The organism is Brasilonema sp. UFV-L1 (assembly GCF_012912105.1).
Lineage (GTDB): Bacteria > Cyanobacteriota > Cyanobacteriia > Cyanobacteriales > Nostocaceae > Brasilonema.
This window is the reverse complement of sequence record NZ_QMEA01000013.1, coordinates 1-57,671: the sequence shown is the minus strand read 5'-3', so window position 1 is coordinate 57,671 and position 57,671 is coordinate 1. Positions and strand designations below refer to the sequence as shown.

The following is a 57,671-nucleotide window of genomic DNA, read 5'->3' as shown; positions in this document are numbered from 1 at the left end:
GTAAGACAAGGAGACAAAGGGACAAGAAGACAAGGTGAATGCCCCTTGTCTTACCCTATTGCTTATTGCATTGGGGGCTGCTTGCTAGTTTGGCAAGTTATCGCCATGATAAATTGTGGATTTTAACCACAGATAAACCAGATGATGAGATTGATTGTTATTCTTTTAAGTCTGTTACTGGTGTTTGGGTGGAGTGAAGTTGTTATGGCACAAACTCAATCGCCCAATCGGACTCCAGAACAGTTACAGCAAGGTGATGAATTAGCGAATAAGGCAATTAGCGCAATAAATAAAGGTGATTTTGCAACAGCTGAACGGTACTGGACGCAAATTATTGAGCAATTTCCCGATAATCCAGCTGCTTGGAGTAACCGGGGAAATACTAGAGTCAGCCAAAACAAGTTGCAAGAAGCATTGGCAGATTATAACAAGGCAATAGAATTGGCACCAAATGTGACTGATCCTTACTTGAATCGTGGTGCAGCGTTGGAAGGTTTGGGAAAATGGGAAGAGGCGATCGCCGATTACAATCATGTTTTAGAACTTGATCCACTAGATGCAATGGCATACAACAATCGAGGGAATGCCTATGCTGGTTTGAGAAAGTGGAAAGAGGCGATCGCCGACTACAAAAAATCCAATGAAATTGCCCCAAATTTTGCCTTTGCCCGTGCAAACTATGTCCTTGCCCTTTATGAAACTGGTAAAGTAGACGAAGCAATTCGTGGAATGCGGAACATTCTCCGTAAATATCCTAACTTTGCTGATGTACGTGCTGCCATCACCGCCGCCTACTGGGTACAGGGAAAACAAGGTGAAGCGGAAAGTAACTGGGTGTCAGCAGTCGGACTGGATGGACGATACAAAGATATCAACTGGGTGGCAAATATTCGCCGTTGGCCCCCTAGTATGGTAACAGCTTTGAACAGGTTTTTGACACTCAAGTAATAAGTGTGTTTGGCAGAAGGCATTGTTACTAAAAGCACATTAGTTTGAAAAGCCTTCTGTCAAAAAGTTTGCGCTATTTTTACATTTATGCTCTATCAAAGTAAGTGCATAACTTAATTTCATTTAAGGCAATGCGACTTTGCAGTCACCCTCAACCGAGTTCTTGAGTTTGAGAGAGATAAAATGCCTTCCACCTAATTCAATTTGCCCATTTTCACATCCAGCTTTCAGTCTTTCGATGAGATAATTTAAATCAGGCGCTATGACATTTGTGCCATGATCCGGTTCTATCAAGCTAGCTAGGGCTATGCTATCGCCATACTCATTTGCCAGTTTTTGAATTCCCAGAAAATTGAACACTCCTGATTCATACGTTCCGCAAGGTACCGAAGGATTGTTGACTCCAGCGTAGTATTCATTTGGTTTCAACCACTCAAATGCTGGGTATCCGTGAAAATGGACAATTGGCATACCATTTTTAATTAACTCAGGTGTATGCAAAGCGGCAGACAGAGCAATAGCAATCATCACATAGACATCATAAGAAGGTTTGATGTCCACAACTTTAGAATCAATTCCCTGCGGTAATTGCAGATACAACTTTCCTTTTAAACCGATTCTAGTAATATCGCTTTCAAGATTTAAGTTTGTTTTATTTGATCCTGAACGAGAGCTAACAAGCCAGGTATCGGGAATTTGCTTAAACTTATATTCTGCTTCTAAGTAAGTTTTTATATACCATCTTCCTATTGCATTCTGACGGATTTCCTCAAAATTGAATCCTTGAACAGGAGATAAGCTTTCCCACTCATCTTCAGTCACTTCTTGCTTTCCAACGTATTGTGGAGCTTCAGCGTAGGCAACAAAGCCATAAGAGACGCCTGTTCTGCCATCCATCATTATGCTGACAATTTCTCGTTGTGATTTCCTGGGAATAACTTCACTAAGCTTTGAACCCTGAGGAAATAAACCAGTTACTACAAGTTCTTTACCCAAGTTCACTAATTTTTTTGCATAGTCAGATTGACGAGGATCATATTGTCCTAACTCAAATCGGTTCAGTAGTAGTGGAGCTATCGGAACAAAAATTTTTGGAATCAGCGAGTTTAGTACAAAACTATCTAGCTCTTTTCTAGAGAATAAAGAATCGCACAGATTCATGTTTAATACCGATATTTTTTCTCTAGAAACTCCAATAACAATCTCTGAATATGTTCTTGTTAGAGTGTTTAACCCTATTTGTATTTTCTTTTGATAGGGTAATTGAGAGTCTGCAAGTTGATTATCTATTTCCTTAAGAAGAATGACTTGAGTATTGGTAGGGTCTTCAATGCGTTGAGCTGCATGGTCTTCAGCCCAACTGGTCAACATGGCAATTCTTGAAATCGAAATTTTTCGACCTCTTGCAATTAATTGAGAATATATTTGATATATTCTTTCTGCTATAAAAATCCCTAATTTTCTTTTTAATGAAGAAGGTCTTTCAACATCAATGACCGCATTGACTCCAGCGCTGACTATTCTTGTTTTAATAGTTTTTTTCCACTTTATTATGGGAATGTTCACCTCAAAGCGAAAATCGGTTGTAGCACGTTCCCAAGGTTTGACAGTGACCCCATAATCACGCAGTTTACTCTCTAAATCTTCTCTAAATTTAAGAACTTCCTCATTCTTATACCCATCAGGCAATGGTCTAAATGTAACAGTGAGTTGTTGAGCCATCACTCTAGGATCAATGAGCGGTTGCTTCCACTCCAAAGCAGATTGCTCAACAAACCCTCCAATTAAACGACCAATCGTTTGTAAGCTGAGCGCATGTTCCAGTGGAACAGCAGTAGGAGTTGTTGGCATCTTCATATTGTGCAGCAAGCTTAGAAGCTCTTCCTTACGTGCAGTCAGTTCTGCAGAGAGTTCTGGTGTCAGTACCCCTTTTGGAGACCGAATATTTAGTTTGTCATTATTAGCTGATAATTGGACACCCTGTTGAGTAAGACTTGCTAAAAACTCTTGTGTGTTCATAGTTTCAGAATATTTAAATTGTTGTCAAAATCTAGTTTTGTAACTTCTTCAAGTATATCGGCTCTATCAATTCTTTTATGCTAAATAGGTTTTTAAATAACCTCAAAGTCTTATCCAGGCTTTTAACTTTTATTAAATACTTTTTGACTGAAGTTATCATTGGGCAAAACATTCAGGCATAAATACCATAAGGGAATCGATAGGTAAGAATTTAGGACCGGAGCCACGCCTACTCCGGAGTTCCGGTCAGAATCCAGGAGCCAGAAAAGTTTAAGCATCAGGAGTTAACTTTCACTAATGAATCTGTCGATGACACTCATGCGACAGATGAACTCTGATTACTGACTCCAGCTGTGCTGAATTCTTAGTTCAATAGATCTAAAATATCTTTAATCTCTCAAATTTCAAAAACCTCTAATTCGGCATCTTTAGATTCTTCGGCTAAGCGCTGAGCAAGCGACTCAATCGTGGGATAATGCCAAAGCAGAGCAGGAGAAAGTCGAAATCCAAGCATCTTCTCTGCTCTAGTAGCGATAAGCATTCCCTGCGCTGAGTCCAAGCCGAAGCTATCAAAAGGCAGTTGGGTGTCTATGTCATTGGGTTTGACTCCTAGCTGCTCAGAAAACTGAGAAACTAACCAAGATTGAATTGCCTCTGCAGATAATGGCTGGTTGGCAGTTGGTTCGGAAGTAAACTGGTTCATCGGTATACCTCTTATTGAAAGAAAGCTAAACTTATTTCAGGCAATTAAAAGAAAATGAAACAAGATTATTTGAGAGGAGCTGGACAATACTGGCTGTAGTAGGCTGGCATATGCAGTCCATGAACTTTCAAGCTCTGTATCCGGTGTAAAAATGCAGCTCCGGTCATAATGTTATGAGCCACATCTACGACTCTGCGATTGTGCGGCTCAGCCAGGTAAGACCCCTTCACCCAATCATTGAAGCCTCCCATTGCTGGTCCACACCAGATTTGGTAGTCAACTTCCCGGCCTTTTTCTCCAGAGTTAGACCAACGGGATGCTAATCCCAGATACCAACGGAAAATCAATGCCATTTTTTGCTTGGGATTGTTGGCGGCTCTGGTTATTTGTTCGGGGTCGCGTTGAGTAAAGAAAGCTACAGTATCATCCCAAACAACATCCAGACTTCTTCTAAAAATTTGTTTTTCTAACTTCTCTCTTTCCTGGGGGGGAATTGTTTCAATTGAGTCGTAAGTTCTGTACACCTCATACAATTTCTGAGCGCGGACACCGAAGAGTGTGCCTCGTTTGAGCACTTGTAGTTTGACACCCATTTCAAACATATCTGCTGCCGGTGCCATCATCACGTCGGGCATCTGGGCTTGAGCTAATAATTGCTTGGTATGTTCAGAAGCTGCTGCTTCAATGCAGGACTGGTTAACCGACCCAGTGACAACATAGGCAGCACCCATGATAAAAGCAGCTAAGGCAGACTGGGGCGTTCCAATTCCTCCGGCAGCTCCTACTCTGACAGGTCTGGCGTAACCATACTTTTCCTGAATTTCATCTCTGAGGCTAAGTATGGAAGGAAACAGACAGACCAAAGGTCGATTATCTGTGTGTCCTCCAGAATCTGCCTCGACGGTGATATCATCAGCCATAGGAACTTGTTCTGCCAGGGCTGCCTGTAACTCTGTAAGCCGTCCCTGATTAACCAATTCTTTGAGGATTTTGGTTGCAGCGGGCTGGAGAAATTGGGTTGCAACTTCTCGTCGAGAAACTTTGGCAATGACTTTGTGCTTAATCTCAATTTGATTGGCAGAATTAAGACTGAGTCCCGCCGCCCGGTAATAGACGATGTTGGGGGTTAAATCCAGGAATGCAGAAGCTTCTACAGTTCTAACACCATATTTGAGATACAGATCAACTGCACCGCGTTCTAAGGCTTGTTCATTCGGACTGTGGATCAAATTAAAAGCATAAGGTCCCTGAGGTAGCGCTCGTTGAATGCGCTGAATAGCGGCTTCGATCCGAGCAGGTCTCAGTCCACCAGCACCAAATGAACTCAAAATTCCCTCTCTTCCCAGAGCAATCACTAATTCCTCAGAGGAAATGCCCCCAGCCATCGCCCCTGTGGCATAGGCATATTTCACCCGGTGAAACGCCCGGAACTCTGGGTCGCCTAACTGTTGAGGAGGTAGTGGTGGCAGGGCGATCAGGGGTTCTACTTGTCCGGTTTTGGCATCATTCGCACGATAGAAATCAGCTTCGTTAGTAAACCCAATTTTTCCGTCAACCCTAACAACATAACAAGGTTTCTCTAAATCCAGCAGTTTTGCCTTGATGTCCGCATGGTCAAAAGATACAAAATCTAAGGGGTTTTTTTCTACAAGATTATGACCAGTTAGGTTTTCTGAAAACCTCATATCATTTTTATGAGTTGATACAAATAAGCTTGTCACCTTTTTCGCCTCATTACGGAAAATAAAGTTAAGTTTAGGACTTAAGCACGCTCTCAAATTGACAATCATGTGTACAAAGAGATTTTGTCGTTTCAGCGTATTGGCGATTACCCTCAAGTAGATAGCGAGCGATCGCTAGTAGTGAAAAAATCAAACTTTAATGTCTGAAAAGCTCAAAACCATACTTGATTATTTATGTCAATGCTTAAGTCCTGAAGTTCACTTTGTCACGACTTGGGGATCAGCTCTACCCGTCGGGTGTTTATGCTAGGACTCTACGCTTAGGAAGGCTTTTCTACCAACCGAAGACCAACATTTTTAATCATCGCAATTGTTCTGCCCTCAAAAATCACAGATGCATCTGCTCTGACCAAAGGTTGTGGTTCAAGACCAATTTCAGTGACTTCCAGTTGAAAAGTCAGTGTGGCAGAAGTCGGCTGAATCTGCCCACGATAGCGTCCTATTTGGGGAATATGAGGAATTGGCTGAGCCCAAGCGTTGTTGGTACGGGTCTGCAACCCAAGATACAACATATAAACTCCCAGAAGTTGAGTACACGCATCACTAAGTAAAGTACCGGGCAGACAGAAGTCATCTTTAAAATGACAGTGGAAATACCAGTGCTCTGGGTCTATGGTTTTTTCCGCTACAAGTAAACCTAACCCCCAAGCCCCTCCTTTTGGATCAAAGGACGTGACTCTATCGATCATGCACATGGGTAGTGGAGGTAAACGAAATGTTAAGTTTTTACCATTTTGTTCATAATGTTCTCCAAAACATGCAGCGATATTTCCTGCCCTTATGTGCGACAAATCCTCCTCGTTAAAAGACGACTTTTGGCAGACTAGCAATGGTTCAAAATGTTGCTTTTGAATTTTTAGTCTCTCTTGCTTCTCTCGCTCACTAAGAATAATTCCTTGTCCTTTCTTGAGAACTTCGTCGGAGAAAAATCCCCCACCGCTTTCCATTCTCATAATGATTCTCTCGCCCACGAAGCACTCGTAAGTAAAGAAAAACAGTAAGGTATCGCCGCTTCTAGAAAAAGAATTGATATTGACTTTGCAACGGAGGGTTTCTCCTACTACGGGCATATCACCTAGAAATGTCGTGGTACCACCGATATTTCGATAAATCCGTTGACCTTTAGTTTCAAAATCAACACCTAGATAACTGACCAAGAATATATTGGCGTGGGAAGCTTCCAGAGGTATTGCAGCGGGGACTTGTTGGCCATCAATGGCGTACCATGCATCTAGAGGAATATCGTATTCTGTTTCGATTGAGCAAGGTTCAAAGCAGCCGCGTTTGGCATCTAATTTAGTGACTCGGCTAATAAAAAGATAAGGAGGCATTGGCACCCGCGTACACCTCGGATAAGAATCGATGATTTCATACTCTTTACCGAAGACTCGTGAAAGTTTCCCACAAGCAGATTCAAGTACCGCAGCTTCATCAAACACAACGTTGGCAGGTGGCTGAGGGTTCCCAAAAAAGTTAGACAAGCTTAACTCATACGAGGTTGCATTCTGCTGTGGCATTTGATGCGAGGGTGGGGAATACTCCTGAGGCGGGGATATCTCTACAGAACTCTCCGCGTTACCACCTCTACCCTGAACCGCGTCGAGTACAGTGTTTGACTCCAAATTGGTATCAGGTGGCTTTTGGGATGTAGAAATTTGACTTGTAGAAGTCTGTTGTGTTTGATGCATCAATATCTGAGCCACTGGTGGAAAGCCTTGGCTTTCTTGAGGATTTTCCTGGGTAGGCTGGTCGTCTTGCAGGCGTTGTGAAACAGCGATTTGCTGTTGAATCATCTGGCTCATTTGCTGTAACGACTGTAGTCTTGCTTGCAAGAACGCAGCATGAGCCGAAAGGGGGGTGTTTTTGCTCAACTTTTGGTAATTAAGGCTGTATGCATTAGAAGAAATTTCTGCTGGCACATGTTCAGTCGTTTCCTGATGAGAGGAGTGCGTAAGTTGGGAGTTTTTTTGTTTCATCGGCTGAAGATTATGTGTAACAGGCGCTTGAGGTTGGTGCTTATGATGACTACCGTTAGTTTTCTCTTGCCCTGATTTCCCCGGCTGCTTGCTTTGAGAGATTCTTGTCATTTCTTGAACGGTGTTTTTTAATGCTATGGAGACCGCTCTTTCGACTGGGGGCTTCTGATGGGGTAAGGGCTGATGCTGCTGCCAAGTGTGTTGAGTCAGGACAGGTAAAGCTAGATTCGCAAAACGTTTTTGGTTTTCCTCGGTCAAAATCGCTGCACTGATCCGGGGACCTCCCAAGGTGATGGTTTTCACGAGAGATTTTTTTGGAGTAAGACTTTCTTTAACTTCACCGTACAGTGAAGATAGATTCACAGGGACTTGATGACTGAGTAGCTGCGCCAAAACTCTAACAATTCCTGTATGATCATCCACGCCTCGGCGATTGATGGACATTGCAACATGCTCTTTTTGCTTGAGGCTTTCCCGAATCCAGCGAGAACAGCTACCTCCGGGACCTAGCTCAATAAAAATGCGCACACCATCTTCATAGACTCGGTTAATTAATCCAGGAAAATCCACAGGCTGACAGATTGCTTTAGCAATGGTGTGAGCGATAGACTGACTATCGAGTGTGATGGATTTGTCATCCGCGGCCCAATAAAAATTGAGCGGCGGCTGGTTTTGAACCGGAAAGTTAAGCCATTTTACCAGCTCATCGTATTCGGAGTGCATGACCTCACAGTGAATAACATCACTGACAGGTGCAGGGAAATAATCACATTGCAAATGTTCAATCAGCCTTAGACAACCTTGCTTGTTACCAGCAATAACCACCTCTTTGGGAGTGTTAATGTGAGTTAGGTAAACATGGTTTTCATGCTTCAAGATTTCTCTAACCTCAGATGCAGAAGTCATGAGCACATAACTACTCCAAAAATCTTCGCTTGCAGGTTCTTGACTTTGAGGCAATCCCCAAGCTTCGCGAACTGCATTTTTGGGACCTGATAACCGGGTTTTGAATAAAGAAGATAATTCAAAGTTATCGGCTGAGCCTTCCATCCTACCCCAGACATCCAGCGCAAAAATCATGCTGACTTCACCAAGGCAGTACCCTAGGGCAGACTGGGGATGTACCTGGAAATAATCTCTCATAACTGTGGTATGCCAATGTGCGGACAGCACTCCAGCCAGAAGCATAATCATCGAATTATCCGCCAGTTGCATATCCAAAGCTTCCAGTTGCCGCTTTGATAATCGCTTTAAGCTTCTTGGATAGAAAAGTTTATTCGATAAATGCAGAAGCTTGTTTAGCGGTTTAGCAGAATCATACTGAGCAAGGTCATTATAGACTTTGGAATACATTTTGGGAAACAGATGGCTCAAATCTTTGCACATACCTAGGTAGGCGTTGAACGTACCAGGGTAGACAAAGGCGACGTTACCGTTTTTACCCAAGGGTCTTGCTGTAAAATAGCTGCCTAGCGGGGTCTTCCAGTCTCCGTCTTCCTCAAAGGCTTTCGTAACACCCTTGAGGGCGCGTTGGATTTCCTGACTCAGTTCGTGTTTATTGTGTCCGACGATCGCCAGCTTATATGTTGGTTGAGGATGCTTTTGAAATGCTTCAAAGGCTTGAGATGCTGCTATGGTTAGTTCAGAACACTGAGCGATCGCAAGCTCTTGCTTTCTCAACTGCTCCAATAGCTCTGATTGATTAGCTGCAGCCAGGGGAAACAGATAAAATGGAACTTGTTCTAAATACCGATTGCTGCGATTTTGCTGAGTTGGGTCTTCTGACAAAATCAAATGGGCGTAGCTGCGATCTATCCCGAGTCCATTAATCGCCGCAACTCTCTTGACGATTGTTTCTTCTAAAGACCATAGTCTGGATTCACAAGCGACATAAAACGGGCTACCCTGCCAAGCCTCTGGTTTCTTGGGACCAGACCATTGAGGTGTTGCAGGAATATATCGGTTGTATAAGCAGAGCGCAGTTTTGATTAAACTTGCCATGCCTGAAGCAGCATAAGTATGACCAATATTGGCCTTGACACTGCCGATAGCACAGCTTAATTCAGACCCAGAGGTTTGATAAGCTCGTAGTAACCCACCAATCTCTGCTTCGTCTTCCTGAGCTATGCCAGAGCCAAAGACTTCGAGATAACCGATGTCTGTAGGCTTGATGCCTGCTTGCTGGAAAGCATGCAAGCAGGCAAGGCTTACGGGTTCTGCTACTGGCGACTGTGGGAGAGTATCTGTAGTTTCTAAAGGGGAATTTTCTTGAAGTATACTAATTGCATCAATCACCGCATAAATGCAGTCTTGATTTTGTTTGGCTGTATCCAGGCGCTTTAAGACGACAGCTCCCGCACCTTCACCAACCAGCCAACCATTGGCGTCGCGGTCGTAACTCAGCGTTGGTTTGCCCGTATTGATTTGGGCTATTTGGTTGCGAAATAGAACATTTTCAATGCCACCTGTCAAATCGACAGCTCCCACAACGACTGCATCCACCTTGTTTTCGGTAAGCAGCATTTGGGCAATGTCTAGCGCCTTAAAAGTTGAATTTTCTTCCGCTGATACTGTAAATGAAGGACCAGAAAAATTCCACAAGGCGGAAATCCGACTGGCCATAATATTGCCAATGAAGCTTATGCACTGGTTGACCTTGATATGCACATTTTTGTTGAGGCTGTTATGAGCAGCAATGGTTTCCAGTTCAGAGTTGGTGAGGCTATTATTAGCAATGGTTTCCAGTTCCTTTATTTTCTCAGGAGGCAGGGGGATATTAGCTTGAGCAACGCTTTTTTCGGTTTGCCAAGATATATCACATCGAGCTCGCACTTTGTGGGCAGTCAGTTCGGTTCCCATGGCGACGATCACAGCCACGTTTGCCCCTTCTTCAAGTCCGGCATTTTTGATGGCTCCCTCAGCAACCTGCATAATTAAGAGTTGTTGGGGAATCGGTCGCTCAGCTTCATCAGGAGGAATTCTGGAACGCAGATAGTCCATTTTAAAATTTTTGATATAGGCTCCTAATGGAGCCTCAGCGCTGGTCAATTTATAGTCTTTGAGCAATTGCTGTTGCTCTTCAATGCCCTGCCAGCGAGTATCAGGAAGAGGAATGAACTGTTGGGAACCGTCATAAATGCAGCGCTCGAATGCGTTCAAGTTCTCACAGGGACCAAAAAAGGCCTCCATGCCCACAATCGCCATTTTTTCAGGTTGTGCTGATGTACCTTCTTCTGTTCTCGGCGATGGAATTGAAGTACTCTGATTTCCTCGCTCAAGAATGAGGTGCGAGTTGGTTCCGCCAAAACCAAACGCACTGACGGCTGCGCGTTTAAGCGTAGGTTGCCCAGGCCAAGGTGTGGCACATTTTACCACGTTTTCAGCGGCGATGATATTATTGTCAGAGGATAAGGATTCACGCACATGAATGGTTGGGGGAATCAGACCCTCATTCATACTCAGGATAACTTTGATCAGGCTGGGCATCCCAGCAGCAGTCAGGAGGTGACCCAGGTTAGATTTGACAGAACCGATCAGTGGTGAAGCTCCATACTGACCGAAGAACGTCTCCATTGAATTGAGTTCAGTGCGATCGCCTAAAGGGGTTCCAGTTGCATGGCATTCTACATAATCGATGCTTTGGGGATTAATCCCTGCCTCGGCATAAGCGCGTTCAAAAGCAAGAATCTGACCTTTTGGATTCGGGCTAAGAAAATGTTTTCCTCTGCCGTCGTTGGATAAGCCAGCACTCAGGATTGTGGCGTAAATCTGATCGCCATCTCTCTTGGCATCACTGTATCGTTTGAGAACCAGCATGCCCGCTCCTTCTCCAGTCATCAGTCCACCAGAAGAGTTATCCAAGGGACGACCTATACCATCATCTGGGTACGCCTGGAAGAGGGAAAATACCGAATGGGTCATAAACGGGTCGGTACAGCTGATGGCTCCCGCTAACATCAAGTCAGCTTTCCGGAATCTCAGGTACTCACACGCCAGCCTGATAGCGTACAACGATGAAGCGCAAGCAGCATCCAGGGAAAAATTGATGCCCGATAAAGATAGCGCTTGGGCAACAATGGCTGACGGATAGCCAGCCGTCAAGATATTGAGCGGGGATATGTTATCCGGTAAAAGCAATTTTTCCAACTGGAAATCTTGATGATGCAAAAGCGCCTGAATCGCTGAATCAACAACTCTTTGATAAATGGGAGCAATCAGACGATATGAATATCTTGTAGGAGAAGAGAGGTTTCCTAAAATGACCCCGCATTTTGAAAGAGCCGAAGGATTTCCTAAATAACCGCTATCCTGTAAAGCTTGTTTCGAGACATAGAGAGACCATTGATAGATAGGATCTAAACTTTTCAATAACTCTGGAGAAATTCTATAGCCAGTTGGATCGAACTTAAAATTTCTGATATATCCGCCTCGCTTGCAATAATATTTCCCCGTTTCTGTCGTTCTTCCTTTTATGGGATCATAAAGCAGGTCAGGCTCGACTCCCATTTGTTCTTCAGTTGCTAAGGCTACTGAATCTTTCCCTGTGACAAGATTATGCCAAAACTGCTTGGGGGTTTGAGCATCAGGAAAGAGGCAGGATAATCCGATAATTGCAATTTTTTCCATGATTTAGTTTGTTGGTAAAAATAGGTTTGCATACTCTTAATGACACGAGATTGCTTTAACCTACGTTTTGATGATTTTTCTTGAAAAAAGCTGAATATAACCTATTTTTTGGGATATCAATGATTATTTCTTCTCTAAAAATTTCAAACTTTTACTAATAGTAAACTTAACACCTGATAGATGCATATAGATTTCCCCTAGACTATCGTAGGTTGTGATATCACAAATAATTTGCGTTTCTGTCTTGATTTTTATCTCCAAAGTAGCCCAAAAATGTTGGTCAAATGGAATACTTTTAAACTGTGTAATTTGCTGAATTTCTGAAGGTAAACAGCCGACTTGATGTAAATGTTGACTCCAAATCAAGGCGCTTTGAACTAAAACGTCAGCTGTGTAGGGATTAAAGGGGTGCGACCGAAACTGACCTTGTTGTTTATTTTCGATTTTTGGCAAAATACACTGCATCGTTAGTGATTTTTCATTGATATCCAAAACTCGTTCTATTCCCTGAAAAGTTAATCCATGAAAAAGGGTTTTACTTTGATAAAGAGACAATCCTGTAATTGTCTTGCTTGAAGTATTATCGACTGGATTATAGACAGGTGAAGCAGAGCTTTGTTGGCGAAGTTCTACCAAACCAGTGTAATGAAAGCGAATTTTACCTTTTTCTTTTTCGCTCCATATTCTAACCTCAAACGTGACTTCATTTGCATCAGTTTTGGTTACTTCTCGCACATCTAAAATGAACTCATTTGCCTGGGTACCGTCAAAAACTATGCCCTTTAAAACTTGGAAATTTTCTAAACGGAAAAATTTATAACCGGGATAGAGCTGTTCGCAGCTATTGATAATCCAGGATACAGCACATGTGGCAGGCAAAACTGGATTGCCACCAATGACGTGATCTTGCAAAAATGGATTAGCTTCTAGGGTTAAGCGGCGACGGATGCGGTAGCTACGTAACTCGGGGTCTAATGCCTCAGCAGGTGGAGTTAGCGGGCTACCGATGATCACTTGCGCTGTTTCATGATGGGCAGCACTCAGTTCTTCAACCAGCATTTGGGCTCCAACTTCAATGGGAATCACTTCAATATTGCGCTGGGCGAATGCCTTCTTTAATTCCGGAGTAACCATACCACTGTCCCAAGGACCCCAGTTAATTGCCACTACATGGCAGTTGGGATGGTACTGCTTAACGAGATGAGCAGATTTGTTGAGGATTTCGTTGGCGATCGCGTAGTCAGTCTGACCAGCATTGCCATAAAAGCCAGCAACAGAAGAAAACAGCACTAAATAATCGAGTTGACTCAAACTCACGCTACTCAACAAATTTTCTAAACCCTTGACTTTGGCAGCAAAAACGGTTTCAAAATCCTGTTCTGTTTTCTTTTCAATCAACTTATCCGCGAGATTTCCGGCTCCGTGAATGATGCCGGTAATCGGTCCTAGGCGCTCAACAGCAACAGCAAGCTTCTCCCGTAGGGTCACAGGATTGGTCACATCTACGCTTAGATATTCTGCCTGACTGCCTACTTGTTCAAGCGTAGAGAGCGTTTTTTGGATTTCTCGTCGGGATGAAATCGTGTTAAACACTTTTTGTACTTTCATCGGTGTAGGTTTCTCTCCTTGAGCAAGGAGGTCTTCCATAATCCGTTTTTTTAATTCGGATTCACTTAGTGAATCCCTGACCCAAGCTGGCTCAATTGGGGCGTTCTCTGAACGTCCCAGCAAGATCCATTTGCATCGATAACGCTGGGCTAATCTGATCACACACTGAGCGGTAATCCCTTTGGCACCGCCGCTGACAAGAAAAACAGATGATGGGTTAGAAATTGTCACTTGATATCTGGATATATCTGTACATATGTGGTCATTTTGTCCAGATTCATGCATAGTCGTAACCATCCTTACGATGAACAGGCGTTAAGTAGTCCAATTTGATTGACCTCCGTTTTTTATTGATCACAAACTCTCCGTAACCATGCGACATTGGGCAAACTCGGGCGGTAAAAGTTCCTGTATATTTACCTTTGGGAACATCAGCCCGAACAATGTCACCAGTTGAAAAACCAAGTATTGGACGCAATGGGCGGTGTTTTTGTGGGTAGCCAAATTTGTTTGTCTGACATCGCTGTCTACCACCAAAACCAGTTGCTTTTACCTTTAGAATTTTGGCGGTGACCAGTTTTATGGTTCCGACCACACCAACACAAGCTGCATCAATCCAATGAGCTTTGGGTAATTCAAAACGAATCCGGTTGAACTTGGTTTGCCCTCCCGTCCCAGTGCTGACAGGTAAGTCGAAAGATTTCAAAGCACTGAAGAGTGCCCATCTGGTAGCATTTACAGATGCTGCATCTTTCAATGGTGCTTTGGCTTGTCTCAATACTCGGTTCAACACGTCTGACTTACCTTTTAAGAAATCCTTAATATCCTTGTTTCCTTTGCGTTGATTGCACTTGTGGCAAGCTAAGCAAAGGTTAGATATTCTGTCAGACCCACCTTTTGATTTTGGTTGGATATGCTCAATCTCAAGAGAAACGTCTTTAACACCACAATAGGCACACTGCCGATTCCATTTCTCTAACAAATACTCACGACACTCATAACCGTGCAACGTTCCTTGCTGGTACTCAGTTCCAGATATTTCAGGATTTTGAATAGCTTGAGTATCGAACTTCACTAATTCCTGAGCAAAAGAACCAATAGGAGCAAACTTTTGCAAACGTTTGACCCAAGTCTCAACTGTTAAAACACGATGCCGCAATGATGGAGCTAACCAACTATTTGGACGTTTGCGATTGAGAAATCTTGCTTGTCTATAACGTGTATTGCGGTTCCGGCGTCCTCTACGCATTGCTAGGCGATGTTCTAGGGCATCTTTGATTTGTTGACCTCGATGCTGTAGCTCCATTGCCCAAACAACATCACCTTGATTAGTCACCAGAGCAATACCAGTAAACTTAGAACCAGGGTCGATTTTGAGCGTAAGCGAATACACATTGGGATTTTCAATAGGTCGCTTCAAAATCAGTACAAACGGATAACGCCTAAAGACGGCTGCTTTTCCAGAGTCTAGTAGTTTCCTTGCGTGTGCTGGATGTACTGGATTGAGTGGAACTTTGTTTTGGTCAATGAGAAAAACGTAATTTGACATATTCTGTCAGCCTTATTACTAAGTAATGTTTGCCTCGTCAAAGTTGAAAGAGCTTGTTAGGACTGCCACACGCGAATCTGTATGTAATTAATTCGTGCCTTAATGACAATCGACAGAGCAACAAACTGGCGTTCATTTATTAGTGTCATGACTCAATCAACGTAGGTCTTAGACCTTAGACTGCACGCTCGTAGCATCTCCCCAAATTGGGTATGTTTGGGGAGATGTGGGGATACATCTACGAGCGGTTAATTTGAGCTTTCGATATCATGAACCCAATTTTGAATTTTAAAGTTTGAGTTTTGAATTGATTACTAAAGAAGTTTTGGTTTCTTTAAAAGAGGCAAGCTTAACTATTAATTCCTGAATTCAGACTGTAGCTGCCTGCGCCCACCATAAAACCGCCGTCCACTACTAGAGTGTGTCCGGTCACAAACGAAGCGGCATCCGAGGAAAGCCAGACTACTGCTTGGGCAACCTCTTCCGGAGTTCCAAAACGTCCGGCAGGTACTACGCTCTTGACCCAAGCTTCAAGCTGATCGTCGATGGCGAGCATTGGCGTTAGGATCCAACCTGGACAAACCGCGTTGACGCGGATACCTACTCTTGCGTATTCCACAGCAGCAGCTTTAGTTAACCCAACTACACCATGCTTACTTGTTGTGTAGGCAGGAAAACGTTGTAATCCGCTTCTTAAACCAGCTACCGACGCCATGTTGATTATGGAGCCACCACCTTGCTGTCGCATTTCGGGAATCTCGTATTTCATACACAACCACACACCTTTTAAGTTGATGTTGATCACTCGATCCCAGTTTTCTTCAGTGCAGGCAGCCGTTGCAGCGGTGTTTCCGTCGATTCCAGCATTGTTAATGGCGCAATCGAGCGAGCCATAGAGCGCGACCACTTTCTTGATCAAAGTTCTAACCTCAGTTGCCTTAGAGACATCAGTTGGAACGAAGATTGCCTCACCGTTGGCTTCTTGGATGAGGTGTACTGTTTCTTCACCTCCCTTAATACCCACATCGGCAATGACAACTTTCGCTCCTTCTCTGGCCATTGCTAGTGCCGTAGCTCTACCAATTCCTGAGCCGCCACCAGTCACCAAAGCAACTTTTCCGTCTAGCTGTGCTGTCAATTGAATCACTCCCTAAGTGTGCTAAGTTTTTTGCTCAAACTTCTATGATTAAGGCGCAAGCCTTGCTTATGGGCTACTTTACTTGCCTTGAAGCTAACGGTAACGTTTATGAAAGTTGGATGAAAATCTCAAACTTACTTAAAAAGAGAGGGGCTTCGCCCTAAAAACTGGGCTACGCCCACTGCCCTAAAAATCTGGTAACCTTTTACCCATTTTCAGATCAGCTAAAGCTCACTGATAAGGGTTGTTCTTCCCTGAGAACTATACCCAACTTCGGTGTGATTGCGATTCGGGTCATGCAGTTCGGCAATGATGGCCTGAACTGACTGCTCAGCATTGAGATTGGGACTCAAATCGAGCGCTCGGCAAAACACAGATTTCCATTCAAAGTTTAGGGATTTAGTCAATCCAAACAAACCAGCGCTGATCGCGCTAAATTTTACGTTTTGTTGCAAACCGAATGCTCCATCGAGACGAGTAGCGGTGAGAAAACAACTGTTTCCTTGGCAGGATGCTTGGTTGAGCGATTGTTTGAGATGTTTAGCCATGAGAAAGATCTGCTTGACGATCGCCTTATCCGCTTCTAGATAACAGACTTCACCGTTCTCGCTGACCGGGAATAAAGGATGTAGATGGATAAAAGCGCCAATGGAACCGTAGGTTGCCGTTATTCCAGCTAAGTGTTGTTTAAGACAATCCTCGCTCAGATTTTCAAGTACCACTCGACTGATGCCTTCAGGTAAAGGAGATTGTTCAGCAATCAAGAATTGGGGAAAACTCAAAACTACAATCTTCCATCCTTGTGCAGTCAGGGACTGTGCTAATTTCGTGGTAGTCACAGAGCCGTCATCAGTGAGCAAGCAAATGTGATGTTCTGGTAAGGAAAAATCTAGATAGTCAGGTTCAGGTAAGACCATTAGCCTGACTAGGCTGCGTTGAATATTGTGATTTAAATTGTGATTTAAGCTCGGCTGCTGACTGGCTGCCTCATCTCCAAACTTTTTTTTTCAGCCGCCTTTGCCTGCTGTTGCATATAGCTAATAATTTGGCCGAGGGTGCGCAGTTCTGTGAGTTCTTCGGTACTGGTTTTGGGCGCATCAGGGAATTGATCCTGGAGTGCGCCGAAGATTTCCACTCGTTTAATCGAATCAATCCCCAAATCGGCTTCCATATCCATGTCTAGCTCCAGCATTTCCGCAGGATAACCCGTCTTCTGACTGACTACCGCTAGTAGGATTTTGGTCAAAGGATTAGATTCAAGGGAGTCTGATGGTGTGGGGACGAATGTTGCTGTTGCAACAGTCTGTGCTATTATCTCCACACTTTCCTGCACGAGTTGAGTTCCATTTGCATTACTGGTGGATACTCGCTCCGAGCTAGTTTCAATCCGAGTAGTCAGTTGAGTTTCCTGCTCCAACTTCCGCACTTCAGGTGTAGGGCTGATTGGTGTAGGCGGGGCTGAAGGAGTCTGTGGTGCAAGTGACCACATATAGCTAATGATTTGGCCGAGGGTGCGCAGTTCTGTGAGTTCTTCGGTATTAGCTTTAGGCGCATCGGGGAATTGATCCTGAAGTGCGCCGAAGATTTCCACTCGTTTAATTGAATCAATCCCCAGATCCGCTTCCATATCCATGTCTAGCTCCAGCATTTCCGCAGGATAACCCGTCTTCTGACTGACTACCGCTAGTAGCATTTGGGTCAAAGGATTAGACTCAAGGGAGTCGGGTGGTGTAACGGTTACGGCTACTGTTTCCGTGTGCTTTGCAACTGTCACCGAAGTTGCAGGGAGTGGTTTGTTGCCATTGCCATTGCTAGCAACAGGCTGCGGACTGGGAGCGACGGGTGCGGAGATTGCCGGTGCTGCCAAAGTTTCCAAATGCGATTTGCTGCGATTGCCATTGCTAACAACAGGCTGCGGACTGGGGGCGACAGGTGCGGTGAATGCCAGTGCTGCCGGAATTTCCAAATGCGATTTGCTGCCATTGCCATTGCTAGCAACAGGCTGTGGATCGGGGGCGACAGGTGGTGTAGACGTTACTGTTGCTGCTGAATCGCTATGATCTTCTTGAGCTACTGAGTTGTCTTGGGCTAGTTTATAACCATTCGTGGCGACGGGTTCAGGGTGAATGACAGGCTCAGAGATCAGTACAGGTTTTTCAATTGGTAGAGCGACAGAATGATCCTGCGTGTTAGCAACGTTTACTGCTGCCTGAGTTTGCTCCAAACCGTTGTGAGTGGAATTGCCCGTGATCAGCAGGTTGTACTGTTGCTGTATCAGTTGGAAAAAGTTTTTGGCATACTCAGCCTGATGGTTTATGGATTGCTCATGGGCGTGCAGGGTTCCAGCTTGATGATCGTGAAACCGCATTAAGTTACGCTCTAGGCTTTCCAATGCACTTGACCGAGTTTGCGCCGATTGATGAGTATTGTTGCTGTTGAAAAACAACTCATTCTGCTCGTGCATTAGATGAAAGAAGAGTTTGGCATATTCCATCTGATGGTTCAGATACTGTCCATGAATATGCAAAGTTTCGCTTTGATGTTGATTAAACTGCGCAAGGCAATATTCCAAGCTGTCTAGAACGCGTTGGTAGCTCATAGGGGTTTCTGGGATTGGTTGAGTCGGAATGGGTTCAGAAGTAACGGTTACTGAGCGAGCCACGGCTACGGATGACGTAGAGTGAGTGATGAGATCACCCTCAGGTTGAGTTGCGGTTGATTTTTCCGAGGCAATGGGTTCAGGGGAAACTGGCACAGTACTGGTGGTAGCAATGAGCGATACAGAGGAAGTCACGGAGATTTCTTTGGGTTGTTGAGCGGCACTCAACTTAACTTGATGTCCATCCTGCAAGGCTTCCTCGAAAGCCATTCTCGTTTTTTCTGACACATAGTTAGCTCCGTTTAAACGGAACGTTAACCCTTTGGCTTTCTGAACTGAGGGAATTTTTTGCGACTGTTGATAGGGGTCAAGGTTTTTCAACGCTAAACCTGCGACGCGCAACTGTACAACTGCTTCCCGCAATTGGCGATCGCTATCCTTTTGACGACTACCATTTAACGCTACTGTTAAATGTGGGCGATCGCCAAGGCTATCTTTCACTAGGTTGCTCAGAATGCTCCTCGGTCCAAATTCTACAAAGCACGAACCTCCAGCATTATAGATATTTTCAATCTCCTGCTTAAACAAGACTGAGCTGCTTAAATGTTCTTTGAGATTGTTTTGAATCGCTTGGGGTTCACTAGGATAAGACTTGCCAGTCACATTAGTGTAGACTGGAATTTTAGCCCTGTTGAACGCCACGGACTCAACCGCTTGAGCAAAGGGTTTCTGGGCATGGGCAACTAGTGGTGTATGAAAGGCTGCCGAAACAGGTAACCAAACTGTAGAGTACCCTAGATCAGTCAATGTCTGCTGAACTTTGGCAAGTTCCGACTTAAACCCTGCCAACACAACCTGTCTATTAGAGTTGAAATTCGCAATTGTGACTTTGGGAAAATTCTTGATTATGGCTTCAACATGAGTGACATCTCCTGTCACTGCAAGCATGGTTCCCGCATCAATATTGGGATTATCTGGGGTAGCCATAGCTTGACCACGGGCTTTTACCAAGAAGAAGTAATCCTCATCACTGAAAACGCCTGCTGCCCAGAGGGCTGTCAGTTCTCCAAAGCTGTGTCCTGCAACAACATCGGGCTTGAACCCAGCTTGTTGCAGTATCTTGTAAAGACCAACACTAAACACCCCAATCGCTGGTTGAGCATATTCTGTACGCTGCAATGCCTTGACTTGAGCATCTTTTTGTGCATCATCGAATACAGGGGCAGGGAAAACGATTTCTGAGAGTGGCTTCAAATCGTCTTTGGTCAACAGACTATCCATGTGAGTATAAGCCTGGTGGAGACTGGGGAAATTAATCGCTAATTCCCGACCCATTTCTAGATACTGAGACCCTTGCCCAGAAAACAGAGCAACGACTTTTCCCTCAAGCGCCATGCCAGATTGTCGATAGTAAATCCCTTGAGGATGCTCCCACGATGAACTTTGCTGATTGTTCAGCATGCTGATCGTGGCTTGCAACAAGTTGCAGGCTTCTTTTAGAGAATCGGCGACAAATCCAACTCTGGCCGACGTGACAGGAATTTCTAATGATTTAGACTGATCAATCAGTTGCGCAAAGTGCCGTTCTCCAGCGTCCGATTGGAGTTGATGGAGTACATCTTGACACTGAACTAATAATTGTATGGGTGTTGGCGCATGTAAAAGCACCGGTGAAGGGGTGTTATGTAAACGATAAGCTTGATTGTGTTTCCCTTGATATTCTTCTAAAACAACGTGATAATTCGTGCCACCAAATCCAAAAGAACTAACTCCTGCCCGCCTTGGTGTTTCTCCATCTGCATGAAGCCAGGGTCGAGTTTCTGTATTTAAATAAAATGGCGAGGTTTCAATGTTTAATTTAGGGTTTGGTTTAGTGATGTTAATGGTAGGTGGTAATATCTTGTGGTGTAGAGCCAGAGCCGTTTTGATTAAGCTTGCTGCACCAGCTGCTGCTTTGGTGTGTCCAATCTGGGATTTTATACTACCAAGGGCGATGTGTTGTGTTTTTGAAGTATTTTCGCCAAAAAATTGCTTCAAAGCTGTAAACTCAGCTGGGTCTCCAGCCATCGTACCTGTTCCGTGGGCTTCAACCAGACCGACACTTGCTGGTGAAACGCCTGCATCTTCATAAGCACGTTGTAGCGCTTTGACTTGACCTTCGGCACGAGGAGCATAGATACTCTTGTACCTGCCATCACTGGATGTACCAAGTCCTTTGATGACGGCGTAGATTTTGTCGTTGTCTCGCTCAGCATCTTCGAGACGCTTGAGCACCACCATGCCAATCCCCTCACCCACTATCATTCCATCTGCATCAATGTCAAACGGTCTGCTTTGCTGTTTTCTGGAGAGAGCAGGCGTTTTGCTAAAGCACAGATAAGTCATGATGCTGTTGTCGGTATCAACACCTCCAGTAATCATCATGTCGCACCGATGCTCGACCAACTCACTGATTGCCATCTTTAAAGCAGCTAAAGAACTGGCACAGGCGGCATCAACCGTGCAGTTAGTTCCTCCTAAATCTAGGCGATTAGCAATTCGTCCGGTAATTACGTTGGAGAGCAAGCCTGGGAATGAGTTCTCTTCCCATTCCACATAGGCGGATTTTATTTTCTCAATAATCTTTTGCGTATCTTCTTCGGACAGTCCACTACTTTTAAGAACTTTTTCCCAAATAGGATACTGTATCCTCGCACTCAAGGGCATGCTCAGCGGCTTTCCAGCAGCTGCTCCCAAAATGATTCCAACCCGCTCTCGATTCAACTGCCGCTCTTGTCCGTAACCCGCATCTTCTATTGCTTGTTTAGCAACTACTAGCGATAGCAGTTGTGAGGTATCAGTTGCTTCGAGGAGATTAGGGGGAAGCCCAAATTCCATCGGGTTAAATTCAATTTCTGGGATGAATCCGCCCTTTTTACAATAGGTCTTGTCACGGGCTTTGGGGTCTGGATCGTAGTAAGCCTCTACGTCCCAGTAGGATGATGGTACATCAGTAATACAATCAACTTTGTTAACAATTTTTTCCCAGTATTCCTGTACATTCCTAGATTGCGGAAATATAGAAGCCATACCGACAATGGCTACAGGAATTCGTCGCAGCTGCGTATTAATGTTGCTGTTTTCTAGCGATTTATTATACATTACTTCCCGTGTTGGAATGGTTACAAACGCTCGGAATTCGGAAGTTGGTGAAATATACACCGATGCGTAGGGGGAAATAGGGAACACACATGACGTCAAAGTCTTAACATTTCTAACGCTTTTTATGGAACCGAGCAAGGGAGGGTTACATAAAAAGCAGTGGAATTTTTGATCCAGTGCGCCGCGCTCACGCAACGCGAACGACGTGCCTCAAAATTATCTATGCCTTGCAACAATACCTAGACTGCTATACAAAACTTGACCAAACTTTTTTAAAGCTAGCCATTCAACTAAAGTTTCCTTTAGAGGGTCTGCTTCTTGCTTCTACGCCAGTCGCCTCAACGGGGGGAACCCCCGCACGGCGCTGGCTCACCAAGGGAGTCGGCTCCTTCTTGTCCACAAGCGTAAATTCGGGTGTAGCCCACCCTAATCGAGAGTGAATTTTATTTGAAGCTTTTAGCCATTTGTCACCCGTTATTTTCAGCTAATTTAACAAAAGTGGATTCCCATTTGACCTTTTTACAGGCTAGCTAGTTTTGACTCGACTGTGGTTTACAAACCAGATAGTTTTTAGCCGCCTTTTTCGGCATTCTTTTCATAATACCACCAAGGATAGTTAACTTTACTAGTTAACTATGATTATCTTTAGTGAAGGAATTCACTACTAAGTCCAACTCTTCAGCTTCGCCAGTCACTCACGGCAAGAACCTTGCCGGAGTATGCTGACTCACCAAATAACTGCTCTAATACAACTAAATATTGAGTCTAAGAGGAGGATGTTTTATCAACTTTTCACTGCATTGTAACAGTCAGTTTGCGTGCGCCACACGGTGCAACTCAAACCATTCAAGATTTGGTTTTCGCTTTCCTTGGTACCCAAGAAAGATTTTACCCACACAAGCTTTTCCTGTTTGGAACCCCTTATCTTTAGTTGTTTTCAAGGTGCGATACCTTTCGGTTTTGGGTTTTTAAAGTGGTTAAATACCCTAGCCACTCAAATTAGGTTGAATACTCTAGCCACTCAAATTAATATGCCACAATCATACATATTTTGAAATACCTCAACCAGGACTTTACATAATTTTTATATTGATGCAAGGAGAGAAAAAAGATTTGTCAAAGAATATTAAGAGCAAGCTGATAAGCGGTTAGACATTTAACTTACAATGACAGTGTTTTCCTTATTTTGAATCTTGCTATTCCATTAACTTTTCTTGAAAGGTTGAGTTCTTTTTCGATTCTTGTTTGTTTTTTAAGGTATATTCTGCTTAGTTCTCAGCGTTTTTTTTTGTTCTAATATCCTCCTGACTTGCTTGCCTATTAACTTAATTCCAGTTTGTTGTGCTGTGTATGTTGCTAATTGCTCAAGAGTCCATCTTCGGAATTCATATCCAAATCCTGATGGTTTCTTTGCAACCACTTCTAACAGACGCTCCAGAACTGCCTCACTTTACGGTGATTTTCTTGCTCTGGCTTATCTTTTAAACTTTCTAGATTTTTAGATGCAGTCTTTATTGAATTTCTATCTTACACAAATTCAAGGTCAATAAACTTACTAAATCAAGTTTTCAAAACAAAAAAATCGGGGGAGCATCCCAGTTTTTATTTAGTGAGTAAAGATTAATCAAATAAGATAGGCACATTTTTTTGTAAATACGTCATATGGCAGAAAAAGTAGGCACATTTTTTTTGTAAATACGTCATATGGCAGAAAAACTCCATTCGTGATCAGTTAACACAACATCGCTTTTCTCTGTGAGGACTTTTGCTCAAAAGTGGTGATATGAGTTCAAAATCATGTGCTGTAAATATTACAAAGGATTTTCCGGTAAACCAAAGTATTGAAGAATCAATTTATCAAGCAGGCGAGTGGGGAGAATTTTGGAGAGCCAAATATTGATTTGGGCATCCAATCCTACTACATAACGAGATTTTGGTTTTTTAGCACTCAGCGCCTGGACAACTGCTTTGGCAACGACTTCCGCAGAACTACCATTTTTCCTTAACTTACTTACTGCGTGAATGGTAGCAGATAAGGCTGATGAGTATAAGTTGTGCGCCTGAGGCGGCAATTTACTCCAAATATCTTCGCTTAAGGCTATGGACTTATCCCAAATGGGCGTTGTGATAATGCCTGGTTGAATCATACATACCTCAATACTCCAAGGTCGCAACTCCATACGAAGCGCGTCTGTAAGTGCTTCCAATGCAAATTTCGAGGCGCAATAAGGACCGCGTAAAGGTGTAGAAATCTTGCCCAAGTCGGAACCAATGTTGATAACACGACCTTGAGCGTTTCTTAAAAGTGGTAAAAATGCCTGCGTGACGGCTATCTGTCCGATGACGTTCACTTCAAGTTGTTTTCTAAGATCAGCCACAGGAAGAAATTCGAGTGGACCTGCGACGGTTATACCAGCATTGTTGACTAAACCAACAAGACCAACAGTGTTCAAAGCTGCACTCACAGTGCTTGCAGCTGCAATAATCGATGCTTCATCTGTGACATCTAACAAAAGCGGTGTCAATCTTGCTGAGGTTTTGCGTCTTAACTGCTCACCATCAGTATTCTTGCGTATACCAGCAAATACCTGATATCCGAGTTTATCTAAGCAAATAGCACTGGCTTCACCGATTCCACTTGATGCGCCAGTGATGACCACTGCTCCGAGAGTTTGCTTGCCTGATATCTTGCGTCCATCCGTAGAAATCACGATTAAGCAAAAAGCTCCGAATAAATTTACACTTTAATTATAGGCATCTTTTGGAATTTCAAGCACTTTTTGCTTCATGCTGAGTGCTTAAATATATTTAAAGCAAAGAAAAAGGCAGGTTGAAAACCTGCCTCAATGCTGAACCAAGAAACCTAAAATTCTTTACACCAGAACCTTCGCTAAAATCGGTTCTACACGAGTGGCAATTTCTGGGACGTATACCTGCGAAACGTAGTCGGCAATCATCCTATCTGTGTTGAACAGTGGTGCATTCGTCTTAATTGATGCCTTCATCATTTGCACCCAGCGGTGAGGAGTGCCGTTTGCATCTTGGTCGTAGTACAAGGGCACTATTTGCTCTTCCAAAAGCTTATATAGTGACTCCGCATCTATACTATCTTGTAAATCTTGATCGCTGGTGTGAGCATCTTCACCAATTGCCCACCCATTTATCCCTTGACCATTTGCATCTGCTTTGTATCCTTCACACCACCAGCCATCCAGGACGCTACAATTAATTCCACCGTTAAAGCAGACTTTTTGCCCACTTGTACCAGATGCTTCTAAGGGGCGACGGGGGTTGTTCAACCAAACATCAACACCTTGGACGAGTTTTTGACCAACGTAGATGTCGTAGTCTTCGATAAAGGCAACTCGATGCTGAATTGCTGAATGCTGACACCATTCCATCAAGCGTTGAATAATTCGTTTGCCTTCTTCATCCGCTGGGTGAGCTTTACCTGCGAAGATAATTTGTACGGGACGTTCTGCATTACCAAATATTCTAATTGCCCGTTCGGCGTCACGCAAAAGCAGATGACCACGCTTATATGGGCTAAAGCGTCTGGCAAATCCGATAGTCAGCACTTTGGGATCAAGCAGTGTTTCTGCCGCCTGAATTTTCTGGTATTCTTCACCGCGTTGTTCCCGTGCTTTTTTCACTTTATACCGAGTATAGGCAATGAGTCTTTCTTTTAAGACGAGGTGTCGCCACCAGAGTTCCTCATCCGGAATATTATCTACTTTCTCCCACGTCTTCGGGTCAATGACGCGAGTTTTCCAATCATCGCCTAGATATTGGGCGTACAATTCTGCCATTAAGGGAGCAGTCCAAGTAGGTGCATGGACACCATTGGTAATGTAACCGATGGGGACTTTATCTTCAGAACGTTGTGGATACAAAATTGTCCACATTTTACGAGAAACATGACCGTGCAATTCACTCACACCATTAGCAGCACGACACATCCGCAGTGCCAAAACTGTCATACCAAAAGGTTCCCAAGGATCGCCCAGTCGGCGTGCGCCTAATGCTAAGAATTGCTCGCGGGATAGGCGTAGCTTTGTCCAGTAATGAGCAAAGAACGAGTCTATCAAGTCAGGCGAGAAGACATCGTGACCTGCGGGAACCGGTGTATGAGTGGTGAACACACAACGATTTCGCACATCGGCTTCAATGTCGTAGAAGGATTTGCCTGTGCGCTCAATTTCTTGTCGTGCAACTTCTAGAGTGGAGAATGCAGCATGACCTTCGTTGAGGTGATGGACAGAAGGCTGAATCCCCAAGGCTGTTAGGGCTTTCACACCACCAATTCCCAAGACGACTTCTTGGGCAATGCGAGTTTCTTGGTTACCACCGTAAAGGTGTCCAGTTAGCCAGCGGTCAATGGGATCATTATCGTGGCGATCGCTATCCAATAAATAAAGACTCACTCGTCCCACTTGGACTCGCCAAATTTGCACTCTCACTAGTCGTTGGCGAACTTGTATCTCTATCGTGACTGGTTCCCCTTGCTGATTTCTCATTAACTCTAGAGGCATTTGGGAAAAGGGGTTGTCAACGTAGTAATCTTCTTGCCAACCGCCACGATTTAACCTTTGCCGAAAGTAACCTTGGCGATACAACAAGCCCACACCAACCATTGGGACTCCCAAATCTGATGCTGACTTCAAGTGGTCACCTGCAAGAATCCCTAAACCACCAGAGTAGACAGCCAGAGATTCATGTATGCCAAACTCAGCACAAAAGTAAGCAATAGGGTGTTCTTGAGTAATTTGTGGTGCAACTCGACTCACCCAAGTGTCTTTTGTGCTCATGTATTCGTCAAACTCACGCACGAGTGACCCTATTTGCTTGAGATAAAACGGGTCTTCAGCAAGCTGTGTGAGACGTTCGTATGTCGCTGACTGTAACATTTCCACTGGATTATGCCCGCAGCGTTCCCATGCTTGGGGGTCGATGGTTTGGAACAACGCTACGCGATCGCTCGTCCAACTCCACCAATAGTTGTAAGCCAAAGATGCCAAGCGCTTGAGTGGAAAAGGTAATTTCTCACCCAATGCTTGCACTGCGGTATTTGCACTGCTGATATTCATAAAATTCTAGGCTCTGTGTTTGTTTTTTTCTTTTGCCCTCAAAACCTGCTTCTGCGTCATTGCTCCTTTTTGGTTCTTGCGCTTTTTTCTGTCTGGGAATCATCCTCTTAAGGGTGGTGCAGTTTTGAGACGGTCTTTATTTTTCCAGACTTATTCCAAATCATCCTTCTTTTTTGCTGATTTTGACAACTTTCTCTGCATCAAATTAATTGACGTTCTTTTAATTTAGTTTTTATCTTGTAATATTTTCTTAATAATTTATCCAAAAAAGACACCTATGCTGAAGAGCGAATCTGTTCGCAGCGAATGCGAGTGCGTACCTGGAGGGCATATAGACCAATACGGTTCAGTTAAGAATTTTTAGTGAAATTTGATGATGTGTAGAGACGTTGCATCCGAGCGTTCGTACATTGCCAGGATGACAATGTGACAATGGTTTTGGTCTTATCTGAACCGTATTGGCATATAGACAAAGTGAAACGTAACGAGCAACAGCCAAGCAGTTCTAGAGCACGGGGAGAGAAAAAAGGTTTAACAGCAACCTTATTGCAGTAAAAAAGACGCACGGATATTGTGTATCGGCTGCCTTGAAGCTACTGCACAAGTGTTAGCAAAGCATATTGAATCACAAGAAGAAATTTTTACCATTATTCAAGAAATTCGAGCCGAGACAATTAGTTAATTCTGGTTTGTTGAAGAAGTTTTTAGTTATCTTGCTCTAAATTCTGTATCTTCCGCAGGATGCCAGCAGTATCTTTTTAGGGTATGCGCGTCTTCGGTAGGGCGATAGCTAGCCCCTTAGGGGGCGCTGCGCAAACGCTTGCGCTCCTTTGCAGATCGCTGCAATCAGGGGCATTTTTACATTATAAAAAGAATATGAGGATACGTAAAAAACGCAACGCCCTGCGCCAATCTCTTGCTGTCTTTCGATACAGTGGACGAGCTATTAGCTTAGTATGGACGACTAGCCGCCCCCTGACTATTATCTTTGCGAGTTTAACTTTGGTGGCTGGTCTTTTACCAGCAGCTATAGCCTATATAGGTAAGTTAATTGTTGATGCTGTTATTATTGCTTCTCAAAGCGATGCATATAATAATATTTTTGTCAACAACTATCGTCCCTTGATGTATGTGGGATTAGAGGCGATCGCCGTAGCTTTACTAACGCTGAGTCAGCGAGGACTTACAGTTTGCCAATCATTGCTACGGATGCAACTTGGTCAACGAGTTAACATTCTCATCCTAGAAAAAGCGCTGACACTCGACCTCACACAGTTTGAGGACTCAGAGTTTTATGACAAATTGACTAATGCACGGCGAGAAGCATCAATTCGTCCCTTGTCTTTAGTCAACCGCACCTTTGGCTTAGTACAAAACGCCTTATCACTTGTGACTTATGGTGTTTTGCTGGTAAAGTTTTCATTTTGGGCGGTGGTGGTACTTATTTTAGCAGCGATGCCTGCATTCTTTGCCGAAACGAAATTTGCAGGAGAAGCTTTTCGCCTATTTAGTTGGCGTGCGCCGGAAACGCGCCAACAGCATTACCTAGAAACGCTGCTTGCGAGAGAAGACTTTGCTAAGGAAGTGAAACTCTACCAACTAGGGGATATGTTGCTGCAACGTTACCACAGTTTATTCAATAGACTTTATGACGAAGACCGCAACTTGACACTACGGCGAGGACGGTGGGGTTATCTGCTGAATTTGTTGAGTACTGTAGCTTTTTACATGGCTTATGCCTGGATTGTGGTGGAGACAGTGGCGCGGAGAATTTCCTTGGGAGATATGACTATGTATCTGACTGTATTTCGCCAAGGACAATTAACATTTTCCAATGCCTTAACTTCCATCGGGGGGATGTATGAGGATAACTTGTATCTTTCTAATCTTTATGAGTTTCTAGAAGAGGAAGTTCCAAAACCGCAGGGTAAAGCGACCAAAGGTTTGAAACCCAAAGATGGAGTCCGCTTTGAAAATGTATCATTTACTTATCCAGGAAATTTGCAACCAGCGTTGAAAAATATTTCACTTCACCTGCAACCTGGAGAGAAATTAGCGATTGTTGGTGAAAATGGTTCTGGCAAGACGACATTAATTAAGCTACTAACTCGACTTTACACCCCAGACTCTGGACGCATATTACTTGATGGTTTGGACTTGCAAGAATGGGATGTGAATGTGCTGCGACGGCGCATCGGGGTTATTTTTCAGAACTTTGTCCGCTACCAATTCACCGTTGGTGAGAATATTGGTGTCGGGGATGTGGACTATATTGAAGATAAAATCCGATGGAAAACTGCGGCTGAAAAAGGCATGGCGCTGCCTTTTATAGAACATTTGCCTGATAACTTTCAGACTCAGCTTGGGAAATGGTTCAGGAGTGGACAAGAACTCTCTGGAGGTCAGTGGCAGAAAATTGCTCTTGCGCGGGCTTTTATGCGAACGAATGCAGATATTTTGGTTTTGGATGAACCAACATCGGCAATGGATCCGCAAGCAGAATTTGATATTTTCAATCACTTTCGCGCTTTGACCAAAAATCAGATGGTATTTTTAATATCTCACCGCTTCTCTACGGTGCGGATGGCTGACAAAATTGTTGTTATTGAAGCTGGGGAAGTTGTGGAACAAGGAACTCATGAGGAGTTGTTACAAGCAGGAAGACGTTATGCAACACTGTTTTCGTTGCAAGCTGCAGGATATCAGTAGAGGAAATTGGGGACTAATGGGACAATAGCTAAATGACTAATAACTCATGAGTATTGACTTATGAAATTCATATTTGATCCACCAATTCCTGTAAAAGTCCAAAAGATGAAGGAACGGGTGCGGTGGGGACATCCGAGTCTCATCCAGCGTGGAATTGACCAAACCAGTATGGTTATAGATGATGGTAACTCGGATAATTCAGAATTCTCTTTTCTAGTCATAGGTGATACTGGCACCACAGAACATCACGGACATCATCCCCAACGGCAAATTACTGAATTGATGCTTGCTCACCGCGAAGAATGTCGTTTTATTCTTCATACAGGTGATGTCATTTATGTGGTGGGGTCTCATGAGTATTACCCAACCAACTTTATTGAACCTTACCGCGAGTTTCTTGTTGGTGGGGAAAACCCTAAATGTATTTCTTATGATCGTATGGTTTTTGACCTGCCAATTCTGCCAGTCATGGGTAATCATGATTACTATGACGTACCGTTGATATATCGTTTGCTTTCCGGAAGCACACGACCACTGCGTCGCCTACTCCGCTACAGAGACGTGGAGATAGGCTGGCATGGATCTTATAAAGGTGACGCTTATGCAAGAGCGTTTCTTGATTATCTTCAAGCAGTGACTTCTGGTGAACAGTTGGAACATCACTTAGACAATCATTACACTGCTAAGACTGACACAGGACGCTGTTTGCGTTATCAACCCGGATGTTTCACCCGCTTACCCAACCGCTACTATACATTTCGTTACGGTGGGATTGACTTTTTTGCCCTCGACTCTAATACTTTTAATGAACCATTACCACTCCCAGCGACAAAAGAGGGAGAAGCCGAACGTCGCAAATTGATTCATCGTCGGCATGAGATAGAGCAAGAGGAAATGCAAATTCTAGAAGCTTGCGACAAACTCAATGCGGAGATACCTGTACAAGCTGAACAACTTGATGCCCTCAAAGCCAAGTTATACCAAATTGATGAGATAAAAATTGATATTGAAAAACAACTTGAATCTCATAAAGTGTCAGCCGTAGACTTTGAACAACTAAACTGGCTCAAGCAAAGACTTATTGAATCTTGGAATACTGAGCAAGTACGCGGACGTATCATTTATTTTCATCATCCTCCTTACGTTACAGAGGCAACGAAGTGGTATCAAGCACAAACGTTAGCAGTTCGCCGTTATCTGCGCTGGGTCTTTGATGAAGTTGCATACACGCTTGGTTCTTTAAGTCAAGGTCGTCCAATAGTTGATTTGATTTTAAATGGTCATGCACACTGTTTGGAGCACCTTCGCACTGTGGATACTGGACACGCTGACTCTTTTATCAACTGCATTATCTCTGGTGGTAGTGGTCATTATCCCCGGCGTCAGCGAAATGAGGGTTCAGAATTGATGGAGACTTTTGAGGAACTTCCAGGAAGTCCTATCCGTAAAGTTGCGGATTCTTTACTTTTTATTGGTCGTCATGGATACGATGTTCAAATGCGGCTACCCTACTCTTGTGTACGTATTGATGTGCGGGATGGTCGCCCACCCAAGTTTATAGTCAGACCCTTTGTGACCGAACGCTTTCGGGGAGAGTGGTGCAATGTGTACTTAGAACCATTTGTGATTTGAACAAGAAAGAACTCAGGAGTCAGAAGTCAGAATATTCTGACAAATGATTCTTATAGTTCCTAGCCCCTGGCTACAAAGCAGGAACCGGGAATACTATTAGATGGTTTTTGTCAAGTTTATAACTACAATGAGTAATTCTTCTGAACAGACTGCTGCAAAACTAAAAGATGCTTGTTCTGGCTTATTTATGCCAAGTGAGTCAGATTACCCTTTTGAGCCTTTCGTATGGTCGTGTACCTCTGAACTCACTCCTGAGAAAATCTTAGAGTTAACAGGTCATCCACAAAACGCGCCAATACAAACGGTTGATATGGATCATCTGTTTGGCAAGCTTGCACAAGAGCAAGAATGGCATGATGACCAACAAAAAGAAAACGTAAGCAAGTATCGTCATCTTGTAGAAGTGCTTCAAAGCAACCTCAGTGACATCCGAGTTTATCGTATTGGCAAAAGAAGTATTGATGTTTACGTGGTTGGTAAAACTGAGTCAGGCGATTTAGCAGGATTAACAACTAAAGTGGTGGAAACCTAAACAGGACTTACGCAAATTTATGAAAAAACGAACCGCGTTAGCGTTTGCGCAGCGCCCCTCTTAGGGGCTAGCGTGTCCGTTAGCGCAGCGTGCCCGCAGGGCATAGGACATAGGACGCAAAGGACACGGAGCGCGCAGCGTGCCCGCAGGGCATAGGAATAAGAGTTTTAGAGAGTTCTTGCATAAGTCCTACTAAACTCTAATCATTATTTAGCGTCTCTAATCACTATTTAGACACGCTAAATAAATTTGATGCAATCATCAAATTTATTGGTTATCGACTCTCGCTTCAATCACAGATTGAATAGAAGAAGAAACATTGGATAAAAGATCATAACCCGTCGCGCTTTCAATTGAATCAACACTCACTCTATATGACCGCCAGTCATCGTATCTAATGCCTTGCTCGTTGGGCATATTGACTGCAATCACACGTGTGGAAGTCGTGACACTACTTGCGTTTCCGGGGCTATCGAGAACTACAATCACTTTCCAGGTTCGGTCTGGGACTGTTACCCGTCCACTCGCAATACTGCTAGCTCCACCATTGGAACCAGTACCACCTGAACCATAACTACCAGAAATAATATATAGCTCTTTTCCCTGATTGACTAAATCTCTGCTGTAATCTTCCAAGTCTGCCCAAGGTCCCTGATTATTATCTGGAGCCTGGGGAATCATATTCGTCATTAAAAATGTTGCAGAGTTGTTAGTGACTGTATCAGTTCGGTCTGCTGAAGGCGTCATGTGCCCTCGGTCAAATCCACTACCTGTGTAATCAGAGGATGTGACTTGATAGCATCCAGAAGGTAAGGAAGTATCTGCACGGAAATCATCTTGTCTTGGAGCACTACCAAGCCAGGAGCTATTGAGTTGCTAACTTACCCAGTTTGGAATACCTCTACTACAGTGGTGTGATGTTGCGTATTGGGTTTTCGTCAATAAATAGTTACTCAAACTGGAAGTACCAGCGCTACTAGGATTGCCCATTCTTAGATGCACACTGGAAGTTTGACTGGAAGTCTGAGCAGGTGCAAATGCAGATGCAAAACAAATCAGAAAAGCTAAATACTTCGCTTTTTTCATGAGTGTTAGATCTATCCGCAAATTAATGGAATTCTCATACAGAATATGTCCTCAAGGTTAATTTCTGGATAAGCCTATAGAACTCAGTGATTACCCATGAGCGAATACTTCCTGTTAACAGTAATTAGACGTGATTAATTAACAACAATTCATGGTTTTTGCTTACGGTCATAACGGCATCTTGTGACAAGCAAAAAGCGGTTATGCCTTTATACAGCAAGCATTACGACGTTTTGGTAATGCTCTGATAATCTGTTAACGAAATGTTAATGTTTTGATAAGGTTATCGCTTTTACACAGCAAGCATTTACGATGCGATTAGCTAAGATTTTTTTGATGAGAGACAAGATAATTTTGTTGCTTTATGCTACGTGTGTTAGATTTTTTACTACTAAAACAGTAAATCTAATGTCTCGCCAGGGCAGTTGTCTTTATGGTAAATAGATGTATATTGCCCATATCACCCAATTGCAAAACGAGCGTCGTTATGACGCTCGCTCTTTGTGGAGTATATCTCCGTGCTTTATTTATAGAGATTAGTTATAAGTTGCTTGTCTAATAATGACTACCATGCTGTGCTCATCGATTTCGGAAAACTGAAGGCAATGTTGAGAAAATAATAGTTAAACAAGTCGAGTAAAAAAAGCTATGTCCATGTTACAACAGATAATTGCTTGTCCTGTTTGTCGCAAAGCAAAAGCCGAAATCCCGCTGCAGTGTGATGGGTGCGTTAACTACTTCAAAAACGAGTTAGCAAAAATGCCTTCGCCTTTGATGGATTTGACTCCCTGGGCTGTACTTGGAACGGTTGAAGAAAACAAGGATAATGCAAAGCCTCTACGCACAGAGTTATTCCGATTTCCTATTATCCCTTTTTTATACGAACGCATCTTACCTCCAATTTGGGCACTTGGATTGCGTAACTTAGGGGGTATTGATACTGAATTTCAGCTAGTTACAGATTTCTTTGGTCAAAATTTGGCGATTGTGGCAGATATCAGTTGCGGTACAGGCATTATGGCACGACGCTTGGCGCTATCTGGGAGGTATAAGCATATCATTGCCTTGGATTATTCAGAGTCAATGCTGGCACAGTTGCAGCAAAAAATGAAACTAGAGGGTATATCACCGTCCCAGATAACTATTATCCGTGCTGATGTGGAAGCGTTACCTTTGGCATCAAATTCTATTGACGCGATATATGCTGGTGCTGCAATGCACTGCTGGAAGAATGCTGTTGAAGGAATTCGCAACATTTACCGAGTCTTGCTTCCTGGTGGTAAGCTATTTGCAACTACTTTTCTTAAACCATTTCCCAGCATTGTGTTTCGGTTTTTCTCACTCCAAGAACTTCAAGATATTATGCTCACAGCAGGTTTCAAGAAAGACAATGTACAGCTTCAATCTCGTGGTTTGTATGCAACCATCTGGTGCATCAAGTAGAAGTCAGGACTTACACGCGATCGCGTAACACCGTCAGCCTAAAGAAATCTACTACTTTTCACCCCAGGGATGAGGACGACAAATTTTTCAATCATGCTCTCAAGCGTCCTGACTTTTGAAGAAAAAGCCATCCATATCAAGAAGTCGCCCCGTATTTATATCGCTAAAAACTGGCAGTATGTGATAAATTTCAAAGTTTTTTTCTTTCATAAAGGCAATAGATTCATTATATAATCTTTGGTTTTTATACAAAGCCTTCAATGATAGTTCCATTTGAACGCCCACAACTTTTTTAAGAGATTCATGAGCTCCTTCTAGAATTTGTTCTTCAAAGCCTTGACAGTCTAACTTTAAAAAAACTTTGGAATTATCTAACTTATTTTCTTCCCAAAAGCTATCTAATGTCTTTAATGGAATCTGGATTTTTTCTTTAATCTCAAAAGCAGGTGCTACACTCCTAGCATATTCGGTAGGCTCCAATATAGAGCTTAAATCAGAAAAATTAGTTAAGTTTATTTGAGTGGTTCCATTTTCAGAGCCTAAAGCAAAATTAAAACCTGACCACTTTGAGTCTTTAGCTCTAGCTTTTTGAAGAGAGCTAAAAACTTCTGGTATTGGTTCTATAGATAAAATACGTCCATCAAAACCTTCTGTTCTAATCTCCGTAGCATATTGACCCAGATTAGCTCCAACATCTATCACTGTATCTACATTATGGTTCTTTAATAATTTGATTAAGAAATTATATTTCCGAGGAGGAAATCTTACGACATCAAATCCCGTCTTGTGAATGAAAGGGCGAAGATTATTAATAGAAAATTCGCGCAATTTATTAACAAAAAAGTTCATATTCTTCAAACAAGAAAGTTTTTTAAAATAGAACAGTAGCAGGCGTTGCTTTTGCTAAAAGTGTTCGTCAGACGTTCGCATAAATATTACAACGAAAAAAGCGCATAAACAACAGTGCATCTGTTTGAGTTTTTTGACACCCTCCACCCGCTACTCAAACATTCAAAATTCAATCCGGGACTGCGTCCCGCTGCGCTAACAAAATTCAAAATTTTCATCCTCCCCAGCTCCCCGAAAGGGCTGACTCGTCTGATGTGGTTTACTTGCCAATACAAAACTTACTAAAAATTCTGTCTAAAACAGACTCTGTAACTTCTTCCCCTGTGATTTCACTTAAAGCATGAATTGCACTTCGTAGGTCAATTGTCCAGAAATCAAGAGGTAATTGTTGAGCAATTGTTAAACACACTTGTTCTAGTGATGTTTTCGCTTTTACCAGTGCGGCTGCTTGTCTTTGGTTAATTGCTAAATCCAAGTCTGCAGCTTGCACTTTGTCTAATTTCACTTTTTCTAAAATCGCAGTTTCTAGAGCATCAATACCTTGATTTTGAGCAGCGACTGTTTTGACAACATGTTTGATATTTGTTGGATACTGCACTTCTTGTTTTGATGCTAAGTCCATTTTATTGAGCACCAAAATTAACGGACGATGTTGCACCTGAGAGTAAATTTCTTGGTCTAGTGCTGTCCAACCTGCTGCTGCGTCAATGGTCAAAAGCACTAAGTCTGCTGCACTGGCTGCACGGCGGGAACGCTCAACCCCTATCTTTTCTACTTGGTCTTGTGTTTGGCGAATTCCTGCTGTGTCTAGTACCTGCACGGGAATTCCACCAACAACGAGCTGCGATTCCACAACATCGCGGGTTGTCCCAGGTAAGTCGGTGACGATCGCTCTGTCACTTCTGCTCCAAGCGTTTAATAAACTTGATTTTCCGACGTTGGGACGTCCGACAATTGCCACTTTCAAACCTGTGCGCAGGAGTTCCCCTTGATCAGCTGTTGCGAGAATGTGGGAAATTTCTGCTGAAATTCTCTCAATTTCTGATATGATGTGTTTATCATCCAGCGGAGCTAAGTCTTCCTCAAAATCTATCCTGGCTTCAATTTCTGCTAAAACATCTAAGGCGATCGCCCGTAGCTGACGAATAGGAGCAGCTAATTTCCCTTGTAAACCAGCGAGTGCGGCTTGTGCAGCTTGAGGCGATCGCGCTCCAACTAAATCAGCAATACTTTCTGCTTGAGTCAAGTCTAGTCGTCCATTCAAAAACGCCCGCAGGGTAAATTCTCCAGGTTGTGCTAACCTTGCGCCATGTTCCAGACACAGTTGTAACACCTGCTGCACCACCACAATTCCACCGTGACAGTGAAATTCTACTACGTCTTCACGGGTGTAAGAACGAGGTGCTTTCATAATCAGCAAAAGTGCTTCATCTACGAGTTGCTGGGTTTGGGGATGGCGGATGTAACCGTAAAGAATGTGGTGAGTTTCCCAGACTTGATGTCCTGGTGCATAGAAAAGAATTTGGGCGATGTGCATTGCTTGTGAACCAGAGACGCGCACAATTCCAACACTACCTTGTTGAGGAACAACAGCAGTGGCGATCGCGGCGATGGTTCCAGTGGTAGCAAAAATTTCTGACATCTGCGCCCTTTTAAGAAAGATATATTTGAATCCCTTCTCGATTGTAGAGACTGCTGCGTATGATTCGTCTAGAGCAGAATTTTAGAAATGTTGCATACAAGGTTACAGAAGGCAGTCACAAGGTTAAGATTTACTAAAGTAACACAAGTCTTTTTACTTGACAGTAGGAACTCCTGTCAGTCAACACCCCTGCCTGAAGGTGAGGGGCTTCTAGCCTCAAACTTTTAGGATTAGTTGACCAGACTAAGTACCTTGTGTACTACGTTAACGGCAAGTGTTTAAGTTCCTACCTTGGAATACGTTAGCGCAGCGTGCCGTTAGGCATAGCTAGTTCCAAGCTCTAGAAATCAAGGATTAAACAGATTTAGAGGGTTAAGTCAGTGTCTTTGATATAGTACCGACCGTTAACTTTGTCGTTCGCGCAGCGTGTCCCCTTGGGACTCAGCTAACATTACTCCCGCAAAGGAAGGCTCTACAGAGCAAAACCGTTATGCGTACAGGGGAGCCAGTACTGCAGGAGGGTTTCCCGACAGAGGTATCTGGCGTTGAACAATTTGAAATGGTAACTGTCCCATTGAAAGTACATTACAAAAGTACACCAAATCCAGTAACCCCAAGGCGGTAATGGTTCAAAAATATAAAGCCGTCCTAGAAGGACGGGGTTTGGGACCCATAATTTTCGATGATTGCTGTTCTCAAAATGACCAATGAGGAGGTTTGCGTGGAAGAGGATAAGGTAAATAATCCAGAAAGCAAAACCAACGACAGTGCTTCCGATGAAAAATCGCACGTAGATGCTGCATCAAAGTTTATTCAAGAGACTTCTTTGGAAAAAATGCATGAAATAGCTGAAGCAGCACGACTGAAAAAACTTATGGAACCTCCAAAGTGGGTCTATCCTAGCGAATGATAAACTTTTTTCACTAAGTTTCACATGATGTTAGTGGCACGACATACCGTCGTGCCACACACTAGGTGAGTGTTAAGAGCGAAGTGGCTTTACACGAAAGTGTTTTGTGTTTCTGTCATCAAAGCATTAGGATTAACCTCTTTGAGCTGCGCTAACCAAGTTCCCGTATTGCTGTCCCCTATCATGGTGTAGTTGTCTGTTTGCTGTGCTACTAATGTCCCAAGAATTATGCTGCAATCAATAACAGCTTTGTCTTCGCTAAATTGAAGGTTGTTATTAAGCCAGGCAAAGCTTTCATCTTGACTAACTAGGAAAGTATCATCATTTGGAGTGCTTGAGAGCGTATCGTTCCCCATACCACCATTGAGTAGCCAGTCATCACCAGTTTCTTTACCAATGTCGTCAGAAATCGATTGAGATGTGGGTTCAGAAACAGAGTCTGAAGAATAAACACTGTTGAGTGTGATTGTCCCTGTGGGGGTAGATTGCGGGGCAGAGGTTGAGTTGGATGCAGTCCCTGAGTTAGATGTAGAGTTTGGTATGTTGGTCATGGAATTTGTATCACCACTACCAAAGTTCTGAACCCAATAGTTGTTATGAAAACCAACGCCTAGCTCAGTATATCCGGAGTTGAGGATATTAGCTCGGTGTCCAGAACTATTCATCCAATCTTGAACAACCTGTTGAGGCGTTGTTTGACCTAGAGCTATATTCTCTCCCATCATTCTAGCTTCGTAGCCTACTGTCTTGGCTCGATCCCAGGCTTGAGAGCCATCGGCTCCTGTGTGACTTAAGACACCACGTTGTGACATGTCTTCAGCATATTTGTCAGCAGTATAGTTCAGTTCATCATTGGCTTTTAGAGGTGAAAGACCATTCTTAGCTCGTTCTTGGTTAGTTAGTTCTAAGACTTGCTGCTCGAATGTTGTGTTGTTTGATAGCATCAATCTATCCTCGTAAAGATTTGTTTACATGAACTTAGGAGGAGCAGTAATTCTACTGTCACTTTTGGTAGAAGCAAACCTGACGAGGGTTAAGTCAACAATGAAAATCTCTGACGAGACAAAGTACACATCACACAATAGTTCCAAGTCGCATAGACAGATGTCATTCAGCGACTAATCTACTCAATGTGATTGGGATTTGGTAAACTACAACACCTTTGATCTCGTAGTAAACCGCATTTACTTTCAAAAGCGTACATCAGCTTGAGTAAATTTTGTACACAAAAAATCTAAAAACGAGGAGGTTTGCGTAGAAGAGGATAAGGTAAATCATCCGCAAACCAAAGCGACGACAGCACTCTAGAGGAAAATCTCATTTGTTGTTTTAGCCGAACTTTAGAACTGCTATATTACTGTACGCTCGTTTTTAAGCTCCAGGGGATGAGTTAAATTGGCTTATGACTTAAAATCAAGGAGTTATTAGGGTAGATAAGTATTTTGATAGATATCAGGTGAGATAATTCCTGATGTATATGTAAATTAAAAAACTGTAGAAATGCGATAAAATAAGCCCCACTGAAACTAATGAAGTGGGAACTAACTCGCAAGTAGCCTCCAAAGGCGGTATCAGTGCAATACAACTCGGGTGAGCGCATTTTTAACTCAAAATTTGGCTTGGGGTAAAGGATAAGGGTTAAAGATTTTTCTTTCCCTTTTCTCCTACCTCTAATCCCCTTAACCGAGAAGTATTGGGTATCAGTGTGCATCGAAGCTTCCCCTGCAGTGCGCTGTAGACGTGTCTTTCTGTCAAAAATCCTAGCTATTTATGTCTAATACTACCTGGACTCGTCACCACATTCTTTCCCTCGCTGACTTCACAACCGCTGAGTATGATACCGTTTTGCAAACAGCTGCTAGTTTTCAAGAAGTGCTATCACGGCGGACGAAGAAAGTCCCAACCTTGCAGGGACAAGTTGTGGCGAATTTATTTTTTGAACCATCGACTCGCACTCGCAGCAGTTTTGAACTAGCTGCTAAGCGACTTTCGGCGGATACACTCAACTTTGCCTCAGCAACCTCGTCAATCACAAAAGGAGAGACGATTCTCGACACGGCAAAAACTTACTTGGCAATGGGAACTGATATTATGGTGATTCGCCATCGGGAGGCTGGAGTTCCTGTGGCGATCGCCCAAGAAATGGATCGCCTCGGTGTAAAAGTCAGTGTTCTCAATGCTGGTGATGGTCAACACGAGCATCCTTCCCAAGCTCTGTTGGACTTATTTACGATTTGTACACTGCTTGACCCCGATCTTCCCCGAGTCGAGCTTTTAAAAGAAAAAAAGATAGCTATTGTTGGGGATATTCTCCATTCGCGGGTAGCACGCTCAAATATTTGGAGTTTAACAGCAAGTGGTGCTCATGTACATCTAGCTGCACCACCCACCCTCTTACCTAAATTATTTCTAGATTACGCCAACGACAAACCAGGAAAACTGTTTCTCCACTGGGAATTAGAACCAGCTTTGCAAGATGCAGATTTTGTGATGACTTTACGCTTGCAAAAAGAACGAATGAGTGCTCATTTATTGCCTTCTTTGCGAGAATATCACCAGATGTTTGGGATGACACACTCAAGGCTACAACTGTGCCAGCCAGGTGTCAAAGTTTTGCACCCTGGTCCAGTTAACCGTGGTGTCGAAATTAGCTCAGAAGTCATGGATGACCCTGAATTTAGCCTCATTCAATCTCAAGTCACCAGTGGTGTTGCTGTTCGTATGGCGCTACTGTATTTGCTAGGGAGTGGTAAGGCATAAGCAATTCAAAATTCGCAATCCGGAGAAATTCAAAAGGCATAGGAGGAGACGACGATATCAGCAATTCATTCGTTCAAAAGGAAGAAATTTAGTTCTAGCAAGCATTCTGCTTGTGAACTGTATACAGTTCTTTTGATGTGACAACTTCATTCATCACTCATGACTAAATATTAGTGTTGACATTTTCTATATTTCGATTATTCTAGAAATATGCCTAATGAAGAAACGGCTCGGTATGCAGATATGTTTGCTGCACTCGGGGCGGAGTCACGGCTTGAAATTATGCGGCTGCTGTTTGCGGCTTATCCAGAAGGGATGACAGTGGGTGAGATTCAGGAAAAGCTCAAAATCCCGAACTCAACCCTGTCGCACCATTTGGAGAAGTTGCGGAACGAGGGTTTAGTGAACAGCCGCAAAGATAAGCAATTTCTGTGGTACTCAGCGAATGCCCAGACGATGGAGGATTTGCTGGCTTTTTTGACGACAGGCAGAAGTAGACGCGAAGGGGATAATCGCGTCTCCAACGAACACACCCTTGAACACGCTAACAATACTCCTACACAGGAGGGGTTTATGTTTGAGAAATTTTTTGAGTCTATTTTTCAGAAACTATTTGGATCTTTTTCTGACAGATTCCATCTGAGAGGTTTTGAAAGATTCACCCAAAAAGCAGTTAACGCGATTAATTTAGCTCAGGGTGAATCGCGCCGTTTGGGGCATAATTTTGTTGGGACAGAACAAATCTTACTAGGACTTCTTGGTGAAGGAAGTGGGATAGGATGGCAGTTTCTTAATTCTGTAGGAGTGAACTTAGAAAATGCACAGATTGAAGTCGAAAAAATTATTGGTAGAGGAAAAGGTAATACAGCTATAGATATTCCCTTCACTCCCAGAGCCAAACGGGTGTTAGAACTAGCAGTAGAGGATGCTCGATATCTAAATGTAAACTACGTTAGTACCGAGCATTTACTATTAGGCATTCTCCATGAAGGAGGGGGAGTCGCAATTCGGGTTCTGAAAAACCTTGGAGTAGATTTAGCTTCTTTAGAACAGCGATTGCGAAGAGCTTTGACTTAGCTTTAACTTAATGAATCCTGAGTTTTGAGTGGTAAAAAATCATTCAAAACTCAGAACTTAATTTCATTCTCCAGTAATTGACAATTCATCAACCCAGATTCTAGGACATACACCTCCAGGAGTTAACTCTGGTTCTTTTTCCACAAAAAGAATTGATTTGAGAAGTTGAAGAAAATCTCCTGCAACAGTTGCTGATTCAATACTTGTCTTAACACCTTTATTGACAAGCCAGCCATCAAATGGTAATGAAAAGGAACCTTGTAAAGGTTGCACGCCTGCATGGAGAGCTTGTAAATCATCAATCAAAATGACATTTTCTGCAGTTTCCAAACTCAATTCCTGTTGGGCTGGTGCGGCTGTAAAAACGTGATAAAAATTAGGGCTGACAGTCACTTTTGCACCAATATTGGCGTTACCTGTCGGCTGAGCATTCATTCTTTTCGCAGTTCCTGCACTGTGGAGAAAGCCTGTTAAAACGCCATTTTCAATTAAGGAAACTTTACGGGTGGGAGTTCCTTCACCATCAAAAGTTTCTGCGCCAATGTTTGCTGGATGTAGTGCATCGTCACACACTGAAAGAAGACCAGAAGCAATTTGCTTGCCTATATCATCAGGGGTGGATAAACTTTGCTTGTCTAAAATACTTTGAGCATTAAACAAGTTGGAAAAAGCACCCAATAAACTCAAGAAAGCATCTGGTGAAAAAACAACTCGATATTTCCCAGACTTGATTTTTTCATAATTCAAGTGGCTGATAGTTTTCTCTACCGTTTCTTTTATACAACCATTGATGTCTAAATTATCTACACTTTGGCTAATTCTAAAAGCACCAGCACTGCGGGGTTTTTTCCCGTCTTCCTCTGTTTTGCTATAAAGATAAATCGATGATGCTGAGCCAGATTCAGTTCTCATCGCGCCATTGCTGTTGAGATAAAATCTGTCAAAATCTCTTTGTGCCAAACTGTTATAAGGAACTCCTTTGATAGCAGAATGAGCTGCAAGGACTTCTTTTTCAGCAGCTAATAGACTTTCTATCAATTGAGAAACAGGTACCTGGGGTGCTTTGTCGTGTGATGAATTGTTCAGGGGAACAGTAGACTCTGGACTAAAATCAGGAACATTTTCTTTGACACCAAAGAAACTTGCTTCGTAAGCTGTTTTTAAAGCTAATTCCAGTCCTTTTGGATCTACATCTGTTGTGCTGGTGACACCCATTGTATTGTCTTCATTCCAAACACGAACAGTGACACCAGAAAGATTAGATGCTTTGACTTGTTTCGGCTCACCTTGATCAACTTGTACACTTGTTGCATCTGCTGATGAGCCATAGATATCAAATTTTTTGATGCCAAGTTTTCCAGCACTTTCTTTGGCGTAATTTGCAATTTCGTTGATATTCGGCATATTTTATCAATTTTAGATTTCTATTTTCTCGCTTTCTCGCTCCCAGGTTCTACCTGGGAGTGTATTGCAGGAGGCTCTGCCTCCTAGTAAAATGTGGCAGAGCCACATACAAGGGCATTCCCAGGTAGAACCTGGGAACGAGTTAAGAGGCTGGGAACGAGTTAGCGTCCACCTACAGTAATTGAATCAACTTTGATGTGTGGTTGTCCTACTGTTGTGTAAATACTTCCACTGACAGAACCACAGAAACCAGGTGCAAGGGACAAATCTTGAGAACACATGGAAATTTTGTTCATAATTTCCTTCGCTTCACCAATGAGAATTGCTCCTTTAAGCGGCTTGGTGATTTTGCCATTCTCAATCAAATAAGCTTCATCTACACCAAAGTTAAATTGACCTGTAGCACCAACGCTACCACCACCCATCTTCTTACAGTAAATTCCTTTATCTATAGAGGCAAATAAATCATCTGTGCTGTGTTCGCCAGTTGCAATGTAGGTATTACGCATCCGGCTAGCAGCAGCAAAGGCAAAATTCTGCCGGCGTCCACTACCTGTTCTAGGATGTCCAGTACGTACTGAACCTGTTCTATCTGCCAAGAAGTTTTTTAAAACCCCTTTTTCAATTAATAGCGTTCTTTGAGCTGGCATACCTTCGTCGTCCATATCAATTGTACCGAAGGCATTTTCGGTTCGTCCTTCATCCCAAGCTGTTAAGGCTTCGTGAGCAATTTTTTCACCTTTTTTGTCAGCAAAGGGAGTGGTGTTGCGTTCAATTTGAGTGGTTTCCAACAGATGTCCGCAGGCTTCATGGAAGATAACCCCACCGAAGTGATTTGCCATGATGATGGGATAAGTTCCTGACTCGACATAATCAGCGTAAAGCATTTTACCTGCTGATTGTGCAATGTGCTCTGCTGCTTCTTTGTAATCCCAAGCTTTGAGAAAATTGGGATCACTGGTGTTACCCGCACGTTCAGCAAGAGAAGCGCGATGAGCACCATCAGCACATAACAGGATAAGTCCTACCGACTGAGTGAGGCGAATATCGCGAGCAAAGGTACCATCACTAGCGGCGACTAGAACTTCTTGCCAATCACGGAAATAGGTAGCGCGGCGCGATTGTACGTGAGTTGCTTTTTGCTGCAGTTGGGCTGTACCATCAAGGAGAAGTTCTCCCATGTCTCGTATTGAGCTACACAAAGGTAGCCAGCCATCTTTCCCTCTTTTGCTGGCGTAATCTCGTAGCAGTTCCAGGTTAATCTCTGGGATGAAAGCGTTAGGAGCAGGAAGTTGCAATCCCAGGATAGAAAGACCTTTTTCTAAAGCTGCTTTCAAACCAGAAAAGGAAAGGTCATTCGTGCTAACGTAGCAGTCAGCTTTGCCACGAAATACTCTAACTCCTGCACCTGTAGAAAGACGCGGTGTGATGCTAGTGATCGCGTCTTCCTCTGCTAAGCAGCTAATATAATTGACACGCTCTAAGAAGAATTCAACAAAATCAGCACCAGCAGCACGTCCTAGTCCTAAAAGGGTAGACAGTGGTGCTTCCCAGGATTCATCAAATCGCTCTGGTGTGAACGAATATTGTAAGGTAGGGAGTTCTTTGGACAGAAGTAGAGTACTTGTAAGCATCAGTAGCCTCAAAATGCTGGCGTTACCAGAGAATTAACTGAACAGTGCGCGTGTGTTCAGTCTAACAAATCAGTGGAAGCCGCAGACGGAATTCAGGTGGTAGAGGTTTCCCCACCTTGGAAACGAACAATCAGAAAATCACTCAGCGTCGATATTCGTCACCGCAGTCACCAATCAACTGATACAAATCCCTAACTCGTCTAGATACGACATCTATTTGATTGAAATCCTCAGCATCCAGTGTGAAGTTAAAAACTCTGGCATTGTCTTCTATGTGTTCAGATACGCCAAGCCTTGCACCGACAATGACACCTGCAACAGTTGGTTTCTCCAAAATATAACGTACTGCCACATTAGAAATGCTGACGCTGTATTTATCCGCTATTGCTTTGACGGTAGAAAGTAATTCTTGAAAAAGTTTCCAACCACCCCAACCATCTATCATATTTTTATATTTTCTCAAGCTGGCAGTGGTTAAGTCAAATCCTCGCGGCTCCGGTTTCCCCAAGTACTTTTCTGATAACAAACCACCGCAAACTGTGCCATATGTGAAAAGTTTTATGTCGTGCTGTTGACAAAACTCAATCATATTCACTTCCGGACGACGGTCAACAAGAGAAAATTGCACTTGGTTAGAAACTATTTTGATGCCTGCATCTGTGATAATTTGCAAATGTTCTGTATCAAAATTAGTCAAAGCTAAATGCTTAATTTTTCCCTCAGCTTGCAGTTCTGCCATATACTTGAGGGCATCTAGATAATTTTTATCTCGATATTCCCACCAATGAAATTGCATCAAATCTAAAGATTCTACGCCCATCCTTCTCAAAGAGATGTTAATGTTTTCTTCAACAAATTCTCTTGTCATTTTGCTAGGACGAGGTACCCATTTTGTAAAGGCTTGAATGTTAGATAAAGCTTCCTTTCCACGAGTTGCAATTAACTGACGGCGAAACTCACCAATAAAATCTTCTGCAGGTCCATAATGGTCTGCTAAATCCCATGTGGTAAAGCCCGCATCCACATATTGGAACATAGTTTCAAGAGCGGCTTTTGAGTTAATTTTTCCGTGTGCGCCACAGACTTGCCACATTCCATTTAAAACCCGGCAAATATTTAAATCAGGCGTGAATTGTAGACGGCTTGAGGTGGGTAGGTTCATCACTAATTACGGCAGAATTCCTTTCATACGTTAAGCATGACAGGGAAGGGTGTCGTCCTCCAACTATTGAACGACAAATGAACGACAATTGAACAACAAAAATTTTAAGTTTTGCTTGAGAGTATAATTGATAGCCGAGTGCCCTGACTGTTTCATGCTGGCAACTGGACCATCTCGCGTATATTTCCCCGGACACCGCCCACTCCCTGAGTAAACTGGCGGTCTTGCTTGTGGAGTATCATCGGCATTCCGTGCTTGGGAGTTATGACAATAAAACCACTGCGTTCAACAGATTGCTGGGAAAGGTATTGCAGGCGGTATTTTTGTAGGAGCATTGCCACTACAATCTTAATGGTCAACATCGCAAAGCCAGCTCCGATACAGATGCGTGACCCAGCACTAAAAGGGTTGTATTCAAACATCGTAGGTTCAAATCCCTCCCAGCGCTGGGGGTGAAATCTCTCTGGCTCTGGGTAAACTTCGGGCATATGATGAGTTTGATAAATGTTGACGAAAACCTCGGTTCCAGCTGGCAAGGTGTAACCTCCAAGTTCAGTTGGTTGGGAGGTAACGCGCCCATTCCAGGGTATGGGGGACAACACCCGCATACTCTCTTTAATGACTCTCTCCAACAACGGTAACTGCTGCAACTGTTCGACGGTTGGTGCTTCCCCATGTAAGACGCTTTGGAGATCATCAAGCAAGTCGGCAGCTACTTCTGGATGTTGTGAAAGCAGAAATAATGTCCACGTAAGGGCATTGGCACTGGTTTCATGCCCTGCTGCAAAGATTGCACCCACGTGTCCCAGCAGTTCGTCTTCAGTCAGCGATACACCACTCTCGGCATCCCGTGCTTGGATTAACATTGAGAGTACGTCCCCATCATCAGTGCCACTTGCTCGTTTACGCTGAATGAGAACCCGCATTTGGTCATCCACTTGCGCCATTAAATTGAGTAACTGATGGTAGGGTAGCCCTGGTAAGTCAAAAGGCAATAGGAAGACTCCAACACTACCTTCTAAAGCGAAAGCTTCCAGTAAAATCCTCCCGATTCTACCCCCCTCCTCACCAAGATCACAGCCAAACAGAGTCTTGGTGGCTACGCGCAGGGTGAGGAGTCGCATCACTTCAGCGATGTTGGTTGGCTGGTTAATCGGCAATTGCTTGAGTACCGATTGGGTTATAGCAACAATATCGTCGCGGTAGGCATCGATTCGCTGTTTATGAAAGGCAGGCATCAAAAGCTGGCGGTGCTGACGGTGAGTGAGACTGTTGACACCAAATAGCCCTGCAGCAAAGTGCTTTAACGGTTCTGTGCGCGTTGAATCATTCCGCTTGCTGTACAACCTCCCGGACAAAGGATACTTGTAGTAAATTTCGTGCTGGCTGGTCACCTGAAAAACATATTCCGGACCGTATGTCAAGACTGTGCCTGGACAATTGGGGAGGGGCGAGTAGACATTAGTCCCCCCGCCTGCTGTCAGGGAAACCACCGGACCATAGGTTTGAAACAGAGAACGCGAGACTCCTATCGAGTCTGTGGCAAAGCGCAAAACCATAGCAGGGCGTCCGATAATTGGGAAAGGGCGAGGTCCAGGTACGGTCCATCTTGGTTGAGCAGTGATTGTTGTCATTGTTCGTAGAAGTGTTCCTAGTTTTATGGACAAATATTTTATTGACTAACGCCAGCCTTTTTGGGCTTGTTCTAAAACATAAGCGGCAACATCTTGTATTTCTTCTATGGTCAAACGGTCTTTGTATGCTGACATATTATTTTTACCGTTAGCCACAATCGAGGAAATTGCTTCAATCGAATCCATATGATATTTTTTAAGTGCTTTTAGTTTTAAATTCTTGCCTCGCCTAACAATGTTGCTACCGTTAATATGACAACCAGCACATTGAACACTAAATATTTTTTCGCCGTTAGCTGTATCTGTAGCTAATGCTGTAGGAATGAAGCTCAGATTTAAGACAATGAATGTCGGTAAGAGAATTGTGATTAGCTTTTTCAGTTTGAAACTCATTTCAACATCACAGAAAATTGTATTCTTGGGTTAACAAATTCTATTTTCAAAGCAATTCTAGACATCGCCAAATAATTGATTTCTACAAGCTACATAGCTAAATCTCCTTGGCTGGGTAGAATTTTGATGCTCTATCTGTTGATTATCATCCTATACAGTGTACAAATTAGATGAATCACAAGCGTTTATTTTTGGCAGTAACAGCACTGTTGCTGATTACTGTTTCTTGGTGGGGTGTAATTACAGCGCGAACTGGGTTAGTGGTGCGTAGCCTTGAACCTGAAGGAGTGCCTATGCTATACGTTGCACCACGCAACGCCGAGAAGATACCAGGTGTCCTTGTAGCGCATGGTTATGCAGGTTCCAAGCAGTTGATGTTGGGTTACGCCTACGTTTTAGCACACGCAGGTTACGCCGTGATGCTATGGGATTTTAGCAGTCATGGAGCTAATGCTACACCACTAGAACGTGGTTCACTCCAGCAAAATTTAGATGTTGCTTATGCAGCAATCTTGGAACAGCCAGAGGTTGATTCATCGCGCTTAGCTTTGCTAGGTCATTCTATGGGGAGTGGTGCAGTCATGTCAGCGGGTATTGAAAATGTGAGCCAGCGCGGTCTTGGGGGTTTCCCCCATGTTAGCGGAGCGAGCCGTAGGCTGCGACTGGCGAACCCCGAAGGGGTAAACCGTTTTGCAGCTACTGTTGCCGTTTCGCCCACGGGTGCGGCGGTAACGCCCAAAACCCCGCGTAATCTCCAATTGCAAGCAGGTTCTTGGGAAGGTCGCTTTGTTACCAATGCACAGCGGTTATTGAAGGCGGCGGGAGGAGAAAATGAAAATTTGGCTGCTGGGAGAGGACGCGAACTTGTCGTCATTCCCAACGCTGAACACATCACAATTTTGTTTCGCAATGCTAGCCACCAAGCTGCCAAAAACTGGCTTGATGAAACTTTTGGAGTGCAACGTACTAGCTACTACGTTGATCGTCGGATGATTTGGTATTTCTTGCACTTGTTAGCTTGGCTGGCTTTACTTGGCGCAGTTGCTTCTATGAAGGAGGACACGGGGAAATTCTCCGCATCTTCTAAAACGTCACTACGTCTTTTCTTTGGTTTGAGAAGCTGGGGAAGTTTACTGGTTGCACCGTTTGTGGCGAGTGGTGTACTCGTGTTGTTGAGTCGTAGTGGTGATATTAACAGTTTGGGTGGCTTGCTGGTAGGCGGTGCAGTAAGTATTTGGTTTGGCGTAGCCGGTTTGGTTTGGCTGGCTGTCATGTTTCGCTTACCACGTCCTACACTACGAACTGTTGGTTTAGGCATAGCACTATTTGTAGTATTGTGGATTGCCTTTGGTGCAATGGCACAGGTGGTGTGGCTACAGTGGTGGCTGATTCCGGCGCGTTTCAAGTTATTTCCCCTGATGTCACTCGCTTGTCTTCCTTGGTTTTTAGCATCTGGAATCGCACAACAAGACGTTGGAGTTGGAAAACGAATTTTGTGGTGGCTAGGACAAAGTGTGATTTTGATAGGGGGCTTTGTTTTGGTGCTTTACTTATTGCCTGAACTTAGTTTTATTTATCTTTTGCTACCACTGTTTCCATTAGTTATAGGCATTTTCTCTTATACTGCCAGCTTGTTTAAAGAACCTTGGAGTTATGGTGTTGGTTGCACGTTATTGTTTGGGTGGATGCTAGCTGCTGCTTTTCCTTTAGCTAACTAATTATTTTCTACCTAACGGATGTACCATCGGAGAAAATATTGCGTCACGATAAAGAAGAGACATAATGTCGATAAATTTCTATAAGTTAAATCTCAACCTACATTGAAGATGGCTAATAATATCAAAGAGCAAATTACAAACGACCTGCAACAAGCAAAACAAACCGGACAACTTAGAACCGAACGTATTCGAGAAATTGTCAAAGCTGCACTTTCTCAAGTCGTTTCTGAGTTCAAAGAAGGTTCTACTGAACTTCGTCTTCTTGTTAAAGATGCTGTTAGTACAGTAGTTGAAAACTTGAAAGAAAAAGGTGGCGAAGTCAAAGAAGAAGTGACCGCATCTATTGAAGGAGCGCTAGAAGCAGTTCATAGTAAAAGACACGAAAGTATTGCCAAGACTCAGGCGGAAGTTAAGCAGCTACAAGCTAAACTCGATGAGGAAGAAGATAAAATTCAGCAAGAAGTTGAAGGGATTTTAACAGAAATTAAAGACACGAGCAAAGAGAAATCTGCTAGTGCAAAAACTGCGATTGAATCTGCCGTCGATACTATTAAAGATAGTGAGGAAGTTTCATTGCTGAAGAAACGGTATGCTCAACTGAGAGCACAGTTGGCTATAGTTCAAGCTAACTTAGCTGCTCGTTATGGTGGACGTTCTGAGGAAGTGAAGGGATATTTGGACGACGCAAAAAACTGGTTTAATCAAGCCCGTCCGCAAGCAGAGGCGATGGTTACACAGGTACAAGAAAAAAGTTCACAGCTAGACGAGAAAATTGGTGAAGCAGGTACGGCGATCGCCAGAAAAGAACGTCAAATCCGACAAATATTAAGAGAGTTGCTTATAACAGCAGCTGACAAGATTAAAGAAAAGGAACCTGCTAAGAAGTAGAGCTTTGTTATCACAATAAAAAAAGTCCGCATACATATATATGCGGACTTTTTTTGTTTTTGAAAACCCAATATCGTTCAGTGAGAGCTAAAATCGTTACTAAGACTGTGTAGAGACGTAGCATGCTACGTCTCTACTATTTCTGGTCGCTGGGATAATTGACTGGACTTTAATATACTTCCTCTCCACCCAGCTTATCTTCATACTTGGCAATAACCCAAACTGCATGAATGCTACCAGGAAGCCAACCAAGAAGAGTTAGCAAAACATTAATCAATAAAGTAGGACCAACTCCAGCTGTTAGGAAAACGCCTAAAGGAGGGATAACCAAACCAAGAATCAAACGGAGTAGTTTCATAGTACTTCTGTTACTTTTTTAAACGCTGTTTTCTTTTTTATTTTCCTGAATTCACCGCAAGAAAAACTCCTCCACAGGAATTATCTTGATTCGTTATAAATTGGAGACAGGAATAGTCTTGTCTCTAAAAGTCACTGCTGACATCTAGCTTGAAGGCAATTGTGCTTTGTCTTGTGTATCTTCAGCACCAGTTAAAAGATTTCTTTCTGCAAAGTATTTATTGATGAAAGTGCTAGCAAAAGAAAGGACAACTGGACCAAGAAGAAAACCAAGTAATCCGTGAACTTGGAACCCTGGAACTAAAAATGCTGCTAAGGAGAAACAAATACCGTTAACAACTAGTGAAAATGCTCCCAAAGTTAGAAAGTTAAGTGGTAAAGAAAGAGTGGATAAAACTGGCTTAAATGAACCATTGATAAAGCCAATAACCACAGCAGCAATTAAAGCAACTGGAAAATTAGCAATGTTAACACCAGGAACAACTAAATCAACAATTAGTAAGCTCAAAGCTGTTGCTAAAGCAGTTAAAAATATTGCCATGATTGTCTTTTCCTAAGAACTTAAGTGTTTTTAACGTCTTTCCCCTATCTTCATATGATGTGATACGCGTTAACCTCTCTAGTAAGACAGATATTTTGTTACGCCATTTGGCTAGTTTTTTAAAACAGTTAAGACTGAAGTATTATGAATAAAGTAAGGAATTTCTTGTTAGCTAATTATAAAGAAAAGATTAAACTATTAAGGTGCGCTACTATGTGTTTACGCACCGTACAGTCATTTTATACTTAGTCTCAGAAACGCCCTTTATAACTCTTGTGATGGCGCTGCATTTGACTTAAAGTAAAGCGATGATTTATACAAGACTTGTTCTTGATGAGTTTCTAAAGTGCAATCCGACAAAGGATAAGCGACACAGGTAATAGTGTAGCCAGCTTCCACTTCATGTGAACGTAGAAACTTTTGCTCACTTTGATCAACTTCCCCACTGATTATTTTGGCAACACAAGCGGAACATTCGCCTTGTTTACATCCAGATGGTAGACGGATACCAGCTTCTTGGGCGATATCTAAAATATATTGGTCATCTGGAACTTCAATGGTGCGATTTAATCCGATTTCGGAATTGATGAGTTGAACGTGATAAACTGCCATCTGCTGTTTTTATGCGCGATTTACTTTTTTACTCGTTCCGTAACGAGAAATTAAAATTTCGATTAAATCTCTACTGCTTGAGTGACTTCATCGATAAACTAATCCGCTTCAATTTCTCATTGACTTCCAGCACTCGCACTTTCACAACTTGTCCTACCTTCACAATTTTCTTTGGATCATCTACGAATCTATCAGCCAGTTGGGAAATATGCACCAAACCGTCTTGATGGACGCCGATATCGACGAACGCGCCGAAGTTAGCAACATTGGTGACGATACCTTCTAATTCCATTCCCTGTTTAAGATCAGAGATTTCCTTAATTCCTTCTTTGAAGGTGGCGTACTTAAACTCAGCGCGTGGATCTCTTCCTGGCTTTTCTAATTCGCTGAGGATGTCGCGCAGTGTTGGTTCACCTACGGTGTCGGTGACGTATTTCTTGAGATTGGCTTTTTTGAGTTTTTCGGCTATTTGGGTAATTTGGGTTAATGGTAGACTCAGATCTGAGGCGATCGCCTCCACGACTGAGTAACTTTCTGGATGGACAGCAGTGTTATCCAATGGGTTCTCACTTCCACGAATGCGCAAAAAACCCGCCGCTTGTTCAAAAGCTTTTGGTCCCAGTTTAGCGACTTTCAGCAACTGTCGGCGGTTTTTAAAAACGCCATGTTGGTTACGATAAGCGACAATGTTATTAGCAACGCTTGAGGTGATGCCAGAAACAAAAGTCAGAAGTTCTTTGGAAGCAGTATTCAAGTCCACACCAACGTAGTTGACGCAGCTTTCTACAGTTTCATCCAACTTCTTTTTCAACAACTTCTGATCGACGTCATGCTGGTATTGTCCCACGCCAATGGACTTAGGATCAATTTTCACTAGTTCCGCAAGTGGATCTTGTAAACGGCGACCAATACTAATAGCACCGCGAACGGTAACATCTAAATCGGGAAACTCTTCCAAAGCAACTTTACTGGCAGAATATATAGAAGCACCCGACTCATTCACCATCACTTTAGTTGGTTTGCGTTCCATCGTTTGCAACACTTCCAAAACAAATTCATCTGTCTCGCGCGAAGCTGTACCGTTACCAATGGCAATTAACTCAATTTTGTACTTTTCTATCAAACCTTTAAGAATTTTTGCTGCTTTTTGGCGTTGTTCGGCTGCTTGATGGGGAAATATCGCCTGATATTCCAAAAATTTTCCTGTTTGGTCGAGTATAGCAACTTTGCATCCAGTGCGAAAACCAGGATCAATCGCCAGCGTCGGTTTCATCCCTGCTGGCGCAGACAGCAGCAACTCCCGCAAATTCGCTTCAAAAGTTTTGATCGACTCAATATCAGCGTAGGTTTTCTTCTGCGCAATGACTTCACTCATCAAGGAAACTTTCATCAAGCGGTTAAATGCATCTTTGAGCATCGCCTGATAATAATCACGAATGGCGCGGACTTTCGTCTGAATTTCCTTTGACTCCAAATAGGAAAGCACGACATCTTCATCAAAAGAAATTTCAAAGGACAACACTCCCTCTACTTCACCGCGACACAACGCCAGCATATTGTGGGGTGCAATGTTTTTCACCTTCATTTGATAATGACGGTACATCTCAAACTTAGTTGTCCCTTCTGGATGATCATTTTTGATTTGAGAGACAAAAACTCCTTCCTCCAGTAGATAATCGCGCAGATATGCTCGCAGTTCTGCTTTTTCCGCGACTTCTTCCGCCAGGATGTCAGAAGCACCTTTAAGCGCTTCTTCTGCTGTCTTGACTTGCTTTTCCTCAGAGATATATTTCGCTGCTTCTGTATCTAGCGACGCCGAAGCAGCATTTTTAACGTTCAGCGACTTGATAAACTCCGCAAGCGCTTCGAGTCCTTTTTCTCTGGCGATAGTAGCGCGGGTGCGGCGTTTTGGACGGTAAGGAAGATATAAATCCTCAAGTTCAGTTTTTTGTAAACACGATTCAATTTTTTGTTTAAGTTCATCGGTGAGTTTGCCTTGTTCAGCTACGCTATTCAAAATCACCAATTTCCTTTCTTCCAATTCCTTTAAGTAATTATACTTATCATCCAACTCGCGCAACTGGACTTCATTCATCTCGCCTGTACGCTCTTTACGATATCGTGCAATAAAGGGAATTGTTCCACCCTCCGCCAAAAGTTCTAGCGCGTTTTGCACCTGTAATGGTTTAAGTTCAAGTTCTGTAGCTAGTAATTGAGGAATGTTCAGCATTGGTGTCTCAGTTGAAAACGCTACTTTTTAAAGTAATACGTTAGATAGATTAAATAGTACACTCAGAAAGTGTTAAGCTAGTTTAATAGTGACTCCGGAATCTTGTTTTCATACGCTGTTGTTAGAGGTAGCGTGCTATGGCTAAAACAACATAGATAGTCAAATTTATTACACTTGTTGCCAACAGCAGCTCTCATACGCACATATAGACGCTTCTGCTTTCTGTTCAGAGGTCAGGAACAATGGCTTTGTTTTTTTTAATCCCACTTTTTACTGGTTTAGTTGGTGGCTATATCTTCAAGAAATGTACTGATGAAATCGGGCATTTTATAGGGATATTTGCACTTGTCTGCATAGTCCTAAGTTTAGTCTTAGCACCTTGGCAGATACTGCTTTTGCTACTCATTTGTACTCTGATGACCACGAAAAAACTTTTACAGCAAAACGAGTATAAAATGAATCAAATTTCTGAGGAGCAAGAAGAACTGAATTCCGGTGAAAACCGGGAACAAATTCTTTCTCAGCCTCAAGATGCTGAGGTGGAAATTATACGTAAGTATCAGCATATTATCTACTAAACTCTAAAATTTGATCACTGAAATTTTGGAGTCAGTAGATAAAACTTCAGGGAATTATCACAATATCCCTGTGATAATTCACACACAAGTACTTTGTCCCTGTGATCATTCACAAATACATATGTACTTTTCGTTTCTCTTTTCTATAAAATTTTCTTATTTGTTATATAATTTTTCTCAATTAGATGCAAGCTTGTGAGTTCAATAGAGTTATTATTCTGCAACTTTGATTTCATACTTGTTCCACAACGCTCCTTCTTGAGAACCGAGAGCAGAGAATTTGACATTTTGTAGGCGATCGCGCACTGCTGCTAAAGATAAAGGATTGACTAAGTAAATCAAAGGTAAGTATTCTTGTGAGATACGTTGCGTTTCGGCATAAATCTCTTTGCGCTTTGCTTCGTCAAACTCCTGTGCTGCTTTTATATAAAGACGACCAATTTCCGCTTCCCAGTCTGAAACTTCTCTTCCAATGAGCGGTTCTTGTCCTGATTGTGGTTTTTGGTTGAAAGTGTGCAATCCACCATCTGGTAACCAAACATTTGCCCCATCATGTGGCTCTGGTCCTCCTTTAAAGCCTAACAGATAACATTCCGAATCCAAGGTATTAGAAAGCTTGTCTGTGAGAGTATTAAAAGTAATCGGGTTAAAATCTACTTGAATGCCAATTTTACTTAAATCTTGCTTGATTTGTGCCCCGATTGTAACACGGGTTTTATTTTCAACATTAGTTATCAGAGTGAAGCGTACGAGATTACCATCAGCATCTAACAATTGGTTTCTAGTATTATATTTAAAACCTGCATTTAATAGTAATTCTTTCGCTTTCTCTGGATTATAATCATAAATTTTGACATCTTTACTTGGACGAGTATAAAAGGGGCTTTGATAATAAATTGACGAATCATGTAGTATACCAATTCCCCGAAATATATTGGTCAGTATTGCTTTTCGGTTAATAGCATGAGCAACTGCTTGTCGAAATGCCAACGTATTAAACCAACGAGATTTAATCGGGTCAATAACAGGCTGACCATTTTGCCGCCGACCTTTGTTTAAATTGAAGGAAATAAAATATGTTTGAAATTCAGGACCACCATTATAGATGGTAAATTTTCCCCGTTCTTCTTCTCGCTTCAATAAAGAAAAGTTTCCAGGAGACACAGTAACTGTATCTAATCCACCAGAGCGAAATTGTAGAATCATCGTATCAGTAGATTCAATAATTTGCCAAACAATTCGCTCAGTATAAGGCAATTGATTCCCTTGGCTATCTTTACGCCAGTAATAAGGATTACGCCGAAACACCACACGCTGACTAGGAAGATAACTTTCTATTTTATAAGGACCATTAACAATAATTTTTGCCGGGTCAGTACCCGTTCCCCAAGTCGAGAGAAATTGAGGATTACCATTTGCATCCTGAGATTTGAGAGACGCTTCTAAAGCGTGTTTAGGCAAGATACCAACTGTACTTGTAGAACCTCCACTAGTTGTGTAGAGAAAAGGTGAAAAAGGCTCAGGAAAAGTAAATTCAACTCGACGATTATCTATTTTTCTTATTTTAGGAAATGCTCCACTAGAACCTACTTTCAGCCCATCTTTCCAATCAGTAGGAATCTTTGGATTAAAAATGATATCTTGATAAGTGAAGATCACATCATCAGCAGTCAGCGGTTCGCCATCTGACCATTTCAAACCTTCGCGTAGCGTAAAAGTAATCAGCTTTTTATCATTAGAAATTTCCCATGATTCAGCTAAGGCTGGCTCAATTTTACCCGTCATACCATCAAGAGTTGTCAGTCCTTCAGCGGTAAACAGAAAGACGTGAGGATACTCTTGATTAAAAGCGTAGTTAAACGTTTTTGGATCGCTCAAAGTCGTGGTAACCCATTGCGATACTTGCGCCGCCTGAGTTTTAAAGTTTGCGGGGTTGCAGCTGGTGAAAATAAATAGACAATTTAGCCATAAAGCGAAGATTACGACAATTGAAAGCCAGCGGCGACGAAATGGGAAGTGGATGAACATTATGGGATAGATACTATAATCTTTTCGCAATCATACACTTTAGCAGATTGACAAGGTTTATTTCTTTGCAAAAGGCAGAAAAGAAAATGTTAAAATTTTTAGAGGAACTGAGGTATGGATCATGATTGACCATGACCGCTTGTTCAAAGAACTCCTGTCCACTTTTTTCGTAGAGTTTATCGAGCTATTTCTGCCGGATATCTTGACTTATCTGGAACCAGATTCGGTGACATTTTTGGACAAGGAAGTGTTTACAGATGTCACCGCAGGAGAACGTTATGAAGCTGATTTACTTGTACAGGCGCAGTTTCTCGGTGAGGCGTCTTGTTTCCTTATCCATGTGGAGAATCAAGCAAAAGCGCAAGCGAATTTTGGTAAGCGAATGTTCCGCTATTTTGCTCGGTTATTTGAGAAGTACGATTTGCCGATTTATCCGGTTGTGCTGTTTTCTTATGACCAACCAAAACAAATCGCTGCGAGTGAATTTAGCCTTGAGTTTCCCGATTTTCGGGTGCTGAAATTCAACTACCGCGTCATTCAGCTAAATCGTCTAAATTGGCGCGACTACTTGGATCAGGCGAATCCGGTGGCGAGTGCGCTTATGGCAAAGATGCAGATTGCACCACAAGATCGTCCCAAAGTGAAAGCAGAATGTCTACGCTTATAAAGGGTAGGTTGAAAACCCTTCGGCTTTAGCCAAGGGATGAAAACCACGA

General features: G+C 43.0%; 36 protein-coding genes and 4 pseudogenes. 15 read left to right on the top strand and 25 right to left on the bottom strand.

The features are described from left to right. Positions 1 to 38 precede the first annotated feature (38 nt). Together DP117_RS06540 and DP117_RS06535 are read left to right on the top strand one after the other, a co-directional pair. Positions 39 to 197 (top strand): hypothetical protein, encoded by a 159-nt coding sequence (locus DP117_RS06540; RefSeq protein ID WP_169217485.1) that lies wholly within the window; start codon positions 39 to 41, stop codon positions 195 to 197. After that, entirely contained in the window at positions 142 to 948 is an 807-nt protein-coding gene (locus DP117_RS06535; RefSeq protein ID WP_169217519.1) for a tetratricopeptide repeat protein, read from the top strand. Before DP117_RS06540 ends, DP117_RS06535 begins: the two co-directional genes overlap by 56 nt. A gap of 123 nt (positions 949 to 1,071) precedes the next feature. Here DP117_RS06535 and DP117_RS06530 read toward each other — a convergent pair whose 3' ends face one another. The 11 genes from DP117_RS06530 to glgP all read right to left on the bottom strand — a co-directional run bounded on the left by DP117_RS06530 (position 1,072) and on the right by glgP (position 27,136). Then, positions 1,072 to 2,967: a hypothetical protein gene (locus tag DP117_RS06530; protein WP_169217518.1), complete on the bottom strand. Its 1,896-nt coding sequence runs from the start codon at positions 2,965 to 2,967 to the stop codon at positions 1,072 to 1,074. Between the two features lie 397 nt (positions 2,968 to 3,364). Beyond that, positions 3,365 to 3,670 (bottom strand): acyl carrier protein, encoded by a 306-nt coding sequence (locus tag DP117_RS06525; protein WP_169217517.1) that lies wholly within the window; start codon positions 3,668 to 3,670, stop codon positions 3,365 to 3,367. Positions 3,671 to 3,735: 65 nt separating this feature from the next. Then, positions 3,736 to 5,355: a PfaD family polyunsaturated fatty acid/polyketide biosynthesis protein gene (locus DP117_RS06520; RefSeq protein ID WP_169217516.1), complete on the bottom strand. Its 1,620-nt coding sequence runs from the start codon at positions 5,353 to 5,355 to the stop codon at positions 3,736 to 3,738. Positions 5,356 to 5,672: 317 nt separating this feature from the next. Continuing rightward, positions 5,673 to 12,014: a PfaB family protein gene (locus DP117_RS06515; RefSeq protein WP_169217515.1), complete on the bottom strand. Its 6,342-nt coding sequence runs from the start codon at positions 12,012 to 12,014 to the stop codon at positions 5,673 to 5,675. 123 nt (positions 12,015 to 12,137) lie between these two features. Further along, a complete protein-coding gene (locus DP117_RS06510; protein WP_248277553.1) occupies positions 12,138 to 13,907 on the bottom strand; it encodes an SDR family NAD(P)-dependent oxidoreductase in 1,770 nt (589 codons plus the stop codon). Further along, positions 13,900 to 15,171, bottom strand: a complete 1,272-nt coding sequence (iscB, locus tag DP117_RS06505) for an RNA-guided endonuclease IscB (protein WP_169217513.1) — start codon at positions 15,169 to 15,171, stop codon at positions 13,900 to 13,902. Before iscB ends, DP117_RS06510 begins: the two co-directional genes overlap by 8 nt. 349 nt (positions 15,172 to 15,520) lie before the next feature. Next, positions 15,521 to 16,309, bottom strand: a complete 789-nt coding sequence (locus DP117_RS06500) for an SDR family oxidoreductase (RefSeq protein WP_169217512.1) — start codon at positions 16,307 to 16,309, stop codon at positions 15,521 to 15,523. Between the two features lie 224 nt (positions 16,310 to 16,533). After that, positions 16,534 to 17,226 (bottom strand): hypothetical protein, encoded by a 693-nt coding sequence (locus tag DP117_RS06495; protein WP_169217511.1) that lies wholly within the window; start codon positions 17,224 to 17,226, stop codon positions 16,534 to 16,536. Between the two features lie 44 nt (positions 17,227 to 17,270). Further along, entirely contained in the window at positions 17,271 to 22,049 is a 4,779-nt protein-coding gene (locus DP117_RS06490; protein WP_169217510.1) for a type I polyketide synthase, read from the bottom strand. A gap of 1,811 nt (positions 22,050 to 23,860) precedes the next feature. Further along, on the bottom strand, positions 23,861 to 24,760 hold the full coding sequence (locus DP117_RS06480) for an SDR family oxidoreductase (protein WP_339381024.1): 900 nt from the start codon (positions 24,758 to 24,760) through the stop codon (positions 23,861 to 23,863). 162 nt (positions 24,761 to 24,922) lie between these two features. Next, positions 24,923 to 27,136: an alpha-glucan family phosphorylase gene (gene glgP / locus DP117_RS06475; protein WP_169217508.1), complete on the bottom strand. Its 2,214-nt coding sequence runs from the start codon at positions 27,134 to 27,136 to the stop codon at positions 24,923 to 24,925. Positions 27,137 to 27,568: 432 nt separating this feature from the next. On the opposite strand from glgP, the gene DP117_RS36895 reads away from it, so the two are divergent. The 4 genes from DP117_RS36895 to DP117_RS06460 all read left to right on the top strand — a co-directional run bounded on the left by DP117_RS36895 (position 27,569) and on the right by DP117_RS06460 (position 32,009). Further along, positions 27,569 to 27,691: a hypothetical protein gene (locus DP117_RS36895; protein WP_282440258.1), complete on the top strand. Its 123-nt coding sequence runs from the start codon at positions 27,569 to 27,571 to the stop codon at positions 27,689 to 27,691. A 321-nt stretch (positions 27,692 to 28,012) separates the two neighbouring features. Then, the gene (locus DP117_RS06470; RefSeq protein ID WP_169217507.1) at positions 28,013 to 29,845 is read left to right on the top strand and encodes an ABC transporter ATP-binding protein; all 1,833 of its coding nucleotides are present in this window, start codon (positions 28,013 to 28,015) and stop codon (positions 29,843 to 29,845) included. A 60-nt stretch (positions 29,846 to 29,905) separates the two neighbouring features. Further along, positions 29,906 to 31,477: a metallophosphoesterase gene (locus tag DP117_RS06465; RefSeq protein ID WP_169217506.1), complete on the top strand. Its 1,572-nt coding sequence runs from the start codon at positions 29,906 to 29,908 to the stop codon at positions 31,475 to 31,477. 127 nt (positions 31,478 to 31,604) lie between these two features. Beyond that, positions 31,605 to 32,009, top strand: coding sequence for a nuclease A inhibitor family protein (locus tag DP117_RS06460; protein ID WP_169217505.1), 405 nt, complete (start codon positions 31,605 to 31,607; stop codon positions 32,007 to 32,009). Between the two features lie 267 nt (positions 32,010 to 32,276). On the opposite strand, the pseudogene DP117_RS06455 reads toward DP117_RS06460, so the two are convergent. Further along, positions 32,277 to 33,095: pseudogene (locus DP117_RS06455) on the bottom strand (DNA/RNA non-specific endonuclease). A 648-nt stretch (positions 33,096 to 33,743) separates the two neighbouring features. On the opposite strand from DP117_RS06455, the gene DP117_RS06450 reads away from it, so the two are divergent. Continuing rightward, positions 33,744 to 34,538, top strand: a complete 795-nt coding sequence (locus DP117_RS06450; RefSeq protein ID WP_169217504.1) for a class I SAM-dependent methyltransferase — start codon at positions 33,744 to 33,746, stop codon at positions 34,536 to 34,538. Positions 34,539 to 34,637: 99 nt separating this feature from the next. Here DP117_RS06450 and DP117_RS06445 read toward each other — a convergent pair whose 3' ends face one another. Together DP117_RS06445 and mnmE are read right to left on the bottom strand one after the other, a co-directional pair. Then, on the bottom strand, positions 34,638 to 35,387 hold the full coding sequence (locus tag DP117_RS06445; protein WP_169217503.1) for an FkbM family methyltransferase: 750 nt from the start codon (positions 35,385 to 35,387) through the stop codon (positions 34,638 to 34,640). Between the two features lie 259 nt (positions 35,388 to 35,646). After that, positions 35,647 to 37,029: a tRNA uridine-5-carboxymethylaminomethyl(34) synthesis GTPase MnmE gene (mnmE, locus tag DP117_RS06440; RefSeq protein ID WP_169217502.1), complete on the bottom strand. Its 1,383-nt coding sequence runs from the start codon at positions 37,027 to 37,029 to the stop codon at positions 35,647 to 35,649. Positions 37,030 to 37,729: 700 nt separating this feature from the next. On the opposite strand from mnmE, the gene DP117_RS06435 reads away from it, so the two are divergent. Next, positions 37,730 to 37,939: a hypothetical protein gene (locus DP117_RS06435; protein ID WP_248277552.1), complete on the top strand. Its 210-nt coding sequence runs from the start codon at positions 37,730 to 37,732 to the stop codon at positions 37,937 to 37,939. An 89-nt stretch (positions 37,940 to 38,028) separates the two neighbouring features. On the opposite strand, the gene DP117_RS06430 is transcribed toward DP117_RS06435, so the two are convergent. Then, complete coding sequence (locus DP117_RS06430) at positions 38,029 to 38,883, bottom strand: CAP domain-containing protein (protein WP_169217500.1); 855 nt, start codon at positions 38,881 to 38,883, stop codon at positions 38,029 to 38,031. Between the two features lie 826 nt (positions 38,884 to 39,709). On the opposite strand from DP117_RS06430, the gene DP117_RS06425 reads away from it, so the two are divergent. The 3 genes and pseudogenes from DP117_RS06425 to DP117_RS35990 form a co-directional block, all read left to right on the top strand. Next, complete coding sequence (locus tag DP117_RS06425) at positions 39,710 to 40,699, top strand: aspartate carbamoyltransferase catalytic subunit (protein ID WP_169217499.1); 990 nt, start codon at positions 39,710 to 39,712, stop codon at positions 40,697 to 40,699. Positions 40,700 to 40,909: 210 nt separating this feature from the next. Then, a pseudogene (locus tag DP117_RS36890) lies at positions 40,910 to 41,158 on the top strand (metalloregulator ArsR/SmtB family transcription factor); the annotation flags it as partial. 180 nt (positions 41,159 to 41,338) lie between these two features. Further along, a pseudogene (locus DP117_RS35990) lies at positions 41,339 to 41,770 on the top strand (Clp protease N-terminal domain-containing protein); the annotation flags it as partial. A 69-nt stretch (positions 41,771 to 41,839) separates the two neighbouring features. On the opposite strand, the gene DP117_RS06415 reads toward DP117_RS35990, so the two are convergent. The 5 genes from DP117_RS06415 to petJ all read right to left on the bottom strand — a co-directional run bounded on the left by DP117_RS06415 (position 41,840) and on the right by petJ (position 48,003). Next, on the bottom strand, positions 41,840 to 43,180 hold the full coding sequence (locus DP117_RS06415; protein WP_169217497.1) for a TldD/PmbA family protein: 1,341 nt from the start codon (positions 43,178 to 43,180) through the stop codon (positions 41,840 to 41,842). A gap of 161 nt (positions 43,181 to 43,341) precedes the next feature. Further along, positions 43,342 to 44,814 carry a TldD/PmbA family protein gene (locus DP117_RS06410; RefSeq protein WP_169217496.1) on the bottom strand — a complete coding sequence of 491 codons (1,473 nt, stop codon included), beginning with the start codon at positions 44,812 to 44,814 and terminating at the stop codon, positions 43,342 to 43,344. Between the two features lie 142 nt (positions 44,815 to 44,956). Continuing rightward, positions 44,957 to 45,976, bottom strand: coding sequence for an aldo/keto reductase (locus DP117_RS06405; RefSeq protein WP_169217495.1), 1,020 nt, complete (start codon positions 45,974 to 45,976; stop codon positions 44,957 to 44,959). A gap of 152 nt (positions 45,977 to 46,128) precedes the next feature. Further along, the gene (locus tag DP117_RS06400) at positions 46,129 to 47,610 is read right to left on the bottom strand and encodes a cytochrome P450 (protein ID WP_169217494.1); all 1,482 of its coding nucleotides are present in this window, start codon (positions 47,608 to 47,610) and stop codon (positions 46,129 to 46,131) included. A gap of 45 nt (positions 47,611 to 47,655) precedes the next feature. Continuing rightward, the gene (petJ, locus tag DP117_RS06395; RefSeq protein ID WP_169217493.1) at positions 47,656 to 48,003 is read right to left on the bottom strand and encodes a cytochrome c6 PetJ; all 348 of its coding nucleotides are present in this window, start codon (positions 48,001 to 48,003) and stop codon (positions 47,656 to 47,658) included. 170 nt (positions 48,004 to 48,173) lie between these two features. Here petJ and DP117_RS06390 point away from each other — a divergent pair, with 170 nt between their 5' ends. After that, positions 48,174 to 49,721, top strand: coding sequence for an alpha/beta hydrolase (locus DP117_RS06390; RefSeq protein WP_169217492.1), 1,548 nt, complete (start codon positions 48,174 to 48,176; stop codon positions 49,719 to 49,721). A 108-nt stretch (positions 49,722 to 49,829) separates the two neighbouring features. Further along, complete coding sequence (locus DP117_RS06385; RefSeq protein ID WP_169217491.1) at positions 49,830 to 50,609, top strand: histidine kinase; 780 nt, start codon at positions 49,830 to 49,832, stop codon at positions 50,607 to 50,609. A gap of 169 nt (positions 50,610 to 50,778) precedes the next feature. On the opposite strand, the gene DP117_RS06380 is transcribed toward DP117_RS06385, so the two are convergent. The 4 genes from DP117_RS06380 to DP117_RS06365 all read right to left on the bottom strand — a co-directional run bounded on the left by DP117_RS06380 (position 50,779) and on the right by DP117_RS06365 (position 54,349). Beyond that, positions 50,779 to 50,967 carry a YqaE/Pmp3 family membrane protein gene (locus DP117_RS06380; protein ID WP_169217490.1) on the bottom strand — a complete coding sequence of 63 codons (189 nt, stop codon included), beginning with the start codon at positions 50,965 to 50,967 and terminating at the stop codon, positions 50,779 to 50,781. A 144-nt stretch (positions 50,968 to 51,111) separates the two neighbouring features. Further along, positions 51,112 to 51,507 carry a phage holin family protein gene (locus DP117_RS06375; RefSeq protein WP_169217489.1) on the bottom strand — a complete coding sequence of 132 codons (396 nt, stop codon included), beginning with the start codon at positions 51,505 to 51,507 and terminating at the stop codon, positions 51,112 to 51,114. A gap of 264 nt (positions 51,508 to 51,771) precedes the next feature. Beyond that, positions 51,772 to 52,119, bottom strand: a complete 348-nt coding sequence (locus DP117_RS06370) for a 2Fe-2S iron-sulfur cluster-binding protein (protein WP_169217488.1) — start codon at positions 52,117 to 52,119, stop codon at positions 51,772 to 51,774. Between the two features lie 70 nt (positions 52,120 to 52,189). Next, positions 52,190 to 54,349: a Tex family protein gene (locus DP117_RS06365; protein ID WP_169217487.1), complete on the bottom strand. Its 2,160-nt coding sequence runs from the start codon at positions 54,347 to 54,349 to the stop codon at positions 52,190 to 52,192. A 242-nt stretch (positions 54,350 to 54,591) separates the two neighbouring features. Here DP117_RS06365 and DP117_RS06360 point away from each other — a divergent pair, with 242 nt between their 5' ends. Next, positions 54,592 to 54,927 carry a hypothetical protein gene (locus tag DP117_RS06360; protein WP_248277551.1) on the top strand — a complete coding sequence of 112 codons (336 nt, stop codon included), beginning with the start codon at positions 54,592 to 54,594 and terminating at the stop codon, positions 54,925 to 54,927. A gap of 213 nt (positions 54,928 to 55,140) precedes the next feature. Here the strand turns inward: DP117_RS06360 and DP117_RS06355 are convergent, their stop codons facing one another. Beyond that, positions 55,141 to 56,955 (bottom strand): ABC transporter substrate-binding protein, encoded by a 1,815-nt coding sequence (locus tag DP117_RS06355; RefSeq protein ID WP_169217486.1) that lies wholly within the window; start codon positions 56,953 to 56,955, stop codon positions 55,141 to 55,143. A gap of 121 nt (positions 56,956 to 57,076) precedes the next feature. Here DP117_RS06355 and DP117_RS06350 point away from each other — a divergent pair. Beyond that, positions 57,077 to 57,619: pseudogene (locus DP117_RS06350) on the top strand (flagellar assembly protein H); the annotation flags it as partial. Between the last annotated feature and the right edge of the window lie 52 nt (positions 57,620 to 57,671).

Bases quoted from the DNA above. Each gene is read 5' to 3' on its own strand.
- DP117_RS06400 (WP_169217494.1), bottom strand. From the start codon at position 47,610: ATGACAACAATCACTGCTCAACCAAGATGGACCGTACCTGGACCTCGC.
- DP117_RS06360 (WP_248277551.1), top strand. From the start codon at position 54,592: ATGGCTTTGTTTTTTTTAATCCCACTTTTTACTGGTTTAGTTGGTGGC.
- iscB (WP_169217513.1), bottom strand. From the start codon at position 15,171: ATGTCAAATTACGTTTTTCTCATTGACCAAAACAAAGTTCCACTCAAT.
- DP117_RS06405 (WP_169217495.1), bottom strand. From the start codon at position 45,976: ATGAACCTACCCACCTCAAGCCGTCTACAATTCACGCCTGATTTAAAT.
- DP117_RS06530 (WP_169217518.1), bottom strand. From the start codon at position 2,967: ATGAACACACAAGAGTTTTTAGCAAGTCTTACTCAACAGGGTGTCCAA.
- DP117_RS06535 (WP_169217519.1), top strand. From the start codon at position 142: ATGATGAGATTGATTGTTATTCTTTTAAGTCTGTTACTGGTGTTTGGG.
- DP117_RS06470 (WP_169217507.1), top strand. From the start codon at position 28,013: ATGAGGATACGTAAAAAACGCAACGCCCTGCGCCAATCTCTTGCTGTC.
- DP117_RS06460 (WP_169217505.1), top strand. From the start codon at position 31,605: ATGAGTAATTCTTCTGAACAGACTGCTGCAAAACTAAAAGATGCTTGT.
- DP117_RS06465 (WP_169217506.1), top strand. From the start codon at position 29,906: ATGAAATTCATATTTGATCCACCAATTCCTGTAAAAGTCCAAAAGATG.
- glgP (WP_169217508.1), bottom strand. From the start codon at position 27,136: ATGAATATCAGCAGTGCAAATACCGCAGTGCAAGCATTGGGTGAGAAA.
- DP117_RS06365 (WP_169217487.1), bottom strand. From the start codon at position 54,349: ATGCTGAACATTCCTCAATTACTAGCTACAGAACTTGAACTTAAACCA.
- DP117_RS06445 (WP_169217503.1), bottom strand. From the start codon at position 35,387: ATGAACTTTTTTGTTAATAAATTGCGCGAATTTTCTATTAATAATCTT.
- mnmE (WP_169217502.1), bottom strand. From the start codon at position 37,029: ATGTCAGAAATTTTTGCTACCACTGGAACCATCGCCGCGATCGCCACT.
- DP117_RS06520 (WP_169217516.1), bottom strand. From the start codon at position 5,355: ATGAGGTTTTCAGAAAACCTAACTGGTCATAATCTTGTAGAAAAAAAC.
- petJ (WP_169217493.1), bottom strand. From the start codon at position 48,003: ATGAGTTTCAAACTGAAAAAGCTAATCACAATTCTCTTACCGACATTC.
- DP117_RS36895 (WP_282440258.1), top strand. From the start codon at position 27,569: ATGGTTTTGGTCTTATCTGAACCGTATTGGCATATAGACAAAGTGAAA.
- DP117_RS06410 (WP_169217496.1), bottom strand. From the start codon at position 44,814: ATGCTTACAAGTACTCTACTTCTGTCCAAAGAACTCCCTACCTTACAA.
- DP117_RS06375 (WP_169217489.1), bottom strand. From the start codon at position 51,507: ATGGCAATATTTTTAACTGCTTTAGCAACAGCTTTGAGCTTACTAATT.
- DP117_RS06525 (WP_169217517.1), bottom strand. From the start codon at position 3,670: ATGAACCAGTTTACTTCCGAACCAACTGCCAACCAGCCATTATCTGCA.
- DP117_RS06370 (WP_169217488.1), bottom strand. From the start codon at position 52,119: ATGGCAGTTTATCACGTTCAACTCATCAATTCCGAAATCGGATTAAAT.
- DP117_RS06515 (WP_169217515.1), bottom strand. From the start codon at position 12,014: ATGGAAAAAATTGCAATTATCGGATTATCCTGCCTCTTTCCTGATGCT.
- DP117_RS06430 (WP_169217500.1), bottom strand. From the start codon at position 38,883: ATGCTATCAAACAACACAACATTCGAGCAGCAAGTCTTAGAACTAACT.
- DP117_RS06435 (WP_248277552.1), top strand. From the start codon at position 37,730: ATGACCAATGAGGAGGTTTGCGTGGAAGAGGATAAGGTAAATAATCCA.
- DP117_RS06490 (WP_169217510.1), bottom strand. From the start codon at position 22,049: ATGTATAATAAATCGCTAGAAAACAGCAACATTAATACGCAGCTGCGA.
- DP117_RS06415 (WP_169217497.1), bottom strand. From the start codon at position 43,180: ATGCCGAATATCAACGAAATTGCAAATTACGCCAAAGAAAGTGCTGGA.
- DP117_RS06540 (WP_169217485.1), top strand. From the start codon at position 39: ATGCCCCTTGTCTTACCCTATTGCTTATTGCATTGGGGGCTGCTTGCT.
- DP117_RS06390 (WP_169217492.1), top strand. From the start codon at position 48,174: ATGAATCACAAGCGTTTATTTTTGGCAGTAACAGCACTGTTGCTGATT.
- DP117_RS06495 (WP_169217511.1), bottom strand. From the start codon at position 17,226: ATGGTCTTACCTGAACCTGACTATCTAGATTTTTCCTTACCAGAACAT.
- DP117_RS06425 (WP_169217499.1), top strand. From the start codon at position 39,710: ATGTCTAATACTACCTGGACTCGTCACCACATTCTTTCCCTCGCTGAC.
- DP117_RS06510 (WP_248277553.1), bottom strand. From the start codon at position 13,907: ATGCATGAATCTGGACAAAATGACCACATATGTACAGATATATCCAGA.
- DP117_RS06355 (WP_169217486.1), bottom strand. From the start codon at position 56,955: ATGTTCATCCACTTCCCATTTCGTCGCCGCTGGCTTTCAATTGTCGTA.
- DP117_RS06385 (WP_169217491.1), top strand. From the start codon at position 49,830: ATGGCTAATAATATCAAAGAGCAAATTACAAACGACCTGCAACAAGCA.
- DP117_RS06450 (WP_169217504.1), top strand. From the start codon at position 33,744: ATGTCCATGTTACAACAGATAATTGCTTGTCCTGTTTGTCGCAAAGCA.
- DP117_RS06380 (WP_169217490.1), bottom strand. From the start codon at position 50,967: ATGAAACTACTCCGTTTGATTCTTGGTTTGGTTATCCCTCCTTTAGGC.